The organism is Hyphomonas sp. (assembly GCF_041689225.1).
Lineage (GTDB): Bacteria > Pseudomonadota > Alphaproteobacteria > Caulobacterales > Hyphomonadaceae > Hyphomonas.
In genome coordinates this window covers 1-56137 of sequence record NZ_JBDNGN010000046.1, presented here as the reverse complement: position 1 = coordinate 56137, position 56137 = coordinate 1, and the positions used below count along the sequence as shown (strand labels likewise).

Sequence of the window (56137 nt, the reverse complement as noted above, 5' to 3'; positions counted from 1 at the left end):
TCATCGAAACCGTGGAAGCCAAGCACATCAACTACATGATCCGTGCACTTGGCGGTGGCATGTACCTGATGGGTGCGATCGTCATGGCGTACAATCTTGTCCGCACCGCGCTCGGGCACGGCGCCGCCGCAGGCGTTGTCGAACCGGCGCCAGCGCGCGCCGCCACTCTCCAACCTGCCGAATAGGAACTGAACAATGGGATTGTTCCAGAAACACCAGGCAATAGAACGCCACTCGCTGCTTCTCACTGTCGGCATCCTGCTTGTTGTCGCCGTCGGTGGCATCGTCGAGATCGCACCCCTCTTCTATCTCGAGAATACGATCGAGAAAGTTGTGGGCATGCGGCCTTACACGCCGCTCGAATTGACCGGACGAAACATTTATATCCGGGAAGGCTGCTATACGTGCCACTCGCAGATGGTGCGCCCGCTGCGTGACGAGGTTGAGCGCTACGGCCACTATTCGCTCGCCGCAGAAAGCATGTATGACCACCCATTCCAATGGGGTTCGAAACGGACCGGCCCGGATCTTGCGCGCCTTGGCGGCAAGTATTCCGATGAATGGCATGTCGATCACCTCCGGGACCCACGTTCTGTCGTGCCGGAATCGGTCATGCCGCCCTATGCGTTCCTGTCAGACAACTTGGTCCATTTCGAAGACGTTGGAGATCATCTGAAAGCGCTTCGTTTTGAAGGCGTGCCCTATTCAGACGAAATGATTGAAAATGCCAAAGCCGACCTGGTCGCCCAGGCGGATCCGAATGCCGATTATGACAATCAGGATGCGTTGGTTGCGCGATATGAAGCCGCTGCAGGACGTAAGGGTACCGTTATCGTCGGGGATTATGACGGCGATCCGTCGCGTATCACCGAGATGGACGCCTTGGTTGCCTATCTTCAGATGACCGGAACGCTCGTCGACTTCTCCACCTACGAAGCTGATGACCTCAGCAACCGCCGCTAGGAGCCTGACATGCACGAAATGCTTTCGAAATTTGCGCAAACCTGGGGCCTGGCCTGGTTCGTCGGGATGTTTGCTGTCGCGGTAGTTTATGCGCTCTGGCCGTCGAACAAGGCGAAATTCCGCGAGGCAGCCTACCTGCCGCTCGAAGACAAGGAGCCTGGTGATGAGTGATCAACACACGGAAATCGATGCACACTCCGGTGTCGAAACCACCGGGCATACCTGGGATGGAATCCAGGAACTCAACAATCCGCTTCCGCGCTGGTGGCTGATCGTCTGGTACATCTCCATCGCATGGGCATTCATCTATATTGTTCTCATGCCCGCCATCCCGGCACTTCCCGGCTTTGGCGGCACGAACACACCTGGGCTTCTTGGCCAATCCGACCGAACAAGTGTGTCCGAACAGGTTGCCACCATGAAAGCAGAACGCGGTGTCGCCTCTCAACGCCTGATGGCGGCCTCGCTGACGGAAATCCAGAATGACCTGAACTTGCAGCAATTCGCCATGGCAATGGGCGAAAGCGCCTTCGGCGACAATTGCGCGACGTGCCATGGTTCCGGCGGCCGCGGCGCGAAAGGTTATCCGATGCTCGCCGACGACGTATGGCTCTGGTCGGGCACGCTTGAAGGGATCGAGCAGACCGTCCGGCATGGCATCCGTCACGAAGGAGACGATGCCACGCGCTTTTCCGCCATGCCGGCCTTTGGCCGCGACAAGCTTTTGATGTCTTCGGAAATCGATGACCTCGTCCAGCATGTGCTGAGTTTTTCGGGACGCGACACGGATGCCTCTGCAGCAGCTGAGGGTTCAACCATCTTCGCGCTGCAATGTGCAACCTGCCATGGCGCCAACGCCAAAGGTGACCGCAATATCGGCGCACCAGACCTGACCGATGCCGAGTGGATTTTTGGCGGGGAGCCTGCTGACATTGCGGCGACTATCGCCAATGCCCGCAATGCTCATATGCCGGCCTGGCAGGGCCGTCTGGACGACCCGACGATCAAGGCGCTGGCCCTTTACGTTCACTCTCTCGGCGGTGGCGAATAATCACGACCATGGATCACGTCGCAAACCCTCCCAAGGCCCCGAACCCGCCGCCCGCTGCGCCGTCGCTCTATGAGCGTCGAAAGCAGATCTATCCGAAGCTGGCGCATGGCAAGTTCAGGATGGTCAAATGGGTGGTGATGGCGCTGACTCTCGGTGTCTACTATATCGTGCCGTGGATCCGGTGGCCGCGCGGCGAAGGCATTCCGGACCAAGCCGTGCTGGCCGATTTTGCAGGTGAGAAGTTCTATTTTTTCTTCATCACAATCTGGCCGCAGGAGATATTCTACCTGGCCGGTTTGCTGATCGTCGCAACATTCGGTCTGTTCCTCGTGACGTCACTGCTCGGGCGCGTCTGGTGCGGCTATACGTGTCCTCAGACCGTGTGGACCGATCTCTACATCTGGGTTGAACGCGCGTTTGAAGGCGACCGCGCTGCTCGCATGCGGCTGGACAAAGCGCCCTGGTCGCCGAACAAGGCCGCCCGCAAGATCGGCAAACACATTGTCTGGCTGATTATCGCGTTCCTGACGGGCGGCGCCCTGATCCTGTACTGGCATGACGCCCCAACGATCGCGCGCACGTTCTTTACCGGGCAGGCGCCGCTAACGGCTTACTTCTTCGCGGGTATGCTAACGCTGACTACCTATTTCCTTGCCGGCTGGATGCGCGAACAGGTTTGCACCTATATGTGCCCATGGCCCCGCATTCAGGGCGCCCTGACAGACGAATACGCGCTGAACGTCACTTATCGCTACGACCGTGGCGAGCCGAGAGGGCCGCTGCGCAAGGAACAGGGTTTTGAAGGCCGTGGCGACTGTATCGACTGCAAGCAGTGCGTTCAGGTCTGTCCGATGGGCATCGACATCCGCGACGGTGCCCAGCTTGAGTGTATCCATTGCGCGCTCTGCATTGATGCCTGCGATGATATCATGACGCGCGTGGGCCGTCCGACTGGCTTGATTGCCTATGATACAGACTTGGCCGTGGCGACACGTGCAGCAGGTGGCAATCCGGTCTACAAGCTGCTTCGGACGCGTACGGTGCTTTATGCTGTCCTCATGGTCGCGATTAGCGCGTTGATCCTCGTGGGGCTCGCAAAAGAGCCCACGTTCGAAATCAACGTCCTCAAGGACCGCTCGCCGCCTTTCGTCCAGCTGGCCAACGGTGATGTTCGGAATGGCTACACGCTCAAGCTCGTCAACAAGGCGACGATGGCCCGCGACACGATGGTCTCCATTTCCGGGCTGCCGGGCGCGGAATTCGAGATTATCGGCTTGTCCAAACCGGACGGCACTCAGGAAATGGAACTTCCGCTAGAGCAATATGGCGTTGATCGGTTCCGCCTGCTCGTCACGGCGCCCGGCGCGTCGCTGCCGCACAGGTCGTCGCTGGATATCACCGTCCTTGATCCCATGACTGGTGAAAGCCACACCAGTTCCGCCGCCTTCATGACTGCTGGAGCCAAATGATGCCAACACTGTCGCCTCCGCTGGAAACCGATGAAAAAGTCCTCAAAGGACACCACGTCCTGTTTTGGCTGATGGGGTTCTTTGGCCTGATGTTCGTCGTGAACGGCGTCTTCCTGTGGGCGGCGCTCTCATCATTTCCAGGCGAAGATGTACGTCATTCCTATTTGCAGGGGCTCCACTTCAACCAGACGATTGCGTCGCTCAAGCACCAGGAGGGCATGGCCTGGAAAGCGGAACTCGGCCTGATCGAGGAGCCGGATGGCGATGTGCTTGTCGCGCGGATTCTTGACGCGGACGGGCTGGCCTTGCCGTCCCGGAATGTCACTGCGGAGCTGCGACGCGCCGCGACACAGGACAGCGATATCATTGTCGACATGCTGCCTGTCGGGTCCGGCGAATACCGTGCCGAGCTGCCTGTCCTGACCAGAGGTGCGTGGCATGTCGCCCTGAACGCCGAGGTCGCTGACGGTCGTTCAGACACGGGATTCAAGGCGTCAAAGGTCATCATGGTCAAATGACCCAAGCTGAGAACAATCTGGTTGCCGGATGTCCAACGCGTCTCGCGCCGCCCGAAACGACGAGCGTGCCAGACCCCTCTGCCTTTGTTCGGCGCGTCAACGGACAGAACCGTCTTAGCCTGACGATACGCGGCGCCAAGTGCGGCGCATGCATCAGTCGGATCGAATCGGCTGTGAAAACGCTCCCGGGTGTCGAGACTGCTCGCCTGAACCTGTCGACAGGTGGGCTTGAAGTCGCCTGGCGTGGCGGGCTCACCGCCATTCCCATCGTCACGGCGATTAGTTCCCTTGGCTATGGCGTTGCACCGCAGGATCAGGGCAACGGCATTACGGATGAGCAGCGCGAGGAACGCAGCCTGCTCATCGCGTTGGGCGTTGCTGGTTTCGCTACTGCCAACATCATGCTCCTGTCCGTTTCGGTGTGGGCTGGCAACGGGGAAATGGGCACCTCGACCCGGATGATGCTGCATGGCCTCTCCGGCCTGATCGCGTTCCCCGCAATCCTATTTGCCGGCCGCGTCTTCTTCCGGTCAGCCTGGAACGTCCTCAAGCACGGTCACGCCAATATGGACGTGCCTATTTCGCTCGCCGTGATCATCGCGTTTTGCGTGAGTGTGTCGGAAACCTTGCGAGGCGGAGAGCACGCCTATTTCGACGCGTCGGTCATGCTGCTTTTCTTCCTCCTGATCGGCCGCTTCCTTGACGCGCGTGTCCGCCGGAAAGCGCATACGTCTGCGCGCGATCTGGCGGCGATGGCACATCGCAGCGTCACACGATTGGGAGAGACCGGCGAAGCCCGCTCCGTTCGCGCAAGCGAGATCCAGCCGGGCGACCGCATTCTCCTGGCACCTGGTGAGCAGGCGGTAGTCGACATGCAGGTGGAAACAGGCCTCTCCGAAGTCGATGAGAGCTTAGTGACCGGGGAGAGCGTTCCACGTACCGCAACCCAAGGCATGAACCTGCTGGCGGGTACGGTAAACCTGTCCCAGCCGCTGACGGGACGCGCGATTGCTGCCGCCAGTGATTCCCTTCTGTCAGATATTGCGCGCATGCTGGACGCAGGCGAACAGCGCCGCTCGACTTACCGGAAAATCGCTGACCGGGCCGTCTCGCTGTACGTGCCTTTCGTCCATACGTCCGCACTGCTCGCCTTCATTGGCTGGCTCCTGGCGGGCATGAGTGCCAATGAGGCCCTGCTGATCGGTGTCTCAACGCTGATCATCACGTGCCCTTGCGCGCTGGCGCTTGCCGCACCTGTGACCCAAGTGGTCGCGTCAGGTCGCCTGTTTCGCGCAGGCACATTCCTGAAATCCGGCGACGCGCTGGAGCGGTTGGCGCAATGCGACTACATCATCTTCGACAAGACAGGCACGCTGACATTTGGCACGCCGCGCCTTGCCGACCACGTCTCGCCTGACGTTCTCGGCAATGCGGCAAAACTGGCACGGGCCAGCCGCCATCCATTGTCGCGCGCGCTTGTCGAGGCTGCAGGTCCTGGGACCGTCGCGTCTGATGTCCGGGAATTCCCCGGCCTTGGGCTTGAAGGCGTGATCGATGGCGTCACCTGCCGGCTCGGATCGGCTGAATGGGTTGGCGCCGACGTTGACGTCGCCTCCAGCAGCTCTCTCTGGTTCGTAGAGGGCAATGACACGCCCGTCAGGTTCCAATTCAACGACCATATTCTTGACGATGCGACCCAGACAATCCGGGCCTTACAGCTGGCCGGGTATGGCATGGAAATCCTGTCGGGTGATCGCGAAGAGACCGTCGTCGATGTGGCCGGACAACTGGGAATCAGCGACTGGACAGCCAAGGCTTCTCCACGCGACAAGGTCGAGCGCCTCGAAGCATTGCAGGCCGCGGGTCATCGCGTGTTGATGATCGGGGACGGGTTGAACGATGCCGGGGCGTTGGCGCTTGCCAATGCGTCCGTCACGCCTGGCGGGGCCATGGACATCAGCCGGTCGGCCAGCGACGCGGTCTATTCCGGCGGGCTCGCCGCCCTGCCCCCGTTGATCGCGGTGGCGAAGCAGGCGCGCGCGGTTATGTTGCAGAATTTCGCCTTTGCCGCTGCCTATAACCTGGTGGCGGTGCCTGTCGCCGTCAGCGGCCATGCCACGCCGCTCGTCGCGGCCATTGCGATGTCGGCTTCGTCCATTCTCGTGTCGTTGAATGCGCTGCGCCTGAATACGATGCCGGAGCGTCTGTAATGGCTGGTCTGTTGTTCCTCATTCCCATCGCGCTCGGTATGGGGCTGATCGGCCTGCTCGCCTTCCTGTGGGCCGCGAGGTCGGGCCAGTTCGACGATCCGGATGGCGCTGCCAACCGTATCCTTGTGGATGATGATCGCCCACTTCCGTCTAGTGAAAGTCGCGACTCCGGGGAATGATCCTCACATTTCGCGGATGACGATGCATGTCGCCATGTTCGCCCGCCCCGCGACCTTCCTGTACCGCCCGCTTCACTTCATCTGCATTGGACAGCACGCCTTTCAACGGGGCGGACATGTGTTCTTCCGACAACAATGTCAGGTCAGCGGTGCGGTCGATCAGCTGCTCGGCGACAATGTGCGTGACATTGTCAGCCGACTGCACGCGCCCGCGTACGGACAGGATGCGCGCGCCCATGACGATCGGCCGGTAGCGTTCCATGACGCGTTTCCAGACAACGAGGTTGGCAATGCCCGACTCGTCCTCGATCGTGATGAACACGACCCCGCTGGCCGAACCCGGGCGCTGGCGCACGAGCACCAGCCCACATGTTTCCACGCGCCGGCCATCCGGCATGCCAACGGCTTCTGCCGTCGTCAGGATGCGCCGTGAGCTGTAGAGCGGGCGCAGAAACTGCAGAGGATGGTCCTTGAGCGAGAGCCGAGTCGTCTGGTAATCCTGAATGACCTGCTCGGAATCGGGCATCCGGGGCAGATGTGTCGCAACGTCTGCTCCCTGCTCTGCCGCATCTGCCACCGTGAACAAGGGCAGCGCCTTTCCTGCGGTGTCTCCCCTGACCGCCCACAGGGCCTCACGTCGTGACAGGCCGAGCGAGCCAAAAGCATCCGCTGCGGCGAGCAATTCCATCGCGCGGCGGGACAGGCCCGTTCGCAGGCGCACCTCTTCCAGCGTATCAAACCCCTGCCCGCGCGCGCCCATCAGCGCTTCCATCTCGTCCTCGCGTATGCCATCGACCTGCCGGAATCCGAGTCGCACGGCGGTCAGGCCATCGCTTGCACCCAGAGGCTCCAGCGCATTGTCCCAGTCAGAGTAATTCACGTCGACAGGCCGCACCTCCACACCATGCTCACGCGCATCCCGCACGATCTGGGCAGGCGCATAGAAGCCCATCGGCTGGCTGTTCAGCAGCGCGGCGCAGAACACGTCCGGATGATGGCATTTCAGCCAGGACGAGACATAGACGAGCAAGGCGAACGAAGCCGCATGGCTTTCGGGAAAGCCATATTCGCCAAAACCCTTCACCTGGTCGAAACAGCGTTGCGCAAACTCCGGCTGATACCCACGCGCAATCATCCGCGACACCATCATGTCTTCATAATTCTGGATCGTGCCGACCTTGCGAAACGTCGCCATGGCGCGGCGCAATCCATTGGCCTCGTCGGACGTGAACTTGGCTGCATCGATGGATATCTGCATGGCCTGCTCCTGGAACAGCGGCACGCCCAATGTGCGCTGCAGGATCTTGGCAAGTTCGTCGGGTGGCCCCTGTTCGGGCGCGGGGCTCGGGTAGCGCACGGTTTCCAGCCCCTTCCGGCGCCGCAGGTAAGGGTGAACCATATCGCCCTGAATGGGGCCGGGCCGGACGATGGCGACCTCAATGACGAGATCGTAGAATGTACGTGGCCTGAGACGCGGCAGCATGTTCATCTGGGCCCGGCTTTCGACCTGGAACACGCCAAGGCTGTCGCCTTCGCACAGCATGTCATAGGTCGCCGTGTCGTCCGCCGGAATGGTCGCCAGATTGAAGCGCAGGCCCTTATGAGCCTCGAGAAAGTCGAAGGCCTTGCGAATGCAGGTCAGCATGCCGAGGGCGAGCACATCGACCTTCAGGATGCCGAGGGCATTGATGTCGTCCTTGTCCCATTCGATGAAAGTGCGATCCGGCATGGCGGCATTGCCGATCGGAACCGTCTCGACAAGCGGGCCGCGCGTCAGGACGAAACCGCCGACATGCTGGGACAGGTGTCGCGGGAAGCCGATCAACTGGCGTGTCAGGGCAATGGCGCGGCGGATCATCGGGCTGGCGGGATCAAGGCCCGCCTGCCCGATTTGGGAGGCCGGAATGTCATCCCCCCAGCTACCCCAGACACAGCCGGCGAGCGCGGTGGAAATATCCTCTGTCAGGCCGAGCGCCTTGCAGACTTCGCGAACGGCTGAGCGGGGGCGGTAGGAGATGACCGTCGCCGTCAGGGCGGCGCGCTGGCGTCCATAGCGCCGATAGACATACTGGATCACTTCCTCGCGCCGCTCGTGCTCGAAGTCGACATCAATGTCGGGCGGTTCCTTGCGTTCGCGTGAGAGGAATCGTTCGAACAGGAGGCTGGTCTCTGCCGGGTCCACGCTGGTGACGCCAAGGCAGAAACAGACGGCAGAATTGGCAGCCGAACCGCGACCCTGACAGAGGATATCCTGCGAGCGGGCCCAGGCGACGATGTCGGTCACAGTCAGGAAGTAAGGCGCGTAGGAAAGCTCTTCAATCAGGTCGAGTTCCTTGCTCAGTTGGGCGCGAATGCGGGCCGGGATTCCCGCCGGGTAACGCCACTCGGCGCCCTGCCATGTCAGGTATTCGAGATGGTGCTGCGGCGTCGAACCGGGCGGGACGGGTTCATCCGGATATTCATAGGCGAGTTCGTCGAGACTGAAATTGCATCGCGCGACAATTTCCAGCGTGCGCGCCAAGGCCGGTTCGAAGCCCTTGAAAAGGCGGGCCATTTCTTCCGGTGCCTTGAGGTGGCGTTCGGCGTTTGCCTCGAGGCGGAAGCCCGCCGTATCGATTGTGCAATGCTCGCGGATACAGGTGATGACGTCCTGCAGGGGGCGGCGGGCGGCTGTATGATAGATGACATCATTGATGGCCATCATCGGAATGCCGCAACGCGCACCAAGGCTCGCGAGACGGGCCAGGTGCTCGCGGTTGCGGCCCTGAAAGGCATAGCGCGCGGCGAGGTAGAGAGAGCCCGGCCAAAGCCCGGCCAGATGCTGCAGCGTTGTCTCGAAAGCCGCACCCGGACGCTCTGGCGGAAGCGCTATGAATATCTGACCTTCGCTGGCGGCGGAAATCTCCGCGAGGGTGATCAGGCAGTCGCCTTTCTCTGCCTTCAGCTTGCCGTCTGACAGCAGGCGCGAGAGACGACCATAGGCGGCGCGGTCCGTCGGGTAGCAGATGAGTTCGGGGCCATCCTGCGGGGCAAGGCGTGCGCCGATCAGCAGGTGCATGCCCGCTGCTTTGGCGGCCAGATGAGCCCGTACGACACCGGAAAGCGTATTGCGATCTGCAACGCCTATTGCCGCAAGGCCGAGGTCGCGGGCGCGGTTCACCAGTTCTCCGGCATGGGAGGCGCCGTGGAGAAAGGAGAAATTCGTGGTGACGGCAAGTTCAGCGTACCGGCTCATGCAAAAAGGCCCTGCACGTACCATTCAGGCGCGGCGCCACGGTCGTCATCATAGAGGCCGTCACGGAACAGCCAGTAGCGCCCGCCCTTATTGTCCTCGACCCGGTAATAGTCCCGGGCGCGGGGCATTTTCCCAGTACCGCCTACAGGCGGCAGGCTGCGCCACCATTCGGGATTGATGCGCTCGGGACCGTCGGCGCGCGAGACAGTCCGCACGACACGGCGCCAGACAAAGCGCAGTGGCGGGCCGTCCGGCACCTCGGCAATGACGTCGACGCGTTCGGGGTGGGAGAGCATGCGGACGGGGCGTGGGCCGGTGGTGGCAGGGGTGTGGGACGGGGGTGGCAGGGCCCCGTCATAGGGGTGCCAGTGCTCTGCCCGGTCCGGTGCGTGGCTCTCCTGCGGCGTGTTCACCTGGACACTTCCCGGCCCTAGTTTTGCGACGATCCGGTCAGCGAGGGCGGCCAGTGCCGCGTCGTCCGTGTCGCTGGCGGCGAGGTCGCCGGAGAGGGCCACGGCACTGACGCTCATTGGGCCGGTGCGGCGCGCTTCGAGAAGGAGGAGATCGATCCCGAAGCCGGGGTCGATACTGTCCAGCGTTTCGCGGAACAGGCGCAGGATGTGGGCAGGCATCCGCACCGGCCGGGCGGCAGTGACGGCGAGGCTGGAGACCTCGCCATCGGACTTGAAGGCGTGGAAGGCAAAGCTGCGCGCGCCCTGGCCGAGTTGGGCTAAATCCGCGCAAAGGGTCTCTGTCAGCTGCCGGAGCCCTTCTTCTAATCCTTCACTGCTGGCGATGGGCTCGGGACATGGCAGGCGCGCCGCATGGGCGGGAGGTGGTTGGAGAGGTCGGAGCGGTTCTATGCGGAGGCCGAGCGCCTGATCGAGCCGGAGGCAGGCCGCATCGGCCATGTCGCGGGACTGGAAGCGCCGGGCGAGGGCCTTGCGATCAATGTCGTAGAGCTGTCCGATCCGGGTGAGACCGAAACGGCGCAGCAGGGTCACGGCCTCGTTTGAGAGGCGGAGCGCGGCGACCGAAAGTTCAGCGAGGCCGTCTCGTTCGGCACCTTCAGGCAGCAGCGCCGGGACGCCTTCCCTTGCAGCAGCGCGCGCGAGGGCTGAGGCGGCGCCGGGTGTGCCAGCGAGCCCGATCCTATGCACATAGCCAGCGCGCGTGAGACGCTGCGAGAGGGCTGCGACCATCGCTGGCTCGCCGCCATGCAAGTGGTCGCAGCCGGTTGTCTCGAGCATCAGGCCATCCAGGCCATCAAGCGCTGTCAGCGGTGTCCAGCGGACCATCCAGGCTGCGAGGGCCCGTAGGCCCCGCGCATCGGCCTCACGGTCGATTTCTTCGGACAGGAGCTGGGGCGCACGGGCGCGGGCATCGGTGAAGCGCAGGCCGGGCGCGATGCCGAAGCCAAGGGCTGTGCGGTTGGAAGCCGCAACGACAAGGCCCGCCTGCCCGCTTTCCGTCAGGACGAAGGGCGCCGGGTCAGCTGGCCCGGCGGATGCCGGACGCATCGGACGGCCCGCGGCGTGGAGGCGCTGGCGGCGTAACCTGTCCAGCGGCCAGTCCGGAAACCATAGTGAGAGATAGCGTTTCATCGTTCCACTCAAGGTCAAAGCTGCGCCCGGCGAGATGCGGGGCGGTACGGGAGCGCTCGAGGACGGCGTGCCAGCGGGGCGTGCCGGGGGCGCGGCAATCGTAACGGTTGGGGGCGGAGGGCTTGGGGGCGACGCGCCAGCGTGCCTCGGCAGCGGTTGCCCCTTCCCGTCCATAGGGCATCAGGAGGACCACGGGCACGCCGTGTCGGCCGGAGGCGAGCGCGAGGCGGCGTGTGGCGGTAAAGTCGGCACCGGATATCTCGGCGACGACGAGGGAGACGGCGCTGGAAGCAATGGCTTCCTCGATGGTCCAGAGCGCGTCGGCCAGCTTGCCCGGACGCACAACAAGCCGAGGTGTGTGATGGGCAGAGAAAGCCCGCAGGGCGCTATCGGGCACGAGGCCGTGTTCCAGGCCGAGCCCCGCCTGTGTGATCCAGAGAATGGCCCCTGCCCTGTTGGCGCCGCGCCCCTCGGCGCGGGCGGCGAGGGCAAAGCCGGTCAGCGCCGGTATGTCGCCGAATGCGGCCTCTGCCAGCTCATGCACACCGGTCTGGGCAAGGCCAAAAGGAAAGACGGCGCGCACGGGCGAACGCGCCGTTTGGGCACGCACGATGCCTTTCGCCTTGAGGGTTGCGAGATCCATATGTTCTTATTTTGTTCTTTTGCTTCGGAGTCAAGCTGAGGCGCGGATTCAGAGGTGAAAATCCGGTAGCCATGCCGACAGAAAGGCCTGCTTGGCACGCAGGGCTTCGGTCGCCTGCTGCTGTGTTCTGTGCAGGAAACGGATGCGGTCACCGGGGCGGACCTGGCCCAGCAGGTGCCCGTCGGCGCGGATCACTTGCAGCAGATGCGGATAGCCGCCGGTGGTCTGGGCGTCGGCGAGGAGCAGGAAACCACGTCCGCCGGGGGGGAGTTGCAGCGCGCCGGGGAAGATGGCGGCGCTTGGATGGCTCACGTCCTCTGGAATGTGTGGAAAAGCGCCTTCGAGTTCGACACCCATGCGGCTGGCGCGCTGCGTGGCGGTGAAGGTTTCGTCCCACATGTGACGGGCCGAGGCTGGAAGGTCCGGCCCCTCCACGGCTCGCAATGCGTAGCTGTTGCTGCAGACGGGATGCAGGTCTTCCGGCGTTTTCATGGATGGGGTGACACGGATAAATGCCAGCCCGATCGTGTCACCTGCCTTGAGCGCCCTGCCCGCGTGTCCTCCGAGGGCTGCCGGGAGATAGGTCGATGTCGCGCCGAGGAACACGTTTGCCTCGATATTCGCCGCCATGGCGACGTAGACGCGGCAGCCCTGACGGGCGGGCGCGATGTGGAGTTCGTCGCCCGCCTGCGCCGTATGGGCGGCGTGAGGAGCAATCACCTGTCCTGCAAGTGTCAGTGCAGACGGCGCGCCGGTGACGGCAAAGCTGACGGGTGTAGCGAACCGGATCGCTGCGCCGCCAAAGGTGATTTCAATGGCGGTCGCATCGCTGGCATTGCCGACGAGGCGGTTGGCGAGGGCCATGGACAAGGGATCGGCCGGACCGCTGGCTGGTACACCAAGGTGCCGGGTCCCGATACGCGGCGCACCCTGAAGGGTTGCCTGGACGCCGGGTTGAAGGATGGTCAGGGTCATGATGCGGCGGCGTCGACCAGCCGGACCTGCATGCCGGGCTGCAGGCGGAAGGGATTGTCGGAGGCGGCATCGAACAGGGACACCGGCGTTCGGCCGATGATCGGCCAGCCACCGGGGCCCGCCAGGGCATAGAGGCCGCACTGGCCTGTGATGAGACCTATCGAGCCCGATGGAACCTGTTGTCGCGGCTGCAGGAGACGTGGAATTTCGCACGCCGCATCAAGGCCCGACATATAGGCAAAACCGGGTGTGAAGCCGAGCATGTCGACCTGCAATGGTTCAGACAGGAGGCGTGAAACCACCTCGGTTTCAGACAGGCCTGTCCGGTTGGAAATGTCCGCGAGGTCAGGCCCATTTTTACCCCCGAAATGCACCGGTAGCTCGACCGTTTCGAGGGTGCGGGACGGGGGTGGCGCGGGGGTGGCAAGAGTGCGGGAGAGGTGCGCCATGGCCTCGGCAGGGGTGTGTTCGAGCGGGTCGAACTGCACGGTCACGTCGTGGCGGCCCGGCACCACTTCGATCCAATCGCCCGTCGCTTGCAGCTGGCTTGTGCGCGCGAGACGTTCGTCCCTGCCCGGCGCAGAGAGGCGCAGCGCGTCGTCGCCGCAGAAGGTGATGGCCGGATCACTCATGGCTCGACGGCGATGACCGAGATACCGGCATGCTGAAGCGCGTCCCGGATGCTGCGCGCACTGGCGAGGGCGCCGGGCGTATCGCCATGCATGCAGATTGTCCGGACCGCGAGGTCGATGGTCTCGCCGGTTCGGGTGGTGACGGTCCCGCTCGATGCGATCTGGAGCGCTTGCCGGATCCGGTCTGCGTCGGACTCGATGACGGCGCCGTCCATTGTGCGCGGTGTGAGGCCGCCGGACGCTTCGTAGGCCCTGTCGGCAAAGCCTTCGGAGAGGTATGGGAGGCCTGCATAGTCAGCCGCCGCCTGCAGCCTGGAATTCAGTGGGCCGATCAGGAGCGGAATGCGCGACTGGACCGTCACGTCGACAATGGTGCGCGCGGTGTCTTCATCCCGTGCGGCCGTATTGTAGAGGGCACCATGGGGTTTGAGGTGGGAGATCGCGACGCCGCGTTCGCGGGTGATGGCAGCAAGGGCACGAACCTGGTTCAGCAAGGTTGCACTGAGCTCGACCCGGGACAGTTTCATTTCCTTGCGGCCAAAGCCTTCGCGGTCTGGGTAGGACGGGTGGGCGCCCATCGGGACGTTGCGGGCGTCTGCCGCCTTGACGGTGGCGGCCATGCTTTCCGGGTCGCCGGCATGACCGCCGCAGGCGATGCTGCAGCGGGTGACGACGTCCAGCAGCGCGCGGTCAAGCGCGCGGCCATTGGCGCCGGTCAGTTCACCGATATCGGCATTGAGGCAGATGGCTTTGGTCATGACCAAACCCCGCGTGCGCTGAGGATGATCCCGCCGCCAAGCAGGTTTACGAAGGACCCGTTGACGCGGTCCCTGATCAGCGCCGAGGCGCCCTGCAGGAGGGCAGTCAGGCCGATAAACAGGTGACGGGTCACGCAGGGTCCTCCAGTGATTTGGGCTGGCTCCTGCGTATAAGGGTGGATGCCTGCGGGCAAGGCCCCTGCCCTAGATGTGAAGCGCCCTGCCGTCGGCGTCGAGCACCGCTTCGTGCATGGTTTCCGAAATGGTCGGGTGCGCGAAGATGGTGTGGGCGAGGTCCACGTCGGTGAGTTCGCCCTGCCGGGCGATGACATAGCCTTGGATCAGCTCGGTGACTTCGGCGCCGATCATGTGGGCGCCGAGCAGCTCGCCGGTCTTCTTGTCGAAGACGGTTTTCACCATGCCGTTGGTTTCGCCCATGGCGATGGCCTTGCCGTTTCCGATGAAGGCGAAGCGACCGACCTTGATGTCGTAGCCCTTTTCCTTTGCCGCTGCCTCGGTGAGGCCGACACTGGCGACCTGCGGATGCGAATAGGTGCAGCCAGGGACGTTGGACGCATCGAACGGCTCGACATGGGCCTTGCCGGTGCCGGCAATCGACTCGACGCAGATGACGCCCTCATGGCTGGCCTTGTGGGCGAGCCATGGCGGGCCTGTGAGGTCGCCGATGGCGTAGAGGCCCGGCACGCCGGTCTTGCCGAAACCGTCGACGTTTACGTGGGTCTTCTCGACCTTCACACCGAGGGCTTCGAGGCCAAGGTTTTCGACATTTCCGACAATGCCGACGGCGAGGATGGCGCGGTCGAATTCGCGCGACTCCTTCTTGCCGTCCTTGTTGGTGATGTCGGCGGTGACCGTGTTCTTGCCGGCTTTCAGGTTTTCGACCTTGGCGCTGGTGATGATGTTGAGACCCTGTTTCTTGAAATCCTTCTCGGCCATGGCTGAGATTTCAGCGTCTTCCACAGGCAGGATACGCGGCAGGACTTCGGCGACGGTCACGTCGCAGCCGAGCTCGTTGTAGAAGCTGGCGAATTCGATGCCGATGGCGCCGGAGCCGATGACGAGGAGCCGCTTGGGCATGACGTCGGGCGTCATGGCTTCGCGATAGGTCCAAATCAGCTTGCCGTCGGCGACGAGGCCTGCCTGCGGGATGTCGCGGGCACGGGCGCCGGTGGCGAGCATAACGTGTTTGGCCTGGAGCGTGGTGTCCTTGCCGTCCTTGCCCTTGACGATGACCTTGGGCGCGGGCGCGCCTTTTTCGAGGCGGGCCGTGCCTTCGATGACGTCGATCTTGTTCTTCTTCATCAGGAATTTGACGCCGCCGGACAGCTGGCTGGCTACACCGCGCGAGCGTTTGACCACGGCATCAAGGTCAACCTCGACCTTGTCGATCTTGAGGCCGAAATCCTTGGCGTGTTTAGCCAGGTGCATGACTTCGGCCGAGCGCAGCAGCGCCTTGGTCGGGATACAACCCCAGTTAAGGCAGACGCCGCCGAGGCTCTCGCGCTCGACGATGGCGGTCTTCAGGCCGAGCTGACTGGCCCTTATCGCCGAGACATAGCCGCCGGGGCCGGAGCCGATGACGATGAGGTCGTATTGGGTGGTCATTCGGCACCTCGCATCACGTTCCACTCTTCCTGAGCCGCCATGGAATTCGCCTCGCGGCTTTCAAACATTTCAGGCGTGCAGACATATTCCTTTTTAGTCACACGCAATTCTTCGATTTTCGCATCATTGGCGGCCATCAGGCTCGACACGAGTTCGGACGGCGTTGTCGATGCGCCTAGTTCGGCCATGAACAATGTGAGGCGGACGGGCACCTCATCTCCGCACAGGTTCATCATGCCATGTTCCGTCGCAAACACGTCTGCGATGGCCTTGAGCCTGTCAGGATCGAACTGAACCACTGGATCGGGAGTTGATACGGGTTCAGGAGCCGATGTCGGTTCTGTTGCTTGTGGAGAACAAGCGGTCATCAAGGATAGCGCCAAAATTAGCCAGGTACTTTTGATCATCTCTTGTCCCATTTCACGTTCGAGTTTTGGCGCGCGTTAAAGCAGCATCGCTTCCGGCGTTTCGACATAGCGCTTGAAGGCCTGCAGCCATTTCGCGCCTTCGGCGCCGCCGATGACGCGGTGGTCGCAGGTGAGCGTGACGCTCATTATCGTGGCGACGGCGAGGTCGCCCTTGGCGTTGACGACCGGGCGCTTCTCCCCCGCCCCGACAGACAGGATCATGCCTTCGGGTTGATTGATGATCGAGGCGAAGTTGCGGATGCCGAACATGCCGAGATTGGAGATGGAGAACGTGCCGCCGCTGTATTCCTGCGGCTTTAGCCTGCGCTCGCGGGCGCGGGCGGCGAGGTCTTTCATCTCCTCGGAAATGTCGGCGAGGCCCTTGTCTTCGGCATTGAAGATGACCGGTGTGATCAGGCCACCGTCGATGGCGACCGCGACAGAGACATGGGCGTGTTTGTGATAAGCGATGCCCTTGTCCGTGTACGATGCGTTGCAGTCGGGCTCGTCCATCAGGGCCATGGCACAGGCCTTGATGAGCAGGTCGTTGACCGAGACTTTTACGCCTTCAGGTGCGGCAGCATTGATGGCGACGCGGCTGGCTAGGAGATGATCGAGCTCTAGATCGATGGTCAGCGGGAAGTGCGGGACCTGCATGAAGCTGGTGGTGAGGCGCTTGGCTACGACCTTTCGGACACCGTCGAGCGGCTTCAGCTCATAGCTGTCGGGCGCATAGACGCGGTGGTCGAGGATTTGTGGCAGGATGAGGCCGTCCGGGGCGGGCGCGCCTGATCTGGCAGCGGATGCGTCAACCTTGCCGGGCGGGGCGTTTTCGACATCGCGCTTGATAATGCGGCCGCGCGGGCCGGAGCCTTTGAGGGCGGAGAGGTCGATGCCCTTGAGGCCGGCAATGCGTTTGGCGAGGGGGCTGGCCTTGATGCGGTCGCCGGAGACAGGCGTTGAGGCGAAGGTTTGTGGCTTTGGTGCCGGTGCAGCTTGCGGCTTTGCCGCTGGAGCAGGCTGGGCGGCGGGCTTCTTGTCTTCGTTGCTTGAGGCCCCGGCTTTCGCCGGGGGAGTGGATGGCGTGGGGGCTTTGATCGAGGACGCATCCTCACCTTCTTCTGCGAGCACGGCGATGACGGCGTTGACCTTCACGCCTTCGGTGCCTTCAGCGACGAGGATTTTCGCGATAATGCCTTCATCGACGGATTCGACTTCCATCGTCGCCTTGTCGGTCTCGATTTCCGCGATGATATCGCCGGAGGAGACGGTGTCGCCTTCCTTGACGAGCCATTTGGCGAGCGTGCCCTCTTCCATCGTGGGAGAGAGGGCGGGCATGGTGATGTTGATGCTCATGGCGCTATTCCTGATCCGCGTAGCAGACCTTGCGGGCTGCTGCGACAATGTCGGCGACGCTGGGGAGGCTCATCGCTTCGAGATTGGCGGCGTAAGGCAGGGGCACGTCCTTCTGGTGGACGCGGGCCGGTGGGGCGTCGAGATAGTCGAAGGCTTCGGCGACGACCGTGGCACAGATTTCCGCGCCGATGCCCATGTAACGCCAGCCTTCTTCGCAGGTGACGATACGGTTGGTCTTCTTGACGCTTTCGACGACGGTGGCGGTGTCGAGCGGGCGGATGGAGCGGAGGTCGACCACTTCGGCGCTGATCCCCTGCTCTGCCAGTTCGTCGGCGGCCTGCAGCGCGAAGCCAACCATGCGGGAATAGGCCACGAGGGTGACGTCCGTTCCGGCGCGTTTCACGGCAGCCTTGCCGATGGGCAGGACATAGTCGTCGAGGTCTGGCACGGGGAAGCTGGTGCCGTAGATGAGTTCATGCTCGAGGAAGACGACCGGGTTGGGGTCGCGGATCGCGGCCTTGAGCAAGGCCTTGGCATCGGCAGCGTCATAGGGCGCGACGACCTTGAGGCCCGGAATGGCACCGTACCAGGCGGCATAATCCTGGCTGTGCTGGGCGCCGACGCGGGAGGCTGCGCCGTTAGGGCCGCGGAACACGATGGGACAACCCATCTGGCCACCGGACATGTAGAGCGTCTTGGCGGCGGAGTTGATGATGTGGTCGATGGCCTGCATGGCGAAGTTGAAGGTCATGAACTCGACGATGGGCTTCAGTCCGCCAAAGGCGGCGCCGACGCCGAGTCCGGCAAAACCATGCTCCGTGATCGGCGTATCGACGACGCGGCGGGCGCCGAACTCCTGCAGCAGTCCGCGGGTCACCTTGTAGGCGCCCTGGTATTCGGCGACTTCCTCGCCCATGACGAAGACGGTTTCGTCGCGGCGCATTTCTTCAGCCATGGCGTCGCGCAGGGCGTCGCGGATCGTGGTTTCGGTGAAGGTGGTGCCTTCGGGAATGGAGGGGTCCGAGAGGATGGCTGCGGCGGGCGCGTCTTCGGATTCGGCCTTGGGCGCGGGCGCAGACTCGCTGGCTTCTGCTTGTTGTTCTTTTGGAGCGGCGGCAGGCGCTGCAACACCGTTCGATGACGGCTTCACGCTGCCCGCGTCTTCGCCCTCTTCGGCGAGGACAGCGATGACGGCATTCACTTTGACGCCTTCGGTGCCTTCAGCCACGAGGATTTTGGCAAGGATGCCTTCGTCCACGGCTTCGATTTCCATCGTCGCCTTGTCGGTTTCGATTTCGGCAATCACGTCGCCGGAGGAGACGGTGTCGCCCTCCTTTTTCAGCCATTTGGAGAGCGTACCCTCTTCCATGGTGGGTGACAGGGCCGGCATGAGAATATCGACGGACATCTAGACGGGCTCCACTTCGCGCAGGACATCTGTCCAGAGTTCGGACGGATCGGGCTCGGGGCTTTCGAGCGAGAAGTCGGCGGCGTCCTTGACGATGCCCTTGATCTCCTTGTCTATGTTCTTGAGTTCCTCTTCCGTGGCATGGCCGGCTTCGACCAACTGACCCTTCAGGCCTTCGATCGGATCGTGATGGGTGCGGATGTCGTCGACCTCTTCGCGTTTGCGATACTTGGCAGGGTCGGACATGGAGTGGCCGCGATAGCGGTAGGTCTTCATTTCCAGAATGTAGGGCCCCTTGCCGGAGCGGGCATATTTGACGGCCCTTTCGCCGGCTTCCTTGACCGCGAGCACGTCCATGCCGTCAACGGCTTCGCCCTCGATCTCGAAACTGATGCCGCGCTTGAACAGTTCGACTTCGGCCGAGGCGCGGGCAACACTGGTGCCCATGGCATACTGGTTGTTCTCGATGACATAGACGACCGGCAGGTCCCAGAGGGAGGCCATGTTAAAGGCCTCGTAGACCTGGCCTTGATTGGCCGCGCCGTCGCCGAAATAGGCGAGGCTGACATTGCCATTGTCCTTGTACTTGTTGGCGAAGGCGAGACCGGTGCCAAGTGGCACCTGCGCCCCGACGATGCCGTGACCGCCGAAGAAGTTCTTCTCGCGGCTGAACATGTGCATCGAGCCGCCCTTACCTTTGGACAGGCCGCCACTGCGTCCGGTGAGTTCGGCCATGACGCCTTTCGGATCGAGCCCGCAGGCAAGCATGTGTCCATGGTCGCGGTAACCGGTGATGACCTGGTCGCCATCCTTGAGGCAGGCCTGCATGCCGGTGACGACCGCTTCCTGACCGATATAGAGGTGGCAGAATCCGGCAATCTTGCCCATGCCGTAGAGCTGGCCGGCCTTCTCTTCGAAGCGCCTGATCAACAGCATCGCACGATAATATGCGAGCATGTCGGCCTTGCTTGTTTTTGTCGGTGCTTTTTTTGCACTCTTAGGTTTTGTCGCCATTAGATAACTCCATCCCTTATCCGTCTTATGTATGCGCGTTTCCGCGGCGACAAGTCAGAACATCTATGTCAATTTGCAATGCTGCCCGCTGACGCCATCAGGACGATCTCGTTTGGGTAAACGAAAGCCAGCTTATCGCGCGCCAGGGCTTCGACAAAGTCGGGGTCGACCGATCCCGGTGTGAGGCGGCGGATATCGGTGCGCAGGCGCGTCAGATCGGCCTCGATTCTGGCCAGATCGGCCTTGCGGTCCTCGAGTTCCAGCTGGGCATCCGACCAACGGCCAAGGCCCTTCTCCCCCGCAAATGCGTGGTAGGCGAAGTAAAGCACAAGCAGGCTGAGCCCAAGGGCCTCGAGGCGGGATACCATGGCGCAAATCTGTAGACGCGATTGGTTAACCGCGCGTTTGCGCTATTCCGCGTTGATGCGCGACCGGCCGGCATAGATGCCGATCGGGCCGAGCTCTTCCTCGATGCGAATCAACTGGTTGTATTTCGCGATCCGGTCGGAGCGGGACAGCGACCCGGTTTTGATCTGCCCGCAATTGGTGGCCACTGCGAGATCCGCAATCGTTGTGTCCTCGGTTTCACCGGAGCGGTGGGACATGACGGCGGTGTAGGCGTGAAGATGCGCCAGTTCGACGGCATCGAGCGTCTCCGACAGCGTGCCGATCTGGTTGACCTTGATCAGGATCGAGTTGGCAGCGCCCTTCTGGAGGCCGGTCGAGAGGCGTTCCGGATTCGTCACGAAGAGATCGTCGCCCACGAGCTGGATGCGGTCGCCGATCATTTCGGTCAGCGCGACCCAGCCATCCCAGTCGTCCTCAGCCATGCCGTCTTCGATCGAGATGATCGGATAGCGGCCGCAGAGGTCGGCGAGGTATTTGGCGAATTCGTCAGATCCGAGAATCTTGCTCTCGCCCGCGAGGTGGTACTTGCCGTCCTTGTAGAATTCGGTCGAGGCCGCATCGAGCGCGAGCGCGATGTCTTCGCCCGGCGCATAACCTGCCTTTTCGATGGCTTTCATGATGAAGCCGATCGCCTCTTCGGTCGAACCGATATTTGGCGCAAAACCACCCTCGTCGCCGACATTGGTATTGTGACCGGCATCGCTAAGCGTTTTCTTGAGGGCGTGGAAGACTTCTGCGCCCATGCGGACCGAATCCGTCAGGCTCTCGGCGCTGACCGGCATGATCATGAATTCCTGTATGTCGATCGGGTTGTCGGCATGCTCGCCGCCATTGATGATGTTCATCATCGGCGTTGGCAGGACGCGGGCATTGGCGCCGCCGATATAGCGGTAGAGCGGCATGGCGCAGCTTTCAGCGCCTGCCTTGGCAACGGCCAGGGACACGCCCAGGATCGCGTTAGCGCCGAGGCGGGATTTGTTCTCCGTGCCGTCCAGATCGATCATCATCATGTCGATCAGGCGCTGGTCGGTCGCGTCCATGCCTTCGAGTTCATTGTAGATTTCGCCGTTCACGGCGTCGATAGCCTTGAGGACGCCCTTGCCGCCGTAGCGTGACTTGTCGCCGTCGCGTTGCTCGTGGGCTTCATAGGCGCCAGTCGACGCGCCCGAAGGCACGGCAGCGCGGCCAATCGAGCCATCATCAAGGGTAACGTCGACTTCCACGGTCGGATTGCCCCGGCTGTCGAGAATTTCGCGTGCGTGAATGTCGATGATCTCGCTCATGGCGGTCTTGTGCCCCTCAATTGTTTTCGGCGTCAGATGTAAAAAGCGCCCCCAGCCGGATGGCGGGAGGCGCTGGAACCCTTAGTCTCGTGCGCGCAAATCCGCAACCAGACTAGATATCGCCCTTTGGCTCAAGCACCTGACGACCGCGATACATGCCGGTCTTAATGTCGATGTGATGCGGGCGACGAAGCTCGCCCGACTGGGCGTCTTCAATGTACGTATTCATTGCAAGCCGGTCGTGCGAACGGCGCATGCCGCGACGGGACTTGGAGATTTTGCTCTTAGGAACTGCCATGACAGGTATCCGGATTGTTGCGCATTTTCAGCGTGTGAACTGGAACGGGCCTCTTACAGACGCCAAACCGGCTTTGCAAGGTCTGAACATCACCAAACCCGCGAATTATGTATTCCCCTGCCCTATTGGGGCAAAGGGATCTCTTTGCCCGCTTCGGCTTGCTGAAGCATCCGCAGCATGTTGCCACTCCATATCTTCTGGATATCGGCCTCGGAATAGCCCTCAGCCAGAAGGCGTTCGGTGACTTTCGGCAGGAAGGATACGTCTTCCATGCCTTCGACGCCCCCGCCGCCGTCCCAGTCGGCGCCCATGCCAATATGGTCAGGTCCGACCACTTCGAGGGCGTGATTCATATGCTCCATGAACTTCTCGAACGTGGAACGAGGGGGCGGAAATGACGCGTCCACTTCGTCCATGCGGGCCATGTAGCGCTCGCGCGTCTCGGCATCCGCCGTGATCGGCGAAATGCCTTCGAATTCCGTCTGAAGTTCGTCCAGTGCGGCCTGGCGCTCCGGCGTGGGCGAGAGCGCTTCGAGATAACCGCCATAGGCGTTGATCTGAATGACGCCGCCATCGTCTGCGATCTTGCGCAGAAGATCGTCACTGATGTTTCGTGGGTGGTCGTAGACGGCCTTGACGCCTGTGTGCGTAAGAATCAGTGGCGTGGTGGACAGCGCGATCATGTCATCAACCGTCGAATCAGCCGCGTGGGACCCATCCAGGACCATGCCGAGGCGGTTGGCTTCCCTCACCAGATCCTCGCCGAGCGGGCTGAGGCCGCCGAAGTCGCTGGCGGAGAGATCCGTTGCGCTGTCGGCGAACTGGTTATCGCGAAAATGCACCGGGCCGATGAAGCGGACGCCGCGGTCATAGAAGGTCTTCACCAGCGAAAGGTCTGTCCCGATCGGATAGCTGTTTTCGATGGACTGGTAGACGATCCGCTTTCCGGTTGCGGCGATGCGGGCGGCATCTTCGGATGTGTAGGCGAGTTCAAACGATTCGGGGTGATCGGAGACCATCGTAAGAATCTCATCACTACGGGTGAGTGCCGCCGTTCTTGCGGCTTCAAAGGACGCTTCGTCGAGGGGCCCTTGCGGCATGAAAATCACCCAGAAACCGCCATCGAGGCCTCCGCGCGTCATTTTCGGCAGGTCGACCTGGACGCTGCCGAGCACGCTCGGATTGTCGGCCATGATGTCGAAGCCAGGCTTTGAAAGATTCGCAGGCGTATCGAGGTGGGAATCAAGCACGAGCAGCCGTTCATGCAATTGGGCGGCTGATTCGGGCTCAGGGACTGATTCTGCGGGCGCCGGTGCTTTCGGGGAGCAGGCCGTCAGGGCCGCCAGTACCAGCATACTCGTCATTACAGTTTTCAATTGTCAGCCCTCGCCATTTGTTCAGATGGAGGGACCTTATCCGCAAAATGCTGCGGCGCAAGAAAATGGCCGCCCCGAAGGGCGGCCGAGGTAAAGCAAGAAGGACGTCAATGCGTTGTTCTGGCAAAAAGCCTAAAAACGCGGCACCGACAGGTTGGTCAATAGCGAATCCTATCTGAACGGACCCGTGCCCGCTTGTTATGTTATGTTCACCTGAGAGGCGAGTTGCGGCATTCTGATCAAGTGCCAGGAGCCGGGCGGGTGAAGATAGCTTCGAGGCTGCGCAGGTTCATGCCGTTCTTGAGGTAGTTTGCCGGTGTCAGGTTCACCGCCTTCACGACGCCCCGCTCGATCTGGGTGCCTGTGCCGTCTTCCGTCGGCACCATGTCGAAATCGATGATGTTGATGCAACCGGTGTCCTGCTCGAAGCCCGCACTAGCGCCGAGCGGTGCCCCCACGACAGAGGCGAGAACCATGCGATTGACGACTTCGTGCGCGACGACGAGGGCGATGGCCCAACCGGGTCGGATCAACAGGTCGCTCAGGCCCTCCAGGATGCGTTCAAGGGCATCGGAGAATTTCTCGCCCCCTTCGAGGAACTGGGCACCCGGCTCACCCGCCTGCTCGAACGTGAATGTCATGGTGGCGGCCAGATGCTCGGCTGAATGGAAGTCGATGTATTGGCCGGAACGGACTTCGCCGAAGCGAGATTCTTCTTCAAGAGCCGGCGCATTCGGATGTTCCATCAGGACAATTTCAGCCGTTTGCCGGGTCCGCTTGAGCCCGGAACAGATCGCGAGATCGAAGTGAACTTCGGACAGCGCCACGCCCGCCGCCTTGGCTTCGAATTCCCCCGCTTCGGTCAGCACGGCAATCGATGGGTCGCGGGCCTTTCGGACGGCTGCCGACGTATAGTCCACGAAGCCGTGGCGCATCAGGTAGATGCGCCGCCGGCCCGTGGTTCCCGCAAGCGCGCTCATCAGCGGCTGACGTGCCAGTCACGCAGGATTTCTTCGGTATGCTCGCCGAGTCCGGCGGGGCGCCGCTGGATTTCTGCAGGCGTGCCGGAGAATCGTGGCGCGGGGGCTGGTTGAACGACGCCCTCGACCTCGACGAATGTCTTGCGCTCCGCATTGTGAGGATGGCTCGGTGCCTCTGCCATGGACAGAACCGGCGCGAAGCAGATGTCGGTACCTTCCATGATAGCGCACCAATCGTCGCGCGTCTTGCCTTTGAAAATCGCGGTCAGCTTGGCCTTGAGCCGAGCCCATTTCGACCGGTCCATCTGGGACTTGAATTCCGGGTCGGTGACGCCGGTCTTCTCGAGCAGTAGTGCGTAGAATTGCGGCTCGATCGAACCGATGGAGACCCATTTTCCGTCACTGCATTCGTACGTGTCATAGAAGTGTGCGCCGCCATCGAGCAAGTTCGACTCGCGATCATCGGTCCACACACCCATGGCTTTCATACCGAAGAACATGGTGGAGAGTGACGCCGCGCCGTCTGTCATCGCGACATCGATGACCTGACCCTTGCCGCCATTCTTGACGTTCACGATGCCGGCAAGCAGGCCCATCGCAAGATAGAGTGCGCCGCCGCCATAGTCGCCGACAAGATTGAGTGGCGGGCTCGGACGTTCATCCTTGCGGCCCATGGCGTGGAGCGCGCCGGTCAGAGCGATATAGTTGAGGTCATGGCCAGCCGCTTGCGACAGCGAGCCGAACTGTCCCCAGCCGGTCATGCGACCGTAAACGAGTTTCGGATTCCGCGCGAGAACGGGATCCGGCCCAAGGCCGTTACGTTCCATCACGCCTGGCCGGAACCCTTCGATCAGGCCGTCGGCCTTCTCGATCAGTTTCAGGGCGACTTCGACGTCCGCCGGGTCCTTGAGGTTCAGGCTGATCGACCGGCGTCCGCGACTCATGACGTCCGCGGCGCGGCCAGGCTTGCCGTCGCCGGCGCGATCAATGCGGACCACGTCAGCGCCCATGTCGGACAATAGCATGCCGCAGAACGGTCCCGGACCGATTCCAGCGAATTCAACAATTTTGACACCGTCCAGTGGCCCACTCGCCATCATCTTCTCCCGTTCTCGATTGGCCAATGCAGCCTGATTAGCGGAACTTTAAGTGTGAAACCGGCAAAAGGAAGGGGTGTCCCAGCGTCGACCGCTGGAGTGTTTCGAGAAATTCATGCCTGACCTGACCTACATGGACCCGCCAATCGAAGTCGCCGCGACGGGTGTGCGGTTCAAGATTGTGGCCGCGCGCCTGCGATCGGGCGGTATGCGCCCGTATGCGAGCGGAGATGCGGTGGATTTCGATGCATCCGATCCCCTTCTCATTGATTTGGCCAGCGTTTCCATGGCGGTGCTGGAGACCTGCCACAAAGCCTGCCTTCGCGGTCTGACCCGCCGATTGATCATTCTCGATACCGCTGACGCGGGACTGTTCCTGTCTGACGCGCTCACGGTCCGGCGTGACCGGGACCTGGGAATGTTGAAAGGGCGGTTGTCTGCGATGGCACGCCGGGAGGCGCGAAGCATGGAAGTCGCCATTCGCGCCGAAACGGCGCAGGCGTTGGGGATCGTAGCATCCGTCGCGTCGCCCGATGAGGCCCCTGAACTCCTTTATCTTGGCCAGAGTTCCCCTATATTCCTGTCATTGGAGAACGCTCTGCGAGCCGGAGGCGTGTCTGTAACCGCCGCATTGTCGTGCAACATGGCCAGCGACTATTTGTCGACCCGCAGGTTTTCAGCGGCGCTGGTCGACATGACTGCGGCCAGCGAAAGCAGCGCGCTTTTGTCGGGTGGGTCAGGACCGGGGGAAATGCTCAACGGCTTGCCGATCCTTGCGTTGGTTGATGGCGACAATCGCCCGCCGGATGACGCACAGGACCTGCTTTCACATGCCGACGAAATCATCGAATGCCAGGATCCCGAGCCGGGTGTGGTGAAGCGGATCGCGTTCCTGGCGCGGAAGTATCAGGCCTTGCGGCCCGCGAGGCCAACGGCATCAATCACACGTGGCGTTGGCGATGATATGACAGGCTTGTATTCTAGCGCGTTTCTGGCGGCGCACCTTGAACGCCAAATAGACGTGGCGAACCAGCGGGCTGATGCGCTGTCAGTCATGACCCTGAAACTGGTTGGTGAGCACCGGAGCGATGTTCGACTCCTGGACAGGCTCGCGACCTGTCTGGGTCCCCTCTTGCGAGAAACAGACTGCGCGGCTGTCGTCGAAACCGGCACGATTGCAGTGTCGATGCCACTGACCTCCTACCATGGCGCTGTCCAACTCTCGAAGCGGATTGCAGAGGCCATCGCGGAGGTGGACGAACTCGCCAGTCTCACGCTGAACTGGCGGGTCGTTGAAAAACGAAATTTCCATACGGCGAAAGCCCTGCTCGAAGCGGCCCTGTCCGGCCCCTTCATGCGTCTCGACGCAGCCTAGGCCGATACGAGACCCGAGACGGATTCCAGTTCCTTGAGGAAGGCTTTGACGCTGACCAGTCGGCGTTCCGGTTCGCCGCCCAGTCCGGAATGGACGAGCTTGGAGTCCGGGCGGAGTTTCAGCACATTCGGACGGGTGCGGACGAGTTCCATCAATCGCGCTGGATCCATGATCGTATCCGGACGGAAGGCAAAGACAGCACCTTTGATGCCGGAGTCGAGCTTCGAGATGCCTAGCGCCTTGCACTGTACCTTGATCGCGGTGACCTCCAGCAATTGCCGTGTTGCCTCCGGGAGCGGGCCGAACCGGTCGATAAGTTCAGCCGCAAAGGACTCGCGGTCGGATGCAGTGCTGATCTCGGCGAGGCGACGATAGAGCGACAAGCGGATCGTGAGATCTTCGACATAGTCTTCCGGGATAAGCACCGCGACGCCGAGATTGATTTGCGGTGACCAGTCATCGACGACTTCGTCGCCGCCGCGTGCACCCGAGCGAAGCGCCTTGACGGCATCTTCCAGCATGGACTGGTAGAGCTCGACACCCACTTCCCTCACCTGGCCGGACTGCTGGTCGCCGAGCAGGTTGCCCGAGCCGCGCATGTCGAGATCGTGGCTCGCTAGCTGGAAGCCGGCGCCGAGACTATCCAAGGATTGCAGGACTTTCAGGCGCTTTTCGGCCATTTCCGTCACCACTTTATCGCGTGGCGTGGTGAAATAGGCATAGGCGCGCAGCTTGGAGCGGCCGACGCGCCCGCGGAGCTGGTAAAGCTGGGCCAGGCCGAACATGTCGGCGCGGTGGATTATCAGCGTGTTGGCGCGCGGGATATCGAGCCCGCTTTCAACGATGGTCGTGGACAGGAGCACGTCATATTTTCCGTCGTAGAAGGCGTTCATGATGTCTTCGAGTTCGCTCGCAGCCATTTGGCCGTGAGCGACGACGAATGACACTTCGGGCACCTGTGCCGAGAGGAAGTTCTCCAGCTTGTCGAGATCCTGGATGCGCGGTGCCACGAAGAAGGCCTGCCCGCCGCGATACTTCTCGCGCAGCAAGGCTTCGCGAAGCGTGACGGTGTCTTCTTCGGTGATGTAGGTTCGCACAGCGAGGCGGTCGACCGGTGGTGTCGCGATTATGGAGAGGTCGCGAATGCCGGTAAGCGCCATCTGGAGCGTGCGCGGGATGGGCGTGGCGGACAGGGTCAGCACATGGACGTCGGTCTTCAGTTCCTTCAGGCGTTCCTTGTGCTTCACGCCGAAGCGCTGCTCTTCATCGACGACCAGCAGGCCGAGGCGCTTGAAGTCCATCGCCTTGGCGAGAAGCGCGTGTGTGCCAATGACGACATCGACACTGCCGTTGGCCAGTCCGTCACGTGTTTCCACAGTCTCACGCTGACCGACAAGCCGGGACAGGTGGCGCACCTTAAGAGGCCAGCCTGCAAAGCGCTCTGAGAATGTCTTGTAGTGCTGGCGCGCCAGCAGCGTTGTCGGCGCGATCACGGCGACCTGCTTGCCGCTCATCGCTGCCATGAACGCGGCGCGCAAGGCGACTTCCGTCTTGCCGAAACCCACGTCGCCGCAAACGAGGCGGTCCATCGGCCGACCTGACGCCAGGTCTCCCAGCACGTCTTCGATCGCGTTCAACTGGTCGTCTGTTTCCTCATATGGAAAACGGGCCGCGAACTCTTCATACATCCCCTGCCCCGCCGCCAGCACGTCGGCGCGTTTCAGAGCGCGTTCTGCGGCGATGGCCATCAGTTCTGCGGCCATCTCGAGGATGCGCTTCTTGGCCTTGGCCTTGCGGGTCTGCCAGCCGGCACCGCCGAGGCGATCAAGCTGGCTTTCAGATTCTTCCGATCCGTAGCGGCTGATCAGGTCAATGTTTTCGACCGGGAGGAAGATCATGTCTCCGCCGGCATATTCGAGTTGGAGGCAATCGTGCGGCGCGCCGGTGAGGTCGAGTGTCTTCAGACCGATATAGCGACCTACACCGTGATCGACATGGACAACGAGATCATCCGGCGACAGGGCGGACGCATCCGTGATGAAGCTCGCTGACTTGCGGCGACGTCGCGGGGCCGCGAGCCGGTCACCCAGAATGTCCGCTTCGGAGATCACCGCGAGATCGGGAGTCACAAACCCGGACTCAAGTGGAACCTCGACCACAGTAAAATCGGTCTTGCGCACGGCTTCGAGCGAGTGGACCTGCACCAGATCGGGCAATCCATGATCCGCCATGACGTTAATCAGGCGATCCGCAGACCCGGCAGACCAGGCCGCGAAGGCAACAGGCTTGCCGGATGCATACAAGGCTTTCGCATGCGCGATGGCCGCTTCGAATATGTTTTCGTCGGGGCGCAGGCGTTCCGGTGCGAAATTCCTGCCAAGCCGCGCGCCCATGTCATAGGCGCCCCCGGTGGCTTCTGCCGGGCTGAAGCGGACGACGGCGTGCGTCGAGAGCAGCTGGTCGAGTTCTGACGATTCAAGGAAAAGAGCCGATGGCGCCAGGACCCTGGCTATTGCCGGGTCGCCGCCAGCGGCGTCAAGCCGCGCGGAATAGTAATCCAGCGCCTGCGCGAGGCGCTCGGCTGATGCTTCGGCAGACAAATGCCCGAAGCCGATGAGGGCCTCGTCACCAATATAATCGAACAGGGTTTCGAGGTGGTCATGGAACAGCGGGAGCCATGCTTCGACGCCCTGACGCCGAATGGATGCACGGGCCGATTCGTACATCGGGTCGCCAGACGGGGGGCCGAACGTCGCCAGGTAGTGCTCGCGAAACCCGCTGAGGACCGTGTCATCAAACAGAATCTCGCTGACTGGTGCAAACGCTACTGAACGTGCATCCCCCGACGAGCGCTGGGACTCCGTGTCGAATGTCCGCAGGGTTTCCAGCGTGTCGCCGAAGAAGTCCAACCGGTAGGGCTCGCTCGAAGTAGGCGGGAAAATATCGATGATTCCGCCGCGAATGGCGAACTCACCGTGTTCGCGTACCGTACCTGCCCGGACGTAGCCGTTCACCGAGAGATATTCGGTCAGGTCCTTCTGGCTGACGGACTGGCCAATGGACACCGAAAAGGACGCCCGGCGCAGTGTCGAGACAGGCGGCACGCGCTGCACCAGAGACGTCGCCGTCGTGACGACGAGAAGGGCGCCCTGGGAGGGTTCGTAGCGGGCGAGCCGGGCGAGACCCGCGCACCGGCGGGCCGCAACCCCCGGCGTCGGGCTGACCCGGTCATAGGGCAAGGTGTCCCATCCCGGCAGGTCGACACAGTCAAGGCGTGGCGAGATGAATTGTGCCAGGCGGCGGGCCGTGCTCGCACTCTTGTCGTCGCGCGCGACGTACAGGCCAATCCCGCCCCGCGCCTCGAGTGCACGACAGAACGTGATGAGGTCTGGGCCGAAGGGCGCACCGGAAAAGCTGGCTGGGCCGCTCAAGGACTTGAGAAGGTCGACAGGGGTCATCAGGATCTTTGGCGAGGTTCGTTTCAGGGGGCGGCGCGGCTGATCGTATTAACCAGCCTGCGCGGCGTAGCGGAAAGCGACCAGCTGGTCCAGCACTGGACCCTTGTGTTTGTCAGGTACGTCCTTCTGCCCAATCAACCATGCATAAACGTCCCAATCGGGCACCTCCAGCAGGCGTTCGAACTCATCGAGTTGCGCTTCGTCAAAGTCCGGCAGGAATTTGTCGGCAAAGGATCCCATGTAGAGGTCCATTTCACGGAAACCGCGCCGCCAGGCACGGAACGTCAATTTGCGGCGTCGCGTTTCCATTGCATGCTCCAGCATCTGTTGTCAGGCAAGGATATAGTCTGTTGGTACCGCCCGTAAACCACGCATTGTGTGCTCAAGTTCGCGCGCTTAGTGTCGCGCCATGCGGGATGAACGTCTTTTTCCTATGTTTGCCGGATTGGAAACGCTGACAGGCGTAGGCCCGAAGCTGAGACCCCTGCTTGAGCGGCTGGTCGACGGGGACACGCTCTGGGACCTGCTGCTGCACTTGCCGGAACGATGGGTCGATCGCCGCGTGAGGGCGAGCTTCGAACAGGTGGTATTCGGCGAAGTCGCGACGGTGCAGGGTGAAGTGCATGCCTATCAAGCGCCCTATTCGGACAAGGCGCCCCATCGGATCCAGTTGTTCGACGGGACGGGATTCCTGACGCTGGCCTTCTTTCGTGCAGACGGGCGCTGGCTGCAGGGTCAGTTACCGATCGGGTCGACCCGGATCGTCTCAGGGCGCGTTGAAGACTTCAATGGCGAGCGCCAGATGACCCATCCCGACTATATCGTGGACCCGGCGAAGGGTGACAGGCCACCGGAAGTCGAACCCATTTACGGCCTGACCGCCGGCCTGACCAATAAGCGCGTTCACGCGCTGACCTTACAAGCGCTGGATAGCGTGGCGGCCGATTTGCCTGAATGGGGCGATGCACACCTGGTGGCGCAGAAAGGCTGGGTTGGTTTCAAGGCGGCGCTGACAGGACTGCATAACCCGTCGATTTACGATGAAGCCGCATTCGATGCGGCGCGCCTGCGCCTTGCCTATGATGAGGCGCTGGCTCGGGAGTCGGCATTTGCGCTCGCAAGGGCGAGCCGGAAACGACGCAACGCGCCGCCGATTCCGAAGGCCCAAGTCGCTCAGTCCCGTCTCGCCCGCAGCCTGCCCTTCCGCCAAACCGGCGCGCAGGTCCGCGCCGTTGCCGAGATCAGCGACGACATGTCGAGCCAGTCGCCCATGCGACGCATGCTGCAAGGCGATGTCGGCTCCGGCAAGACGCTGGTCGGGGCCATGGCAGCTGTGCAGGCTGCTGCAGGCGGGTTCCAGTCTGCGTTCATGGCGCCGACGGAAGTGTTGGCGCGGCAGCAGTACGAAACGCTCGACAAATTCCTGTCTCCGCTCGGCTGCACCGTTGCGTCGCTGACGGGACGCGACAAGGGCGCGGCACGCGAGGGTACGCTCCTCGGGCTCGCGGATGGATCTATCCAGGTCATTGCCGGGACCCACGCCCTGTTTCAGGAATCCGTTGTCTTTCGCAATCTCGGCCTGATCATTGTCGACGAGCAGCATCGGTTCGGGGTGCAAGACCGCATGCGCCTGGTCGGCAAAGCCGTGTCGCCGCATATGCTGGTTATGAGTGCGACGCCGATTCCGAGGACACTGGCACAGGCCGTCCATGGGGATCTCGACGTGACGATCCTCGATGAAAAGCCCGAAGGCCGCAAACCGGTGGAAACCCGCGCTGTGCCGGATACGCGGATCGAGGAAGTGGTGGATGCTGTTGGACGCGCCATCAAGCGTGGTGAGCGGGCATTCTGGGTGTGCCCGAAGGTCGACGTGGATGACGATGATTCTACGGCAGTAGGACGCCATGCCGCGCTGAAGGATCAACTAGGTGTGCCGGTCGGCCTCGTGCATGGGCGGATGAAGCCAACGGAGAAGGATTCGGCACTGGAAGACTTCCGATCAGGCCGGACGAAGATATTGGTAGCAACAACAGTGATCGAAGTCGGCGTGGATGTGCCCGAGGCGACGATCATGGTGATCGAACGGGCCGAAGGCTTTGGCCTGGCGCAGCTGCACCAGTTGCGCGGCCGGGTCGGCCGGGGTGACAAGCCGTCATTCTGCCTATTGCTGTATCGCCCGCCGCTGGGTGATATGGCCCGCGAGCGGCTTGAAACCCTGCGCCGGACCGAAGACGGCTTCGAGATTGCCGAGGCCGACTTCAAGCTGCGCGGTCCTGGAGACATGCTGGGAGTTCGCCAGGCCGGGGCCACCGACTATCGCATTATCGACTTGTCTCGTCACGCTGAACTGCTTGCCATCGCCAAAAAAGATGCGACCGCCGTCGTGGAGGCCGATCCGGACCTTGCTGGCCCGCGCGGCCAGGCCTTGCGGCTCGTCCGAGAATTGCTGAGCCCGCGACTGAACGCGGGAACCGCAAGCTGACCTAAAGGCCTCGCTGAGGCTTCGGCGTCTTCGACGACTTTGCATCTGTCTTTGGCACTGGCGGGAATTCAGGCACGACGAGTCCTGCCGACAGGATCATCTTTGCGCCTTCCTCAACAGTCATTTTCAAGCGGATGATCTCGTTCGACTCGACATACATCAGAAATCCCGACGTGGGGTTGGGCGTCGTCGGCACGAAGACGCCGAGGAATTCCTGACCGAGTGCGATACCAATCTCGCCCTTGGCGGGAGACGCCACGAATCCCAGGCACCATGTGCCCGGTTTCGGATATTCGATCAGGACGACTTCGCTGAACTGGTCGGTATTGTCCTTGGCGAATACTTCAACGAGTTGCTTGAATGCCGAATATAGTGAACGCACAACCGGGACTTGGCTGAGGATGCGGTCACCGATGCCGATGACTGACCGACCGATCAGATTGGTCGCGATCCCGCCCAGAATTGTCAGGAACACGACGAGCACAATCAGTCCGAAGCCCGGAACCGCGTATCTGAGGTAGGTTTCGGGATTCAGGGCGGCCGGTATGAGCGGGACAACGCGCTTATCGATCTCACCGATCAGGAATTGGAGAATCAGGAAGGTAACCGCGATTGGCGCAGCGATGACCATGCCTGCGAAAAACCGCCCCCTGAGCCACGCGAACAGGCTTTTGGGGTGAGGTTTGCCAGGCAGCAATGGGCCGTTGTGGTAGTCTTTCCGTCGAGCCATCTGGCCCCTCCCATCGTCGATCCGCAAGGTTCCTCGGCGTAATACCTTGGCGAGCCCCTTGTTCCGCGCAATTGTGGCCAAGATGGGAAGTAATGATCAGATTGAAAGAGCTTTGGAAAGCTGGGCGCGTCGCGATTTTGGCGATAAGGCGCGAATATCGGATTTAAAGCGCTTGTCCGGCGGCGCGAGCCAGGAAACGTGGGCGTTCGAAGTTGTGGATGGCGAGGCAACACACCGGCTTATTCTCCGGCGCGCACCAGGCGGCGAATCGGTTGCGCGTTCATCCGAAGCCATCACGCTGCGAACCGAATCTGCGCTGCTCGCCTGTGCCGACATGGCAGGTGTGCCTGTGCCGGGCGTGCTGGGCGTGTTTGAACCGGGCAGCGATGTGGGCGAGGCCTTCATCATGCACCGTATCGAAGGTGAAACGCTGGGCCGGAAGATCTTGCGCGACGACGCCTACAAGACAGCACGTCCTGTGCTTTCGAAACAATGCGGCGAAGCTCTGGCGGGCATTCACGCTGTGGATATCGACACACTTCCCGAATTGCCGCGGAGCGATGGCGCCGACCAGATCAAGAAATATGAAAATATCTATCGAGACTTTGACTTGCCGCGTCCGGTGTTCGAACTGGCCTTTGCCTGGCTGAAGGCAAATGAGCCCGTGCCCCAGCCACCGGTGCTGGTGCATGGCGACTTTCGCCTGGGCAACCTGATCGTTGATGAACAGGGCCTTGCCTCGGTTCTGGACTGGGAGCTCTCGCACATTGGCGACCCGCGCGAAGATATCGCTTGGATTTGCGTCAACTCCTGGCGGTTCGGCCAGATCGCGAATCGGGTTGGCGGATTTGGTAAACTGGATGAATTGCTGGACGCCTATGCGGCCGCCGGCGGCACACGTTTCGATGCCCGCGAAATCGACTGGTGGGAAACAATGGGTAGCCTCAAATGGGGCATCATGTGCATGATCATGTACGAAGCCTTCCGGTCGGGTGGTGACCCGAGTGTCGAGCGTGCGGCCATAGGCCGGCGCGTGTCGGAAACGGAGATCGATCTCCTGAATCTCCTCGAAAAGGCGATCTGACATGCATGACGCCCCCTCGCCTTCTGAAATCATTGCAGCGGTAAAGTCGTTCATTGACGATGCAGCGGCGCCGCAACTTACGGGCCACGCGGCGTTCCATGCTCGGGTCGCGTCGAACGTGCTCGCGACCTTGTTGCGGGAACTCGAACAACGTCCCGCCGCCGAATCTGAGGAAGCCACGCGACTCCGGGCGATCCTCAAGGCTGCCCCGACGACCACGCTCGACGCCATGAACCGGGACCTGTGCGCTCGCATTCGGGACGGCGAAATGGATGCTGCAACACCCGGCTTGTTCGCGCACCTCAAAGCGACCACTATTGCCCAATTGTCTATCGACCAACCGAACTATTCCGGACTGAAGGCCGCGCTATCCTAAGCCCGCCTGAAAGCAAGAGAGGCGTCAGGACCCCAGATGAAGCGCGTGTTTTTGATTCTCGGGATTCTAGTCATTCTCGGTATCGGATTGGGACCGTGGGCTTACCGGACGTTCTTCGTGTCCGGCGTCCCAGTCGCCTTGCAAGCATTTGACTATCGCACGAATGATAGCTGGGCCGCGCTTCCTGCCGAATCTCCCGCACCTGTCTGGAAAGATGGTTGGGCCGTCGACGTCATCCTCGTTGGACCGGGCACCGGTTTGGATCCTCGATCGGAAGCGGACCTTTTATCCCAGACAAACCGTGCCAAAGAGCAGTCTGGTCGGCTCGCCGAATCTTTGTTTTTGATCGGCCCGGTCTACGCGCCGCTTTATCGCAAAGCGGACGAAGCAACCGACCTGGCCGCAGCGTTTCGGGCTTATGTGCGTACGCATAATCGTGGACGCGCCTTCGTCATCGCGACCGACCACGCCCTTCCCCCGGAAATGCTCGCGCCATTGACTAAAGACGAAGCGCTTCGCGCGCGGTTCGGCGGGTTCCTGCGGCTTACGCGGGCTAAGGGAGCGAAGGCACCGTTTCCGGCTATCGCGCTTGTGCCGTCCGCGCCTGATGCCTTGGTGGACTATTGTCCTGAACAATATGATAGGGCGGATGCCTGCCAACCGGTCGTCAGAATTGGCCGTCAGGACGGAATGATGATCGTATCGCAAGACACGCCAATCGGCGGAGAGAGTCTTGTGGGCCTCACCGCGTGGCTCGAACCCAACGTTGCCAAAACAGCTGAGCCGCTTGGCTCTCTGGAAGAAGTCGAAATCATCGACATTCGCCGCCCCGGCGATACGGATGCGAAACGGGCCGAAGACGAAAACTAGGCTGAAGGTCGGGTCTGGGCTTCGGGCGCGGCGCGCGCGAACGCAGCGATCTCGCGGCAAGCCGCATCGACTTCGACAAGGCGGGGATAGGCGGTCAGGTCCATATCGAATCGTCTTGCATTGGCGACTTGGGGCACAAGACAGATTTCCGCGATCGTCGGTTCGTCACCAAACAGCAAGCGTGTTTCAGGCAGGTCCTGTGCAATCGATTCAAGCGCAAGGAAACCGCGCCCTATCCAATCCTGATACCAATCCTTCACTGCGGCATCGTCTGCGCCGAAATCCTTCCTTAACGCGGCGAGTACCGAAAGGTTGTTCAGGGGATGGATGTCACACGCGATCATGTCCGCGAAGGCTCGCGCCTGCAGGCGCACCCACGGGTCTTCCGGCAACAGGGCAGGACCTGGTATGGTTTCCTCGATCCACTCGATGACGGCTAACGACTGCCCCGCGATGCGTCCATCCACTTCTATGGACGGTACGCGCATCTGTGGATTGATGAGACGATAGCTATCCTGCAACTGCTCGTCGTGTCCCGGTGCGATGTTAACCGGCACACTCTCGTATCGCGCACCTTTGAGGTTCAACGCAATGCGCACACGGTAGGCCGCCGACGAACGCCAATAGTCATACAGTTTCAACATAGGTGATTTCCTGTCGTTCAGGCGAGCGAGTCAAGGTCAAGCACCGCCAGGAGCTGTTCCCGCGCCGCACGGCATTCGTCGGCGAATTTCGGGTCAGCAAGGTCTGACGGCGCCAGCCTGTCCCGGTAGGTTGCCCGAATGACATCCTGAAGTTCGTTGATTGCTTCCTCGTCCAATAGCACGCCCTGATGACAGGCGTTGATTTCAGCCTCTGTCATCACGACGCGCAGGCGCAGGCATGCCGGCCCGCCACCATTGCGCATGGACTGGCGGACGTCGACATATTCGACGCGGCCGATCGGACCGTTTCCCGAGACCATTTTTTCGCAGAATACGCGGCTCGATTCCATCTCTTGCGTTTCGGTGGGCGCAATCAAAACCAACCGATCCTCGCCCGGCATCTGGACCAGTTGGGAATTGAACAAATAGGACCGGACGGCATCGCAGATCGGGACCTCCGCATCGGGCACCATGACCGGTTTCAATTCGAACAGCCCGCTTGCTGCCTGCCGGATGGCGGTAAGTGCAGCTTTGGTATCGTCAAAAGCCAGTTCGTGAAAAAACAGCGTATCCAGTGCGCCGACGCAGACGACGTCATTGTGGAATGCGCCAGCGTCTATCGCATCGACCGATTGGCGCACCAGCACCGAGCGGTTGGGCGCCAGCCCGTGTCCCCGCACAATAGATTCGCTTGCCAGTCGACTTTGACGTGCCGGAAACCCGGCTGTACTTTCTCCAGCCAACCGGCCAAACACAAACAATTCTACGCCAGAAGCGCCATGCTCGGCACAAAGACGGACATGGTTTGCGGCGCCCTCGTCGGCAAAATCGGGATGCATGGGAAGTGCGGAATGCACCGCGAAATGGTCTTCGTTGTCGAATAGCGAGATCAATGCCGCCGTCGTGTCAGGATGTTCGATACTGCGGTGAAGCATTGTCGAAAGGTTGGCCGTCGTGAAGTGCAGGCGCCCGTCTGAAGAGTCCGCCGATGGCGACACAGTGGCGGCATTTGCAGTCCACATGCTGCTGGCAGAATACGCTGTCTTGAGCAAATGCGGGGCAAGCCGTGCGGCCGCTTCAATGATCTGGGCGTCTGTGCCTCGAAAACCTGCCGAGACAAGGAAATCGAAATTCGGACGAGGCAAGGGTGGCAGGACGCCTTGCACTAGGCCTGCCCGCAGCATTGCTCGCATCTTTTCGAGGCCCTGAAGGGCTGCTTCGCAGGGATTGGAAACAGCCCCCGCATGCGTCGCGCTCGCAAGGTTGCCGTCGGACAGGCCACCATAATTGTGCGACGGACCGATCAGGCCATCGAAATTTACTTCAAAAGCGGTCATTGCGGAAAACCTTGCGCAGCCATGCGTTCGGCCTTGTCAGACACCTGGCTTGCCTGTGGCCAAGCGCAATAGTCTGCGGCGTAATAAGCCCCAGGGCGGAAGTTTCCGGAGAGACCAGGGCCGCCGAATGGCATTGCGCCACTGGCTCCAGCTGTCGGCCTGTTGCGGTTTAGGATGCCTGCCCGCATTTCCCGGTGCGCCTGGACCCACAGCGCGTCGTCGTCACTGACCAAACCACCGGAGAGACCGTAGCGTGTTGCGTTAGCACGCTGTAGTGCCTCGTCGAAAGTCTTGACCCTGACGACCTGCATCAGCGGCCCGAAAAGTTCTTCGTCCGCAATATGGTGCGCTTCGGTAACGTCGATGACACCAGCCGTCACGAAACCACCGCCGCGGTCCATGCGCTTGAGACGGCGTAGTGATTTCCCGCCAGCCTTTGACAACATCATCTGGAAGTCTGTTGCGGCTTGTGCGGCGGCCTCGGACACGAGCGGACCCATGAAGACACCTTCTTCTTCCCATGAGCCGATCTTGAGGGCCTTGGCGCGCGCGATGATCGCCTCAAGGACAGCGTCGCCGAACTTGCCTTCCGGAAGGATGATCCTGCGGGCGCAGGAACAGCGTTGCCCCGTCGTCAGAAAAGCGGACTGTGCCGCGATGTCCGCCGCTGCCTCGACGTTTGCCGGATCCCAGATGATCAGTGGATTGTTGCCACCCATCTCCAGCGCCAGAATGACTTCCGGTCGACCAGCGAAATGTTTGTGGAAGAAGATGCCGGTGTTGGCCGAGCCCGTGAATAGAAGGCCATTTATATTTGCGTTAAGCAGCGCGCCGCCTGTCTCGCGGGCGCCGTGAACGATGTTCAGGCAGCCTTCGGGCAGGCCCGCCGCTTCGAATGCTTCGGCCATGTGTGCCGCAACGCCGGGCGCCAGTTCAGATGGCTTGAACACACACGTATTGCCCGCAAGAAGGGCTGGCACGATATGACCGTTTGGCAGGTGACCCGGAAAGTTGAAGGGCCCGAATACGGCCATCACGCCATGGGCTCGATGTGTCAGATGCGAGGACCCGAATGCGGCCGTTTCAAATTTTGAACCGGCCCGCTCGTTCTGCGCGGCGATCGACACAGCGACTTTCGCTGTCATTGTCGCGGCTTCGGCCCGGGTCTCCCAAAGCACCTTGCCCATGTCGCGACTGATGGTGGTTGCGATGGCGTCCGTTCGCTTCGCGATTTCCTCAGCATACCTCTCAAGGACCGACGTTCGGTCGCCCTGTGGCAACCTCGACCAATGTGCAAAGGCTCTGCGGGCCGAGTCGACGGCGGCAGTCACTTCGTCCGGGCCGGCAGAATTGCCTTCCCACACTTTCTCCCCTGTCGCGGGGCAAGTATTCTCGAAACGCGGGCCGCTGCCCTCAGACCATTTACCGTCGATATATACGCCAGCTGCCATTACTTGCTCCGTAGCCAGATGCGCGCTTCAGCGCCCGGCTTCAATTGAAGGGCTTCGATGATAGAGGGTGAGAGGGTCGCGACGTTGTCGTCGCCAACCGCCATTGTCGCGAGTGACACACGGAAATCGGGGAGCACATTGGAGGACACCAGCCCCTGCTTTGCATCGGCGCGGTCGGAGACGTCTCCCGCCTTGAGCGTCACGATCCGGCTTTCTTGAATGGTTCTAAGGTGTCGGCGCTGCGCGGCAACCAATGGTCCGCCATCGAAAATATCGACAGTCCGGTCGAACTGGAATCCTTCCCACTGCAGCAATTTGTAGGCCCCGACGCCTTCGGAATGACAACGACCGATGACCTCGCGCGCCTCCGGCGGCAGGAGGTCCACATAGATCGGATATTTCGGCATGAGGTCGAGGATGAACTGGTTGTCGGTGGTCGCTGAAAGACGGTCGGCTTCGGTGAAATCCATACGGAAGAAATGGCGTCCCAGACACTCCCAGAATGGCGAGCGTCCATCGTCGTCCACGACGCCGCGCAGTTCTGCGAGCACGTGGCCGCTGAACCGTTCAGGTGCCGCAGCCATCAACAGGTAACGCGACTGTGCCGCGAGCCGTCCGGCTCCGCCTCCGCGATGCTTGGGTTTCAGGAATAGCGTGCCGACTTCGGTGTAGCCGACATATTCATTGGTGAGGATCAGTGCATCCATGTCGAAGCGCATGTTGCCTGCAGCATGGCTGGCCTGAGCGAGCGTAATAACGCGATAGTTGAAGAATGGCTGATCTATTCCGGTGCCGGCTTTGACTGCCGAGCAACCGACGACTTCGCCAGATTCAACGTCCTCCATCATGAGCAGGTATTTGCCGTATTCAATGCGCTTCTGGAGGCCGTTGAACGCGCGTTCCGACTTCTCCAAGCGCTCGCGCAGGATCGATTCATCGACGGGCAAACTCGTAAATCCAGGCCCTGATTGACGGGCGAGCTCCATCAGCGCGTCAAAATCGTCAAGTCGCGACGGACGCATGAGATAGGCGCTGGGCATTTCAGTTCTCCATCATTGCCTTGATGCGCGGACCATCCATACGCCCATCCGCCAGTCGATTCAGGAGCAGTGCGGACAGGGTTGCACGCTCTGCAAAGCTCTCGGTCACGACGAATTCTTCGTGTGAATGAATTCGGCCGCCTCGTACGCCGAGCGTATCAACATTGGGTACGCCGGCTGCAAAGATGTTGTTTCCTTCGCAGACGCCGCCTGTGTCGATGAATTCGAGATCCAGACCGATCGCCTGACCTGTTGCATGGACCGCTGCGAATATGGCCTGCTGCGCAGTGTTCCGCGGCTTTGGCGGACGATAGAATCCACCATGAAGGTGCCCCGATATGCCAGGCCTAGACCTAGCCTGCGCAAAGAGCCGGTCGACTGAGTCTGTTGCCCAGGCTGCGGCAGCAGCGTCAGGGGCGCGTGCGCCAAATCGGACGATGGCCAGATCGGGTACGATATTGACCGCGCCGCCACCTTCGATGACGCCGACATTGAACGTCACGCCGTCACGTTTGCCGTTAAGTCCTTCCAACGCGACGACCAGTTCAGCGGCGGCTTCAATCGCGCTTCGTCCTTCTTCCTTGGCCCTGCCCGCGTGCGCGGCTTTGCCGTGCAGCACAATGTCAAACACGGCCGAGCCCTTGCGTCCGCCCGCCATCGCGCCGGTGTCCATTGCGGGCTCATAGGTCATGCCGATATGAGCGCCAGACCGGGCCGCTTCAGTCAGTGCTGCCGAGCTGGCATGGTTGCCGATTTCCTCATCGGGCGTGATCACGATCTGGTAGCCGAGGCGATCACGAAATGGTCCGGCCTCAAAGGTCTTCATGGCTTCCAGCATGACGCAAAGGCCGCCTTTCATGTCGGCGAGCCCCGGCCCGTTGAAGCGACCGTCACCAAGGTCCGTCACGCCTTCAAATGTCCCTTTCGGAAACACGGTATCGTAGTGCCCGGTCAGAACCACCTGAACCGGGGCCGTGGTGCGCGCGGATGCCCGCAAAATCGGCGCGGTATGAACTGTTTGGGTGTTGCCTGACGAGTCGATTGTTTCGAACCCTGGAGCTTCCTGGAGCCGAATATCAGCGTCGAGTTCGGAAAACGCGTTGGCCAGTACGCCGGAAAAGGCGTTCAGTCCCTCGATATTCCAGCTGCCTGTATTCATGTCTGACCAGGCGCAGGTGCGGGCCAGCATATCAGCTACGGCAGACTCAATACGCTCGCGCGCGGCTTCGTCATCGTTCGTTAGTCTGGAAAGATCGTTCATGGCTACTTGGTTTCATAGGTAACGATGCGGGGCAAGTGGGCTGTCGTTGGCGGTACAAACAAAAACGGCCCGGCTGTTTGCCGGGCCGTTTAAATCTAGGGTGTTGATCCGTTACTGAACGGTGATCTCAACAACCGAACGACGGTTCAGAGGCTCGCGAACACCATCACGTGTGGCTTTGGCAAGATCTGTTTCGCCTTTGGCCGTCTCGGTGATGAGCGTAGCATCCACACCGCGTGACACGAGTGCCGAAGACACGATGTCTGCGCGGCGCTGCGACAGCTTCGCGTTATACGCGCTAGCGCCCGACGTGTCGGTGTGACCCGCAATAGACACGGCACTTGGCGCACAACCGGCGCCTGCAGTGATGTTGGCAACCGCTTGGTCGATAACCGCAGCAGCCTGGCTTGTCAGATCAGCTTTGTCCCACTCGAAGTAGACAACGAAGTTCTGGTTCAAACCTGCGCACACAACTTCCGGAGCAACCGTTTCCGTTGTCGGAGGTGGCGGAGGTGGTGGCGGAGGCGGCGGAGGTGGTGGCGGAGGTGGTGGCGGAGGCGGTGGCGGAGGCGGTGGTGGTGGTGGTGTCGCACCAAACGCATAACGAAGGCCAACCGTAGCAGAATGCTTGGTCAGGTCGCCGTCATAACCAATGCCGCCATGGACGCCGTCCAGGTCCAGTTCCTCAGCCACAAAATACTTGTAGCCGACATCCATGGTGAGCTTTTCGCTGAGCTTGTAGCCGAAGCCGAGCAGGCCCTGGTAAGCCAGGCCGGCATCTGATCCGGAAAAACCGTTTGCCGAAGACAGGTCTGTTCCTGTTGCGAGTACAAGATTGCGTCCCTTGGCCTTAGCGCGAACAGCGCCGACACCGAGACCGACGTAGGGCTGGAAAGCGCCTTCACGGTTAAAATCGTAGATGCCGTTGAGCATCAGGTCGGTCGTCTGAAGAGTACCGCGTGAATTTGAGACGGCCCCTGGCACAACGCCATTCACGTCCGAAGGAACGCTCAGATCGCCACTGTTGTATCCAAGCACACCCTCGATGCGAAAGCCGTTGTCCAGACCGTAGCCGAGACCGAGGTCTCCGCCATACGTTTCTTCAACGTCTGAGCTTCCGCCCAGCGAACCGATAACATTCTGGACTGTCGGATCATGGTCCATACGACCATCAACCGTGTAAGCTGCATCGGCCCGGCCGTACCAACCTTCTTCAGCCTGAGCGACCATTCCGGCAGACGCAAACGCGGCCGCGGCTGTCGCGCACATAAGAGCTTTTTTCATACTCGATCCCCTTCTTGTGCCGAATGACGGGATTGCCCTCGACCGCAGGTTCATACGCGCATCGTTGCGCATAGTTCCTGTTAAACATATTTACTTGGCACCGCGAGTGGTTTCACACACTCATGGCCCTAATCGCCCGGTATTATTCAACCAGCGCGACCCAATTGCAACAGATTGTTGCCTGGCCGTCAAATCCTGCCAAGCATCTTATACCTGCCCGACAGAAAGCGGGGAATGGTACCGCCTCTCCGGTTTGAACGGAGGACCTCTGGTTCCACAAACCAGCGCTCTAACCAACTGAGCTAAGGCGGCCTATTGCTGGGAGATACAGCCCAATTCCCGACGATTCAAGCGACAGGACGCCGGAAACTGCTATCCCCGCGAATCAGATCTTCGCAACCTGGTCGAACTCCAGATCAACCGGCGTTCCGCGACCAAATATGGATACGGTGACCTTCAGGCGTCCATTGGCTTCGTCGATTTCCTCGACAGCGCCCTCGAAACCCTGGAACGGTCCATCATTGACCTGAACCTGCTCGCCTATTTCGAACGATATCTTGGGCCGCGGACGCTCTTCTGCCGAATCAGTGGACGAGCCCAGGATGCGGTCCACTTCACGCTGGCGAACCGGCAGTGGCTTTTTGCCGCCGTCGGACCCCAGAAACCCGGACACTTTCGGCGTGTCTTTGACCAGGTGGTACACGTCGTCGCTCATTTGCGCTTTCATAAGCACGTAGCCCGGGAAAAAGCGGCGCTCGACGGTCTTTTTCTTGCCGCGTGCGACTTCGACCACTTCCTCAGTTGGTACCTGAATATCCTCAATGAGGTCGGACAGCCCCTTACGCTCCGCCTGCTCGAGAATCGAGGCGGCGACCTTCTTTTCGAAGTTCGAATAAGCGTGGACGATATACCATTTGGCTTCAGCCATAGGGCCTGCGCGCTCCTTGAATACGTGTTGTTCGGCCTGCGTCTACAGGCCGGTAATTGCTTTGACAGCCATGCTGATAATCGAATCAGCAGCAAAGAGAAACAAGGCGATGAGAACCGACATGATCACCACGAATATCGACGCCTGAATAGTTTCAGGGCGAGTCGTCCAGGTCACCTTGTTTCCCTCCGCGCGCACTTGGCGCACGAAGGTCACGGGTCCTACGCGTTTTTTCTTGTCCTTGTCGGCCATTTCGACACTTTCTTGAAAGGCGGGGGGTTAGCGGTTTTGATCCGCCGCGTCCACGGTTAAAGTGCATACGTTCATTTGTGAAGGCATGTGAGGCCGAAAAGCGGCGTACGCAAGGGTGATTCCGCCCCGACGAGACACTTCATCCCATCCTTACAACATGCGGCCCTTAACTGGCCACGCCAAACTGCCGGGCTGGCAAGCCGGGAACGTCAACGGATATTGCGAACAGGCTTCCCGAGAGGGGGCGCGAATCGAGCGCCGGGAAACTCATTCCCACACGCGCAGTCGTGATGAACAGGGTTTTGAGGTCATCTCCACCGAAAGTACAGGACGTCGGTCGTGGTGCAGCCAGCGTAATCACCTGGTCCACACTGCCATCGGGCCGGTACCTTACGACCCGGGACGCATCCCAGAGGCAGGTCCAGAGACAGCCTTCGGAATCAATCGTCGAGCCATCCGGGTAGCCGCCGAACTCATATGTCGAGGCAAACACGCGGCGGCCGGTCAGGCCACCGGTACTGGAATCATGGTCAAAGGCCAGGATTTCCTGCTCCGCACTGTCGCACGTGTAGAATGTCCGACCGTCCGGCGAGAATTGCATCGTGTTGGTGATCATGACGGACGGGAGACGCAACTGGCTGATCTGGCGATCTCTCGACAAACGGAAATAGCCGCCTTGCGCGTCTTTTTCGCGGTCATCCATCGTGCCGAACCAAAAGGAGCCGTCCGGAGCGACTCCGCCGTCATTCGTCCGGTTCGTTTCTGGTTCCGCGTCAAGCTTGCACCAGCGCTCGTAGGCCTCGGTAGTGGGATCATACAGACCGATTTCCTGATCACCTGCCATCAGAAGACATCCATCGTGCAACGCGATGGCACTTGCGTGAATAGGCAGGTCGTAGCGCCTTGTATTCCCTGTCTTTGGATTATAGCGGTGCAGCTTGGCTCGCTTGATATCAACCCACCAGAGGAAGCCTTCCGAAGGGCTCCAAACGGGCCCCTCCCCCAAAGCACATCCAGTCGGCGCGACACATTCAGGTGTGATCAACATGTTGCCACCTGTCGAGGCTCATTCAGAAGTCTAGGGTAACGCATCAGCTATGGAATCCTACTCGGTCCGCAAATCCAATCGAGCCACCCGGCGTCGCGTGGTCCGCCGCACACTCTTCCACGCTGGCGGCAGATGCATCAAGGGCCATAAGGCGGACTGGAACGAACCGGCAAGACATGCCGTGATTGCGCGGCCCGGCAAACTCCAATCGTATCAGCGCTTATCAAAGACCGGTCCGCTTGCGCCTTTTCGGTTTCGGGGACCTGCGCTAGGAGGTCACAATGACAGAATCCTTCGACGCATCCTCCCCGGCCCGTGCATTTCTCAAACTGATCGACGTAATGTCCAAGCTACGCACCCCCGTATCAGGGTGCCCGTGGGATCTCGAACAGACTTATTCGACGATAGCCCCCTACACGATCGAAGAAGCCTATGAAGTGGCCGACGCGATTGAACGTGGCGACATGGCCGATCTCAAGGAAGAACTTGGAGACCTGCTTTTCCAAGTCGTCTTCCACAGCCAGATGGCTGCCGAGGACGGCGCTTTCGACATCACCGATGTCACGAACGGAATTGCAGATAAAATGGTGCGGCGACACCCGCATGTATTTAGGTCCCCGGATGATCGTTCGGCTGTTGAACAAACGCACGCATGGGAGCGCATCAAGGCAGACGAACGCGCGAGCAAGGCAAGCCATGCGAGCCCCAGTGCGCTTGATGGTGTCGCCATATCGCTTCCGGCCTTGCTGCGGGCTGAAAAACTACAGAACCGTGCGGCGCGCGTCGGCTTTGACTGGACTGAGGCAGAGCCAATTTTCGACAAGCTGACCGAGGAAACCCAGGAAGTCCGCGATGCGATTCAATCGGGTATCCGGGACGACATCGAAGATGAACTGGGTGATCTGCTGTTTGTCGCGGCCAATCTGAGCCGCCGTCTCGACGTTGATCCTGAACAGGCGCTACGACGGGCAAACGCGAAGTTCGAACGGCGGTTCCGCGCGATGGAAGCAGAAGCCACAGCCGATGGCGTGATATTTGCCGATCTGGGGTTGGAAGAACAGGAAGCCTACTGGCAGCGCGTCAAACGCGGCGAGAAGGCTCCAGACTAGTCATCAATCCCGATATCCGGGAACTCAGCCTGGAACTGACCAACACGCTCTATGGGAAGGCGAACGCTGAGAGCGACGCGTCCATCGTTGAGGTTGGTTTCCGCGTTTACGTCTCCATGACTGTGAAGCCATGCACGGGCGCGTCCGTCCTGGGGGCTCAGGATAACCGCCACGTCTCGCGCCCCGCGAAGCAGGGCATGCTCGATTTCATAGAGCAGGGATTGCATTCCCCGCCCTTGCAGTGCCGATACCAGAACTGCTGGCGTATCGGTGTGGCCTTTTGCTGCGATTTCAAGTGCCTCGAAACGCTCGGGAGGCAGAATATCAGACTTGTTCCAGGCTTCAATCATAGGCGGGAGCGGGAGTCCGGTCTCTTTCTCCAGGCGCGCAAGCACGATGTCCACGTCCTTTGCCTGCTCCACATCGGCAGCGCTGGAGCGATCCCGGACATGAACCAGCAGGTCTGCCTGCATCGCTTCTTCGAGAGTTGCCTTGAAGCTGTCAACAAGGTGGGTGGGCAGGTCAGTGATGAACCCAACGGTATCGATGAGCGCCGCCTCTCCTAGCGTGGGCAAGTCGATACGGCGGATCGTTGGATCGAGCGTTGCGAACGGCATGTCCTTGGCGAAGACCTTGGCGCCCGAAAGCCGGTTGAACAGAGTCGACTTGCCAGAGTTCGTATAGCCGACGAGCGCGATGATAGGCTTACCGCCCCGCTTCCTGCCTGCACGCTGGACTGCGCGGGTGCGACGAACATCATCGAGGTCCCGGCGCAATCGAACGATCCTGTCGTCCAACATGCGGCGGTCGGATTCGAGTTGGCTTTCACCGGGACCTGAGAGGAAGCCTCCGCCTCCCCGTTGTCTTTCGAGGTGTGTCCAAGTGCGGACCAATCGGGAGCGCTCATACAATAGGCGCGCAAGCTCTACCTGCAGCCTGCCCTCTTTGGTCCGGGCTCGCAGCCCGAAAATCTCCAGAATCAAGCCCGTCCGGTCGATGACTTTGACCCCCAGGCGTGTTTCCAGGTTTCTCTGCTGAACCGGCGTAAGCGCACCATCGACGACCGCGATCGTGCAATTGTGTTCTTCGAGATCTTCTGCAAACCGATCCAGCAAACCGCCGGAGAAGAGCACAGATGAATTCACTTTTCGAATGTGGTCCGCGTGAACAAATGCGAGCTTGCAGCCCAGCGCTTCAACCAGGCCAGCCGTTTCTTGCATCCGCTCTTCTGTCGGACGATTTACCGGCGAAAACCAAGGAATGACCGCGCCGGCAATCTCGGGCTCTGGCAGACGATCAATGAGCTTGTCGTTCAAGGGGACCTATTGCCCCTCCAACTCTTCATCGAACAACTGGACAGGGGCGCTCGGAGCAATCGTTGAAATTGCATGCTTGTAGACAAGCTGGGGCGGACGACCGTCGCCGCGGAGCAGGACACAGAAGTTGTCAAACCAAGTGACCACGCCTTGCAGCTTTACACCATTCACCAAGAACACCGTCAGCGGCGTCCGTGATTTTCTGACAGCATTCAGGAACGTATCCTGCAAGTTTTGTTTTTTCTCGGAAGACATGGGAGATGGCCATTCCTGCTATTGTTCTTGTTATGTGTCGCGAGCTAAATGGATTGGCGCAATTGTGCAAGTGCGAACACTGCTTATCCGCGCCAAAAACTCGGAGAAAGGGCCGGAATTACTGCCAAAATCTCCAATCTGCCGAGCAACATCGAGAGAATGAGCAGACTAGTCGCTCCCCCGTCCAAATGATCAGTATGGCCGAGCAGGAGCGCCCCGGAATTGGTGAGGCCTCCGATCGAGAGACGGATCGTGTCTTCGAAAGGCAGGTTCAGGAAACTAAAAGCGATCATTATGACGAAAACAGCAACGATGTAGGCAATCAGATACACCCACACACCGATGACGCTTCGTTCGTCGAGGTCTCGGTCCCTGAACCGAAATCCCAGCACCGAGCGCCGGTAGCCAAGCTGGCGGAATTCCTGACCGGCACGTCGCGACAAAACGATCAGTCGGGCGATTTTGACACCACCCGCTGCGGACAGGGCCGATCCGCCGATCAAGGACGGAAGCACAAGGATGGGAAGCGGTATTGTGTCCCGGACCGGTGAGTTGGTGAATGCCAGGCCCGAGGTGGACAGGTCGGACAAAGCCCACGCGACTCCGTCGCCGAGCGACACCCCGATGGGGATCACCAATGAAGCGAACATGGCGATCAGGAATAGAAACACGAGTGTTTCGGGATCCATGAGTGCCGCACGCGGCTTTCGGTCCTTCAGGGGCAGCCAGACGGCTAGACCAAGCGCGCCGATGACCAAACCTACTCCGAGAATGAGATTTGGGAACGGCGCTAGTGCGCGTCGGCCCAAAGCGTAGGGATCAACCAGGCCGGTCGTAATGGCGCTTACCGAATCTCCGAGCGCTCTGGAAAATGGAACGCCCGTCATGATGAGAAGCCCCAGAAGTACGACAATACAAACGGCCATCATCACAACTACCGCGCGCGCTACGCGGGGCACGGCATCAAAAAAGCTGGTTTCAGGCACAGTGAACAAGACCGTCCGGTGAATGCCGGGCCCGCCGAGGTTGATGGCGGCCAGCACACTGGCTGCGGTCGTGATCGATGCAAGGCCACCGAAAATGTGAAGGACGCCGCGCCAGACAACAAGGCTGGCGGGCCATGAGCTGCCTTCCGTCAGGACGACTGTGTGGCCGGTTGTCGTGAGACACGACGCCGCCTCATGTATAGCATGCAGGATTGAACGGTCGGCCACACCCAGAACAAACGGTAACGCTGCGGCAAACGGTGCAACAAACCACCATATGATGACAACCGCCAAGGCATCGGATGGTCGTGCTTTTCGCTCAGGCTTGGGCGTCAGGAGCAACACGCTGCTGGCCAGGACGGCAATGCTTATCGTCATCACGAGAAACGCGACGACCTGATCCGTCTCACCCGCGATTGCGGCAACGAGCGTCGGCAGCAGCGCACTTCCTGCCAGAATGAGCATGATCAACGCCAGAACCCGAACGATGGACGCATAATTCATGACGTCAGAAGAAGTCCGGACTTACTCGGAAGTACTTTTCGACTTTTCGAACCATGCCTTCTTCGTAGAATACGATGAGGTGGTCTTCAGCCTGAACGGTAACGTCGGGCCCGGCAATAATGACGTTGCCATCCCGGATCACCGCTGCTGCAGTTACGCCGTCAGGAAGATCATCGTATCCAAGCGTTTTACCGATCAGCGATGATGACTCCAGCGTTATCCCTTCAGCCACTTCTGCCAATCCGTCCTCGATCGACTGAAGTCCCAGAATTCGGCCCCTGCGCATGCGCAGCAGAATTTGTGAAACGGTGAGGGCCCGCGGATCGAGCACGGCATCCACGCGCATGTCGCGAGCAAGGCCAGCCAGTTCTGGTGCGTTCACCAGCGCAAGGGCGCGTTTGGCCCCTGCCCGCTTGGCAAGATTGCAGATTAGCAGGTTGGTTTTGTCGTCATTGGTGATCGCAATGACAAAGTCGGCCTTGGGAGCGCCGGCTTCCGCGAGTATTTCCGGGCTTAGCCCGTCACCCTGGATCACGATCGTTCTTTTCAGTCCTGCGACAGCCGCGTCCGCGCGACTGGAGCTTGATTCCACGAGACGGATACGAATGTTGCTCTCGCGCTCAAGCGCCTGGGCCACGTAGAGCCCGACGTTTCCGCCACCCACGATGACCACATGGTCGAGGCGCTCATTGTCGCGATTAAATATCGAGGTCAGTCGGTCTGCGTGACTGTCGAGCACGGCAATATAGGCGCGGTCTTCTGGCTTCAGAACATCCGTAGACCTAGGTGCGCGCACGACGTCGTTTCGTCCAATTCCGACGATGCGGGCGGAAAGATCCGGGAACAGGCCCCGAATCTGGTCGACAGGCGTGTCGAGCAGTGGACTCTTGGCATCGATTTCCAGGCCCAGAAGCTTGACCTTGCCCTTGCCAAAGGTCGCGCTCATCACGGCTCCAGGCGTGCGGAAGCGCTGAAGGATGGCCTCGCCCACTTCAACCTCGGGCGAGATCACCATGTCGATCGGAAGGCCCTCACGGGAAAAAAGGTTCTTCCATGCCGGGTCAATATACGATTGATCCCGGACACGCGCGATCTTGTAAGGCACGGAAAACAGCGTGTGGGCAATCTGGCAGATCACCATGTTGATTTCATCGAAATGCGTGACGGCGATAATCATCTCACAGTCGGCGGCGCCCGACCGCTTGAGCACGTCTGGGTGAGCGGCATGGCCCGTTACGCCACGGACGTCGAGATCCGTGGACACCTGATCCACGAGGTCGGCGTTTTCATCAATGATGGTAATATCGTGCTTTTCTCGCGCCAGCCGCCGGGCAATCCCATGCCCAACGCGGCCTGCGCCGCAAATAAGTACGCGCATCTCTTAGTGCCTTTCGACGGTCATTCAGCCGTCCTGACGAGAAAGACCGGACGCTACGCCCAAAGCCTTTAATTTTCTATGCAATGCAGAGCGCTCCATTCCAATGAATTCGGCCGTTCTGGAGATATTTCCGTTAAAACGGGTGATCTGAAGTGCGAGATACTCCCGTTCAAACTGCTCTCGGGCGTCACGCAGCGAAAGCCCGACGAGTTCAGCCGAACCTCCTTTCGCGTTCTGCATGGCGCCTACGGCTGTGTCGCGCGGTAATTCGTCAACACTCACGGGTCGGCTGGCATCCGACGGCGAAAGAATGAGGATACGTTCTACGACATTCCGAAGTTGCCGAATATTGCCCGGCCAATCCATGGATTGCAGGACCGCCATTGCTTCAGCAGAGAACGCGCGTGGCGTCAGGCCGGACGAGTCCGAAATCCGATCCGTGAAGTAGCTGACGAGATCAGCTATGTCGTCACGGCGTTCGGCCAGCGAAGGAACCCTGAGCGGAACGACACTCAGTCGGTAGAAGAGATCTTCCCGGAAGTTTCCTTCCTCAATTTCGATCCGAAGATCCTTGGTCGTCGCCGACATGACTCGCACGTCGACGCTGACATCTGAACGCCCGCCGACGCGCTGGAACCGCTGTTCCGTCAGTACGCGCAAAATCTTGTTCTGTGTGCCCAAGGGCATATCAGCCACTTCATCGAGAAGCAGCGTGCCATTGTGCGCCTTCTCGAACAAACCAACCCGCACGGTGCGGCCCTGCTCGTCTTCTTCTCCAAAGAGTGCACTTTCCATTTGGTCAGGTGCAATGCTCGCAGCGTTCACGACGACAAAAGGGCCGGTCTCGCGAAGCGAATTGCGATGAATAAGCCGGGCTGCGAGCTCTTTTCCGACGCCAGCTGGTCCATTGATCATGACGCGCGAATTGGTCGGAGCCACCTTGTCTATCGACGCGCGCAGATTGGCAGCGGCCTGGCTGTTGCCGATCCAATGTTCATCTTCCCCTGCCCGATTTCTCAAAGCGGCGTTTTCATACTTCAATGCAGCGGACTCAATTGCGCGCTCAATGAGGTGCAGTAGCCTGTCTGTCTTGAAAGGCTTTTCAATAAAGTCGTAGGCGCCGCGCCGGATCGCTGCGACCGCTGTTTCGATATTGCCATGTCCACTGATCACGATGACCGGAAGGAAGGGATCGATAGACTTCAAATACTTGAGCAGCGACAGGCCGTCCATCTGGCTTCCCTGCAGCCAGACATCCAGCACAACGAGACGCGGCGTCCGTATACGCACTTCCTCGATTGCATGCTCTGCCGTGTCGGCCGTTCGAACGGAATAGCCCTCATCGCTCAACACGCCAGAGACGAGTTCGCGAATATCAGGTTCGTCATCTACAACCAGAATATCTAACGCCATGGTGCCGGCTCCTCTGCACGTTCATTTAAGGGAGAGTTTTGGGAATGAGTGCTGTCCGATGCGGCATCGTCGTCGCCCATATCGGCGCCTCTTGCGGGCAGCCAAACGCGCACACGTGCACCGCTCAGGCCATCCAGACGGTTCTGGAGTGAAATTGATCCGCCATGATCTGCGATGATGCGGTGGACGATCGCCAGACCAAGGCCTGTGCCCTTTTCGCGCGTCGTGACGTAGGGCTCCAAAAGACGATCTCGGACGGCCTCCGGAAAACCCGGACCGTTGTCCTCAATTGTGACTTCCACACCCTTTGCATCTTCCGACAAGACGACGCGGATGTTTCCATCAATGTCGGCGTCTTCCGGCAGCCCTTCTATCGCTTCCGCGGCATTCTTCAGGAGATTGCCAAAGGCCTGCCCGAGCAGACGCTCGTCGCCTCGATACACCGCATTATCTGAATCGGTCTCGAAGTTGATCTCGACATCCGGAGACACCATGCTTTGCGAAAAGCCGGCGCCCTGGAGAAGTGTTCGCATATTGAAGGGCGCTACGTTGGGTTTCGGCATGCGTGCAAACGACGAGAACTCCTCGACCATCCGGCCAATATCACCGACCTGCCGAAGAATGGTTTCAATACAGCGATCAAACACCCCGTCTGAATCGTCAATCACGCTGGCATAGCGACGACGAATGCGTTCGGTTGACAACATGATGGGCGTCAGTGGGTTGCGAATCTCGTGCGCAATCCGTCGGGCAACGTCGCGCCATGCGAGTTGGCGCTGCGCGTTCACCAGGCCAGTCGTGTCGTCAAAGGTGAGGACGCAGCCGCCAGCAGGATCCAGCGCTGTTTTCAGGCGGATGTGACGGACCTCACCATTGATGTTCAGATCAAGCGATGCATCAACCGGTGCGGTGCGCTCAAGCGTGTCGCGCGCATATCTTTCGAACAATGGTGCGATTGCATCCAGGGTCTGGCCCGGCAAAATCTCATCTACGCCCAACACATCAGCGGCTGACCGGTTGGCCAGGGTCACGATCATCTCGCCGTCCATCCGGATAACGCCTGCACTCACTTCGGCCAGCAGCGTCTCGACAAACTTCCGGCGGTCTTCCTCGTCTTCCCGCGCCTGAATCAGGGCATTTCGTTGCTCAGCCAGTTGTTCGGTCATCGCATTGAACGAGTTGGTCAGGGCGTAGACCTCGTCTTGCGGACCGGACACAGGCACCCGCACGGTCAAATCGCCGTCGCGCACGGTGTGCGCGGCAACGGCAAGACGCCCAATTGGTCCCGTAATTCTGCCTGCGGCCTCCAGGCCAAGGCGCCCGGCCAGCAGGAGAATGAGCGCGGCAATCTGAGAATAGCCAATGGCAAATATGTACTGCAGGCGTCCGCTGCGGCGCTTTGCATTTTTGTACTGCGCTAGTGCCGCTTCTGCTTCGCGCAGCTGGACCAACGCGTTCTTGTCGAAATTCTTGACCGCGTAGATGTATCCGTCGAGCGGCTCTTCGATACGGACCAACGCTGTCGCGATGCCTCTGTTCTCATAAAGCGTGGTGGCTATATTTCCTGAATTTGCCTCCTCGAACGCGGACTGCGGAGGAGGCACAAGGATCGGCTGCTGAACGCTTTGTTCCGCGATCAGTTCGACGCCGTCCCGGCCCAGCACGGCAATCGTGAGGAATTCACGAAACCCCAGTTCCGACCGCAATCCGTCCGTGAAGGCCTTCGAGGCATCCTTGGTCAGGCTGTCAGCATTGATTTCATCGTTCTCGCCACTTTCCGCCAGCGATGCTTTGACGTCGCGTGCGAAATTTTCGATATCCAGGGCAGCTAGGCGGAGATCAACGTCCAGGGTGCTTTCGAAATTATCGACGTAATCCTGAAAAATCTGGGCGTTCTTTTCCATGATCGTATCGACGCGCTCACCGAGCCAGTTGTCGAGGCCGCGAGAAATGAATGCGCCAATGAACAAGGCAACGATCATGGCTGGTATAAGTGCCGAGAAGCCGAACAGGAGGACGAAGCGCTTGGCCAGTCGCCCCTTGCCTTCTCCGCGGCCGCTGACCTGGATGGCGAGATATTCTCGTACGACGATCATCGCGAGAACGATGATCACGACGAAATTCAGTCCCAGCAGCCACGGCGTCGCGCCAGCGGTAGGGTTATCCGGATCGACGCCAGAAATCGCGATGAATGTGGCAAACACGGCAACAAGCGCAGCAATGATAAAGAGGCCCTCGAAAAGGGCCCAGCTCGCCTTCGTTGCCTGTTGGCTCAATGTGTTTGACACTCTACGTTGCTCTACAATGGCCACCCCGGCCCCGTTGCTTTCGCGCCACACGTTCGTGTCTGTTCAGCAACAGTGGTGCACTAAAAGCACAGTTTCGCGTGCCGTCAATCAGTCTTCTGCAATTCCAAGGGCGTTGATCTTCGCTCTGAGCGTGTTCCGGTTCATCCCGAGCAGTTGTGCGGCCTTAACCTTGTTGCCAGCCGTCACCGAGAGGGCAAGCTTGATCAGCGGCCGTTCAACCTGATCTATAACACGAGAATATACTGAAGAATCATCGGCATCTCCGCCAGCGATCAGGTCTCCCATGACGTACCGGTGCAGCAATGTCTCGACGTCTTTTTCAAGACCGCCGCTGCCGCCTTTTTGCTCGGTGGCCCCGGCCCTGAGTTCCCGCTCGACATCACGGAGCGTGATGGCTTCGTCTGGGCTCAAGACCGCCAGGCGCAGAATCAGGTTCTCCAACTCCCTGACATTGCCCGGCCAGTCATACGCCGTCAGCAAGTCCAGAGCCGATTTGTCGAGCGTCTTGGCTGACAGCCCTTGTCGTTGGGCCCGGATCAGAAAGGCTCGGGCGAGTTCCGGAATATCTTCCTTGCGCAGCCTCAGCGGCGGCATGGTCAATCGGACGACATTAAGACGGTAATACAGATCCTCTCGAAAACGGCCTTCTTCCACGAGCCGACCAAGGTTGCGCCGTGTTGAAGCAATCAGACGTGCACCCGTTGAGTCTCGCAACAGTTTGACGAGTTGGGTCTGTGCTTCAGCGGGCAGGTCCCCGATTTCGTCCAGATAGAGCGTTCCGCCCTTGAGATGAACCGCGCCGCCTTCGTCGCTATTGCCGAAAAGCTCCTTGTTGATCTCGCTAGCTGGCAAGGCTGCCAGGTCGAGGGCAACGAACTTGCCTGCCTTGGCTGAGCCCAACTGGTGGATTGCTCGCGCAGCGAGTTCCTTGCCTGTGCCACTCTCGCCTTCAATCAGGACGGTGAGTTCAGTATTCATCACTTTCGCGATAATCCGGTAGACTTCCTGCATCGCATCGGAACGCCCAATCAGCGGCAGACCCGCGTCACTGATGGCTTTCTGCGCTTCCGGATTGATGGAGCGGCTCGACGATTTGGGCGCCGACTTTAGCGCGCGCTGAACCAGGCTGGACAACACGTCGATGTCGAACGGCTTGGGCAAATAATCAAACGCGCCATGCTCGGCGGCAGACGCCGCTGTCAGGATCGTGTTCTGGCCACTCATGACAATGAAGGGGAGTTCTGGCCGCGCCAGTTTCAACGATGGCAAAAGATCGAAGATCGACGTCTCTCCGAGGTACACGTCGGTCACGACGACGTCGCCCTCTCCATTTCGGACCCACCTCTCGAGAGCGTCGGTCGAACTGGTCGCTCGCACGTCGTAACCTGCTGCAACGAGGGTCTGATTGACGATCAACCGGATGCTCGCGTCATCTTCCGCTAGAAGGACTGTCTTTTCAGCCATGGTCTGCTCCATCTCCAAGAGGCAGCAGCACGGTGAACAGGGTCTTGCCCGGTTCGCTGTCTACCCTGATTTGCCCGCCATGTGCTGTTACGACTTCACTGACAATAGAGAGCCCCAACCCACGTGCGCCCGACTTTGAACTTTGAAAAACGTCGAATATTGTTGCCTGACGCTCACGCGGAATGCCGAGGCCATCGTCTTCGATCGACACGAGCATGGCCCTGCGCAAACCAGCTCCGAGACGGGCCTGCTTCATCGAGAGACCGGCGGCATAGGCCGTACGTATTGTCACC

The 56137-nt window shown here is 60.5% G+C and carries 51 protein-coding genes, 1 tRNA gene and 1 pseudogene; 14 read left to right on the top strand and 39 right to left on the bottom strand.

From position 1 onward, the window contains the following. From ACESNB_RS03935 to ccoS, 8 genes and pseudogenes are all read left to right on the top strand, one after another. Window positions 1-185 (top strand): annotated as a pseudogene (locus tag ACESNB_RS03935) (cytochrome-c oxidase, cbb3-type subunit I); the annotation flags it as partial. Window positions 186-195: 10 nt separating this feature from the next. After that, on the top strand, window positions 196-963 hold the full coding sequence (gene ccoO, locus ACESNB_RS03930) for a cytochrome-c oxidase, cbb3-type subunit II (RefSeq protein WP_373004142.1): 768 nt from the start codon (window positions 196-198) through the stop codon (window positions 961-963). Window positions 964-972: 9 nt separating this feature from the next. Beyond that, window positions 973-1134 (top strand): cbb3-type cytochrome c oxidase subunit 3, encoded by a 162-nt coding sequence (locus tag ACESNB_RS03925; protein WP_373004138.1) that lies wholly within the window; start codon window positions 973-975, stop codon window positions 1132-1134. Further along, a complete protein-coding gene (gene ccoP, locus ACESNB_RS03920; protein WP_373004135.1) occupies window positions 1127-2014 on the top strand; it encodes a cytochrome-c oxidase, cbb3-type subunit III in 888 nt (295 codons plus the stop codon). Before ACESNB_RS03925 ends, ccoP begins: the two co-directional genes overlap by 8 nt. A gap of 8 nt (window positions 2015-2022) precedes the next feature. Beyond that, entirely contained in the window at window positions 2023-3483 is a 1461-nt protein-coding gene (ccoG, locus tag ACESNB_RS03915) for a cytochrome c oxidase accessory protein CcoG (protein ID WP_373004132.1), read from the top strand. Then, window positions 3480-4001 carry a FixH family protein gene (locus ACESNB_RS03910; RefSeq protein ID WP_373004129.1) on the top strand — a complete coding sequence of 174 codons (522 nt, stop codon included), beginning with the start codon at window positions 3480-3482 and terminating at the stop codon, window positions 3999-4001. The genes ccoG and ACESNB_RS03910 overlap by 4 nt, the downstream gene beginning before the upstream one ends. Continuing rightward, on the top strand, window positions 3998-6211 hold the full coding sequence (locus ACESNB_RS03905) for a heavy metal translocating P-type ATPase (RefSeq protein ID WP_373004126.1): 2214 nt from the start codon (window positions 3998-4000) through the stop codon (window positions 6209-6211). Before ACESNB_RS03910 ends, ACESNB_RS03905 begins: the two co-directional genes overlap by 4 nt. Further along, window positions 6211-6390, top strand: coding sequence for a cbb3-type cytochrome oxidase assembly protein CcoS (ccoS, locus tag ACESNB_RS03900; protein ID WP_373004124.1), 180 nt, complete (start codon window positions 6211-6213; stop codon window positions 6388-6390). Before ACESNB_RS03905 ends, ccoS begins: the two co-directional genes overlap by 1 nt. On the opposite strand, the gene ACESNB_RS03895 is transcribed toward ccoS, so the two are convergent. The 18 genes from ACESNB_RS03895 to ACESNB_RS03810 form a co-directional block, all read right to left on the bottom strand. After that, a complete protein-coding gene (locus ACESNB_RS03895) occupies window positions 6362-9625 on the bottom strand; it encodes an error-prone DNA polymerase (RefSeq protein WP_373004121.1) in 3264 nt (1087 codons plus the stop codon). The genes ccoS and ACESNB_RS03895 overlap by 29 nt on opposite strands. Beyond that, window positions 9622-11145 (bottom strand): DNA polymerase Y family protein, encoded by a 1524-nt coding sequence (locus tag ACESNB_RS03890; protein ID WP_373004118.1) that lies wholly within the window; start codon window positions 11143-11145, stop codon window positions 9622-9624. The genes ACESNB_RS03895 and ACESNB_RS03890 overlap by 4 nt, the downstream gene beginning before the upstream one ends. Beyond that, entirely contained in the window at window positions 11117-11872 is a 756-nt protein-coding gene (locus tag ACESNB_RS03885; protein WP_373004115.1) for an ImuA family protein, read from the bottom strand. Before ACESNB_RS03885 ends, ACESNB_RS03890 begins: the two co-directional genes overlap by 29 nt. Before the next feature lie 48 nt (window positions 11873-11920). Then, window positions 11921-12847: a biotin-dependent carboxyltransferase family protein gene (locus tag ACESNB_RS03880; RefSeq protein ID WP_373004113.1), complete on the bottom strand. Its 927-nt coding sequence runs from the start codon at window positions 12845-12847 to the stop codon at window positions 11921-11923. Next, window positions 12844-13479, bottom strand: a complete 636-nt coding sequence (locus tag ACESNB_RS03875) for an allophanate hydrolase subunit 1 (RefSeq protein WP_373004109.1) — start codon at window positions 13477-13479, stop codon at window positions 12844-12846. Before ACESNB_RS03875 ends, ACESNB_RS03880 begins: the two co-directional genes overlap by 4 nt. After that, window positions 13476-14237: a 5-oxoprolinase subunit PxpA gene (gene pxpA / locus ACESNB_RS03870; protein WP_373004106.1), complete on the bottom strand. Its 762-nt coding sequence runs from the start codon at window positions 14235-14237 to the stop codon at window positions 13476-13478. The genes ACESNB_RS03875 and pxpA overlap by 4 nt, the downstream gene beginning before the upstream one ends. Then, complete coding sequence (locus ACESNB_RS03865) at window positions 14234-14371, bottom strand: hypothetical protein (protein WP_373004102.1); 138 nt, start codon at window positions 14369-14371, stop codon at window positions 14234-14236. Before ACESNB_RS03865 ends, pxpA begins: the two co-directional genes overlap by 4 nt. 70 nt (window positions 14372-14441) lie before the next feature. Next, a complete protein-coding gene (gene lpdA / locus ACESNB_RS03860) occupies window positions 14442-15863 on the bottom strand; it encodes a dihydrolipoyl dehydrogenase (RefSeq protein ID WP_373004099.1) in 1422 nt (473 codons plus the stop codon). Further along, entirely contained in the window at window positions 15860-16231 is a 372-nt protein-coding gene (locus tag ACESNB_RS03855) for a hypothetical protein (protein ID WP_373004096.1), read from the bottom strand. Before ACESNB_RS03855 ends, lpdA begins: the two co-directional genes overlap by 4 nt. A gap of 75 nt (window positions 16232-16306) precedes the next feature. Beyond that, window positions 16307-17626 (bottom strand): pyruvate dehydrogenase complex dihydrolipoamide acetyltransferase, encoded by a 1320-nt coding sequence (locus tag ACESNB_RS03850; protein ID WP_373004093.1) that lies wholly within the window; start codon window positions 17624-17626, stop codon window positions 16307-16309. Between the two features lie 4 nt (window positions 17627-17630). After that, window positions 17631-19034 (bottom strand): pyruvate dehydrogenase complex E1 component subunit beta, encoded by a 1404-nt coding sequence (locus ACESNB_RS03845; protein WP_373004089.1) that lies wholly within the window; start codon window positions 19032-19034, stop codon window positions 17631-17633. Further along, window positions 19035-20048, bottom strand: coding sequence for a pyruvate dehydrogenase (acetyl-transferring) E1 component subunit alpha (pdhA, locus tag ACESNB_RS03840; RefSeq protein WP_373004087.1), 1014 nt, complete (start codon window positions 20046-20048; stop codon window positions 19035-19037). Window positions 20049-20116: 68 nt separating this feature from the next. Continuing rightward, window positions 20117-20416 carry a septum formation initiator family protein gene (locus tag ACESNB_RS03835; RefSeq protein WP_373004084.1) on the bottom strand — a complete coding sequence of 100 codons (300 nt, stop codon included), beginning with the start codon at window positions 20414-20416 and terminating at the stop codon, window positions 20117-20119. 42 nt (window positions 20417-20458) lie between these two features. After that, window positions 20459-21739, bottom strand: a complete 1281-nt coding sequence (gene eno / locus ACESNB_RS03830) for a phosphopyruvate hydratase (RefSeq protein WP_373004081.1) — start codon at window positions 21737-21739, stop codon at window positions 20459-20461. A 112-nt stretch (window positions 21740-21851) separates the two neighbouring features. Next, window positions 21852-22037 (bottom strand): 50S ribosomal protein L32, encoded by a 186-nt coding sequence (rpmF, locus tag ACESNB_RS03825; protein ID WP_373004078.1) that lies wholly within the window; start codon window positions 22035-22037, stop codon window positions 21852-21854. Between the two features lie 122 nt (window positions 22038-22159). Further along, the gene (locus ACESNB_RS03820) at window positions 22160-23401 is read right to left on the bottom strand and encodes a dipeptidase (RefSeq protein WP_373004075.1); all 1242 of its coding nucleotides are present in this window, start codon (window positions 23399-23401) and stop codon (window positions 22160-22162) included. Between the two features lie 251 nt (window positions 23402-23652). Continuing rightward, window positions 23653-24393, bottom strand: a complete 741-nt coding sequence (locus tag ACESNB_RS03815; protein WP_373004072.1) for a histidine phosphatase family protein — start codon at window positions 24391-24393, stop codon at window positions 23653-23655. Then, window positions 24393-25490 (bottom strand): CaiB/BaiF CoA transferase family protein, encoded by a 1098-nt coding sequence (locus ACESNB_RS03810; protein ID WP_373004148.1) that lies wholly within the window; start codon window positions 25488-25490, stop codon window positions 24393-24395. Before ACESNB_RS03810 ends, ACESNB_RS03815 begins: the two co-directional genes overlap by 1 nt. A gap of 115 nt (window positions 25491-25605) precedes the next feature. On the opposite strand from ACESNB_RS03810, the gene ACESNB_RS03805 reads away from it, so the two are divergent. Continuing rightward, window positions 25606-26865, top strand: a complete 1260-nt coding sequence (locus ACESNB_RS03805; protein ID WP_373004069.1) for a hypothetical protein — start codon at window positions 25606-25608, stop codon at window positions 26863-26865. Here the strand turns inward: ACESNB_RS03805 and mfd are convergent. Then, entirely contained in the window at window positions 26862-30323 is a 3462-nt protein-coding gene (mfd, locus tag ACESNB_RS03800; protein ID WP_373004066.1) for a transcription-repair coupling factor, read from the bottom strand. The genes ACESNB_RS03805 and mfd overlap by 4 nt on opposite strands. Before the next feature lie 48 nt (window positions 30324-30371). Further along, on the bottom strand, window positions 30372-30632 hold the full coding sequence (locus tag ACESNB_RS03795) for a succinate dehydrogenase assembly factor 2 (RefSeq protein ID WP_373004063.1): 261 nt from the start codon (window positions 30630-30632) through the stop codon (window positions 30372-30374). Window positions 30633-30732: 100 nt separating this feature from the next. Here ACESNB_RS03795 and recG point away from each other — a divergent pair, with 100 nt between their 5' ends. Further along, the gene (gene recG / locus ACESNB_RS03790; protein WP_373004060.1) at window positions 30733-32805 is read left to right on the top strand and encodes an ATP-dependent DNA helicase RecG; all 2073 of its coding nucleotides are present in this window, start codon (window positions 30733-30735) and stop codon (window positions 32803-32805) included. 1 nt (window position 32806) lies between these two features. Here recG and ACESNB_RS03785 read toward each other — a convergent pair whose 3' ends face one another. Continuing rightward, window positions 32807-33535, bottom strand: a complete 729-nt coding sequence (locus ACESNB_RS03785) for a DUF502 domain-containing protein (RefSeq protein WP_373004057.1) — start codon at window positions 33533-33535, stop codon at window positions 32807-32809. 82 nt (window positions 33536-33617) lie between these two features. Between ACESNB_RS03785 and ACESNB_RS03780 the strand changes: the two genes are divergently transcribed. The 3 genes from ACESNB_RS03780 to ACESNB_RS03770 are packed head-to-tail and all read left to right on the top strand — an operon-like array spanning window position 33618 to window position 35865. Then, window positions 33618-34619 (top strand): phosphotransferase family protein, encoded by a 1002-nt coding sequence (locus tag ACESNB_RS03780; RefSeq protein ID WP_373004145.1) that lies wholly within the window; start codon window positions 33618-33620, stop codon window positions 34617-34619. A gap of 1 nt (window position 34620) precedes the next feature. Further along, entirely contained in the window at window positions 34621-34995 is a 375-nt protein-coding gene (locus tag ACESNB_RS03775) for a DUF6285 domain-containing protein (protein ID WP_373004054.1), read from the top strand. A gap of 36 nt (window positions 34996-35031) precedes the next feature. Then, window positions 35032-35865, top strand: coding sequence for a hypothetical protein (locus ACESNB_RS03770; RefSeq protein ID WP_373004051.1), 834 nt, complete (start codon window positions 35032-35034; stop codon window positions 35863-35865). Here ACESNB_RS03770 and maiA read toward each other — a convergent pair. The 10 genes from maiA to ACESNB_RS03720 all read right to left on the bottom strand — a co-directional run bounded on the left by maiA (window position 35862) and on the right by ACESNB_RS03720 (window position 45110). Then, complete coding sequence (gene maiA, locus ACESNB_RS03765; protein WP_373004048.1) at window positions 35862-36509, bottom strand: maleylacetoacetate isomerase; 648 nt, start codon at window positions 36507-36509, stop codon at window positions 35862-35864. The two genes, ACESNB_RS03770 and maiA, sit on opposite strands and share 4 nt — an antisense overlap. A 17-nt stretch (window positions 36510-36526) precedes the next feature. After that, window positions 36527-37846, bottom strand: a complete 1320-nt coding sequence (locus ACESNB_RS03760; protein WP_373004045.1) for an N-succinylarginine dihydrolase — start codon at window positions 37844-37846, stop codon at window positions 36527-36529. Next, window positions 37843-39297 carry a succinylglutamate-semialdehyde dehydrogenase gene (gene astD / locus ACESNB_RS03755; protein WP_373004042.1) on the bottom strand — a complete coding sequence of 485 codons (1455 nt, stop codon included), beginning with the start codon at window positions 39295-39297 and terminating at the stop codon, window positions 37843-37845. The genes ACESNB_RS03760 and astD overlap by 4 nt, the downstream gene beginning before the upstream one ends. Continuing rightward, window positions 39297-40337 carry an arginine N-succinyltransferase gene (locus ACESNB_RS03750; RefSeq protein WP_373004039.1) on the bottom strand — a complete coding sequence of 347 codons (1041 nt, stop codon included), beginning with the start codon at window positions 40335-40337 and terminating at the stop codon, window positions 39297-39299. The genes astD and ACESNB_RS03750 overlap by 1 nt, the downstream gene beginning before the upstream one ends. A 1-nt stretch (window position 40338) precedes the next feature. Continuing rightward, the gene (locus ACESNB_RS03745; RefSeq protein ID WP_373004036.1) at window positions 40339-41598 is read right to left on the bottom strand and encodes a hydrolase; all 1260 of its coding nucleotides are present in this window, start codon (window positions 41596-41598) and stop codon (window positions 40339-40341) included. 111 nt (window positions 41599-41709) lie between these two features. Further along, window positions 41710-42882, bottom strand: coding sequence for an OmpA family protein (locus ACESNB_RS03740; RefSeq protein ID WP_373004033.1), 1173 nt, complete (start codon window positions 42880-42882; stop codon window positions 41710-41712). A gap of 235 nt (window positions 42883-43117) precedes the next feature. Then, window positions 43118-43194 (bottom strand) — tRNA-His (locus tag ACESNB_RS03735). A 73-nt stretch (window positions 43195-43267) separates the two neighbouring features. Continuing rightward, a complete protein-coding gene (gene nusG / locus ACESNB_RS03730; RefSeq protein WP_373004030.1) occupies window positions 43268-43810 on the bottom strand; it encodes a transcription termination/antitermination protein NusG in 543 nt (180 codons plus the stop codon). A gap of 42 nt (window positions 43811-43852) precedes the next feature. Next, on the bottom strand, window positions 43853-44062 hold the full coding sequence (secE, locus tag ACESNB_RS03725; RefSeq protein WP_373004027.1) for a preprotein translocase subunit SecE: 210 nt from the start codon (window positions 44060-44062) through the stop codon (window positions 43853-43855). 166 nt (window positions 44063-44228) lie between these two features. Next, window positions 44229-45110, bottom strand: a complete 882-nt coding sequence (locus ACESNB_RS03720) for an SMP-30/gluconolactonase/LRE family protein (protein ID WP_373004024.1) — start codon at window positions 45108-45110, stop codon at window positions 44229-44231. A gap of 281 nt (window positions 45111-45391) precedes the next feature. On the opposite strand from ACESNB_RS03720, the gene mazG reads away from it, so the two are divergent. Beyond that, window positions 45392-46219: a nucleoside triphosphate pyrophosphohydrolase gene (gene mazG, locus ACESNB_RS03715; RefSeq protein ID WP_373004021.1), complete on the top strand. Its 828-nt coding sequence runs from the start codon at window positions 45392-45394 to the stop codon at window positions 46217-46219. Here mazG and hflX read toward each other — a convergent pair. From hflX to ACESNB_RS03675, 8 genes are all read right to left on the bottom strand, one after another. Beyond that, complete coding sequence (gene hflX, locus ACESNB_RS03710; RefSeq protein WP_373004018.1) at window positions 46216-47535, bottom strand: GTPase HflX; 1320 nt, start codon at window positions 47533-47535, stop codon at window positions 46216-46218. The two genes, mazG and hflX, sit on opposite strands and share 4 nt — an antisense overlap. A 6-nt stretch (window positions 47536-47541) precedes the next feature. Next, the gene (hfq, locus tag ACESNB_RS03705; RefSeq protein WP_034743071.1) at window positions 47542-47790 is read right to left on the bottom strand and encodes an RNA chaperone Hfq; all 249 of its coding nucleotides are present in this window, start codon (window positions 47788-47790) and stop codon (window positions 47542-47544) included. Between the two features lie 83 nt (window positions 47791-47873). Further along, window positions 47874-49121 carry a hypothetical protein gene (locus ACESNB_RS03700; RefSeq protein WP_373004015.1) on the bottom strand — a complete coding sequence of 416 codons (1248 nt, stop codon included), beginning with the start codon at window positions 49119-49121 and terminating at the stop codon, window positions 47874-47876. A gap of 163 nt (window positions 49122-49284) precedes the next feature. Then, a complete protein-coding gene (gene trkA, locus ACESNB_RS03695; RefSeq protein ID WP_373004012.1) occupies window positions 49285-50658 on the bottom strand; it encodes a Trk system potassium transporter TrkA in 1374 nt (457 codons plus the stop codon). A 24-nt stretch (window positions 50659-50682) separates the two neighbouring features. Beyond that, window positions 50683-52071: a sigma-54-dependent transcriptional regulator gene (locus ACESNB_RS03690; RefSeq protein ID WP_373004009.1), complete on the bottom strand. Its 1389-nt coding sequence runs from the start codon at window positions 52069-52071 to the stop codon at window positions 50683-50685. Next, window positions 52062-54359: an ATP-binding protein gene (locus tag ACESNB_RS03685; RefSeq protein ID WP_373004006.1), complete on the bottom strand. Its 2298-nt coding sequence runs from the start codon at window positions 54357-54359 to the stop codon at window positions 52062-52064. The genes ACESNB_RS03690 and ACESNB_RS03685 overlap by 10 nt, the downstream gene beginning before the upstream one ends. A gap of 108 nt (window positions 54360-54467) precedes the next feature. Then, window positions 54468-55844: a sigma 54-interacting transcriptional regulator gene (locus ACESNB_RS03680; RefSeq protein ID WP_373004003.1), complete on the bottom strand. Its 1377-nt coding sequence runs from the start codon at window positions 55842-55844 to the stop codon at window positions 54468-54470. Beyond that, on the bottom strand, window positions 55837-56137 hold a 301-nt coding region (locus ACESNB_RS03675; protein WP_373004000.1), incomplete at its 5' end, for an ATP-binding protein. The genes ACESNB_RS03680 and ACESNB_RS03675, both read right to left, overlap by 8 nt.

Bases quoted from the DNA above. Each gene is read 5' to 3' on its own strand.
- ccoG (WP_373004132.1), top strand. From the start codon at position 2,023: ATGGATCACGTCGCAAACCCTCCCAAGGCCCCGAACCCGCCGCCCGCT.
- ACESNB_RS03875 (WP_373004109.1), bottom strand. From the start codon at position 13,479: ATGAGTGATCCGGCCATCACCTTCTGCGGCGACGACGCGCTGCGCCTC.
- ACESNB_RS03785 (WP_373004057.1), bottom strand. From the start codon at position 33,535: ATGGCTCGACGGAAAGACTACCACAACGGCCCATTGCTGCCTGGCAAA.
- ACESNB_RS03815 (WP_373004072.1), bottom strand. From the start codon at position 24,393: ATGAGCGCGCTTGCGGGAACCACGGGCCGGCGGCGCATCTACCTGATG.
- ACESNB_RS03770 (WP_373004051.1), top strand. From the start codon at position 35,032: ATGAAGCGCGTGTTTTTGATTCTCGGGATTCTAGTCATTCTCGGTATC.
- ACESNB_RS03760 (WP_373004045.1), bottom strand. From the start codon at position 37,846: ATGACCGCTTTTGAAGTAAATTTCGATGGCCTGATCGGTCCGTCGCAC.
- ACESNB_RS03910 (WP_373004129.1), top strand. From the start codon at position 3,480: ATGATGCCAACACTGTCGCCTCCGCTGGAAACCGATGAAAAAGTCCTC.
- hfq (WP_034743071.1), bottom strand. From the start codon at position 47,790: ATGTCTTCCGAGAAAAAACAAAACTTGCAGGATACGTTCCTGAATGCT.
- ACESNB_RS03820 (WP_373004075.1), bottom strand. From the start codon at position 23,401: ATGACGAGTATGCTGGTACTGGCGGCCCTGACGGCCTGCTCCCCGAAA.
- ACESNB_RS03745 (WP_373004036.1), bottom strand. From the start codon at position 41,598: ATGAACGATCTTTCCAGACTAACGAACGATGACGAAGCCGCGCGCGAG.
- ccoS (WP_373004124.1), top strand. From the start codon at position 6,211: ATGGCTGGTCTGTTGTTCCTCATTCCCATCGCGCTCGGTATGGGGCTG.
- ACESNB_RS03880 (WP_373004113.1), bottom strand. From the start codon at position 12,847: ATGACCCTGACCATCCTTCAACCCGGCGTCCAGGCAACCCTTCAGGGT.
- pxpA (WP_373004106.1), bottom strand. From the start codon at position 14,237: ATGACCAAAGCCATCTGCCTCAATGCCGATATCGGTGAACTGACCGGC.
- ccoO (WP_373004142.1), top strand. From the start codon at position 196: ATGGGATTGTTCCAGAAACACCAGGCAATAGAACGCCACTCGCTGCTT.
- mazG (WP_373004021.1), top strand. From the start codon at position 45,392: ATGACAGAATCCTTCGACGCATCCTCCCCGGCCCGTGCATTTCTCAAA.
- rpmF (WP_373004078.1), bottom strand. From the start codon at position 22,037: ATGGCAGTTCCTAAGAGCAAAATCTCCAAGTCCCGTCGCGGCATGCGC.
- ACESNB_RS03855 (WP_373004096.1), bottom strand. From the start codon at position 16,231: ATGACCGCTTGTTCTCCACAAGCAACAGAACCGACATCGGCTCCTGAA.
- ACESNB_RS03905 (WP_373004126.1), top strand. From the start codon at position 3,998: ATGACCCAAGCTGAGAACAATCTGGTTGCCGGATGTCCAACGCGTCTC.
- ccoP (WP_373004135.1), top strand. From the start codon at position 1,127: ATGAGTGATCAACACACGGAAATCGATGCACACTCCGGTGTCGAAACC.
- ACESNB_RS03835 (WP_373004084.1), bottom strand. From the start codon at position 20,416: ATGGTATCCCGCCTCGAGGCCCTTGGGCTCAGCCTGCTTGTGCTTTAC.
- ACESNB_RS03845 (WP_373004089.1), bottom strand. From the start codon at position 19,034: ATGTCCGTCGATATTCTCATGCCGGCCCTGTCACCCACCATGGAAGAG.
- astD (WP_373004042.1), bottom strand. From the start codon at position 39,297: ATGGCAGCTGGCGTATATATCGACGGTAAATGGTCTGAGGGCAGCGGC.
- ACESNB_RS03795 (WP_373004063.1), bottom strand. From the start codon at position 30,632: ATGGAAACGCGACGCCGCAAATTGACGTTCCGTGCCTGGCGGCGCGGT.
- nusG (WP_373004030.1), bottom strand. From the start codon at position 43,810: ATGGCTGAAGCCAAATGGTATATCGTCCACGCTTATTCGAACTTCGAA.
- ACESNB_RS03885 (WP_373004115.1), bottom strand. From the start codon at position 11,872: ATGGATCTCGCAACCCTCAAGGCGAAAGGCATCGTGCGTGCCCAAACG.
- ACESNB_RS03740 (WP_373004033.1), bottom strand. From the start codon at position 42,882: ATGAAAAAAGCTCTTATGTGCGCGACAGCCGCGGCCGCGTTTGCGTCT.
- ACESNB_RS03780 (WP_373004145.1), top strand. From the start codon at position 33,618: ATGGGAAGTAATGATCAGATTGAAAGAGCTTTGGAAAGCTGGGCGCGT.
- secE (WP_373004027.1), bottom strand. From the start codon at position 44,062: ATGGCCGACAAGGACAAGAAAAAACGCGTAGGACCCGTGACCTTCGTG.
- ACESNB_RS03775 (WP_373004054.1), top strand. From the start codon at position 34,621: ATGCATGACGCCCCCTCGCCTTCTGAAATCATTGCAGCGGTAAAGTCG.
- ACESNB_RS03680 (WP_373004003.1), bottom strand. From the start codon at position 55,844: ATGGCTGAAAAGACAGTCCTTCTAGCGGAAGATGACGCGAGCATCCGG.
- recG (WP_373004060.1), top strand. From the start codon at position 30,733: ATGCGGGATGAACGTCTTTTTCCTATGTTTGCCGGATTGGAAACGCTG.
- ACESNB_RS03750 (WP_373004039.1), bottom strand. From the start codon at position 40,337: ATGCCCAGCGCCTATCTCATGCGTCCGTCGCGACTTGACGATTTTGAC.
- ACESNB_RS03720 (WP_373004024.1), bottom strand. From the start codon at position 45,110: ATGTTGATCACACCTGAATGTGTCGCGCCGACTGGATGTGCTTTGGGG.
- lpdA (WP_373004099.1), bottom strand. From the start codon at position 15,863: ATGACCACCCAATACGACCTCATCGTCATCGGCTCCGGCCCCGGCGGC.
- ACESNB_RS03925 (WP_373004138.1), top strand. From the start codon at position 973: ATGCACGAAATGCTTTCGAAATTTGCGCAAACCTGGGGCCTGGCCTGG.
- ACESNB_RS03810 (WP_373004148.1), bottom strand. From the start codon at position 25,490: ATGGCGAGTGGGCCACTGGACGGTGTCAAAATTGTTGAATTCGCTGGA.
- ACESNB_RS03690 (WP_373004009.1), bottom strand. From the start codon at position 52,071: ATGGCGTTAGATATTCTGGTTGTAGATGACGAACCTGATATTCGCGAA.
- maiA (WP_373004048.1), bottom strand. From the start codon at position 36,509: ATGTTGAAACTGTATGACTATTGGCGTTCGTCGGCGGCCTACCGTGTG.
- ACESNB_RS03850 (WP_373004093.1), bottom strand. From the start codon at position 17,626: ATGAGCATCAACATCACCATGCCCGCCCTCTCTCCCACGATGGAAGAG.
- mfd (WP_373004066.1), bottom strand. From the start codon at position 30,323: ATGACCCCTGTCGACCTTCTCAAGTCCTTGAGCGGCCCAGCCAGCTTT.
- eno (WP_373004081.1), bottom strand. From the start codon at position 21,739: ATGAGCGAGATCATCGACATTCACGCACGCGAAATTCTCGACAGCCGG.
- pdhA (WP_373004087.1), bottom strand. From the start codon at position 20,048: ATGGCGACAAAACCTAAGAGTGCAAAAAAAGCACCGACAAAAACAAGC.
- ACESNB_RS03805 (WP_373004069.1), top strand. From the start codon at position 25,606: ATGCCTGACCTGACCTACATGGACCCGCCAATCGAAGTCGCCGCGACG.
- trkA (WP_373004012.1), bottom strand. From the start codon at position 50,658: ATGCGCGTACTTATTTGCGGCGCAGGCCGCGTTGGGCATGGGATTGCC.
- ACESNB_RS03890 (WP_373004118.1), bottom strand. From the start codon at position 11,145: ATGCGTCCGGCATCCGCCGGGCCAGCTGACCCGGCGCCCTTCGTCCTG.
- ACESNB_RS03895 (WP_373004121.1), bottom strand. From the start codon at position 9,625: ATGAGCCGGTACGCTGAACTTGCCGTCACCACGAATTTCTCCTTTCTC.